General features: G+C 57.9%; 57 protein-coding genes and 1 pseudogene (2 of these 58 only partly in view). 24 read left to right on the top strand and 34 right to left on the bottom strand.

The features are described 5' to 3' along the window. The 11 genes from HQL98_01340 to HQL98_01290 form a co-directional block, all read left to right on the top strand. On the top strand, positions 1 to 34 hold the final stretch of the coding sequence (locus HQL98_01340) for a hypothetical protein (GenBank protein MBF0270706.1). The gene continues 4,175 nt to the left of window position 1, outside the view; 34 of the gene's 4,209 nt are visible here — the last part of the coding sequence; the start codon falls outside the window, past its left edge; its stop codon occupies positions 32 to 34. 47 nt (positions 35 to 81) lie between these two features. Next, positions 82 to 543, top strand: coding sequence for a type IV pilin protein (locus HQL98_01335; protein ID MBF0270705.1), 462 nt, complete (start codon positions 82 to 84; stop codon positions 541 to 543). 247 nt (positions 544 to 790) lie between these two features. Then, positions 791 to 1,129, top strand: a complete 339-nt coding sequence (locus HQL98_01330; protein MBF0270704.1) for a P-II family nitrogen regulator — start codon at positions 791 to 793, stop codon at positions 1,127 to 1,129. 31 nt (positions 1,130 to 1,160) lie between these two features. Then, positions 1,161 to 2,486, top strand: coding sequence for an ammonium transporter (locus HQL98_01325; GenBank protein ID MBF0270703.1), 1,326 nt, complete (start codon positions 1,161 to 1,163; stop codon positions 2,484 to 2,486). 173 nt (positions 2,487 to 2,659) lie between these two features. Beyond that, positions 2,660 to 3,529: a hypothetical protein gene (locus tag HQL98_01320; GenBank protein ID MBF0270702.1), complete on the top strand. Its 870-nt coding sequence runs from the start codon at positions 2,660 to 2,662 to the stop codon at positions 3,527 to 3,529. Between the two features lie 66 nt (positions 3,530 to 3,595). Continuing rightward, positions 3,596 to 4,213 carry a thiamine phosphate synthase gene (locus HQL98_01315; protein MBF0270701.1) on the top strand — a complete coding sequence of 206 codons (618 nt, stop codon included), beginning with the start codon at positions 3,596 to 3,598 and terminating at the stop codon, positions 4,211 to 4,213. 114 nt (positions 4,214 to 4,327) lie between these two features. Continuing rightward, a complete protein-coding gene (locus HQL98_01310; GenBank protein ID MBF0270700.1) occupies positions 4,328 to 4,657 on the top strand; it encodes an STAS domain-containing protein in 330 nt (109 codons plus the stop codon). Between the two features lie 7 nt (positions 4,658 to 4,664). Further along, on the top strand, positions 4,665 to 5,030 hold the full coding sequence (locus HQL98_01305) for a response regulator (GenBank protein ID MBF0270699.1): 366 nt from the start codon (positions 4,665 to 4,667) through the stop codon (positions 5,028 to 5,030). A 22-nt stretch (positions 5,031 to 5,052) separates the two neighbouring features. Then, complete coding sequence (locus HQL98_01300) at positions 5,053 to 7,176, top strand: chemotaxis protein CheA (protein MBF0270698.1); 2,124 nt, start codon at positions 5,053 to 5,055, stop codon at positions 7,174 to 7,176. Positions 7,177 to 7,197: 21 nt separating this feature from the next. Next, positions 7,198 to 10,038, top strand: coding sequence for a methyl-accepting chemotaxis protein (locus HQL98_01295; protein ID MBF0270697.1), 2,841 nt, complete (start codon positions 7,198 to 7,200; stop codon positions 10,036 to 10,038). A 21-nt stretch (positions 10,039 to 10,059) separates the two neighbouring features. Continuing rightward, the gene (locus tag HQL98_01290; protein MBF0270696.1) at positions 10,060 to 10,548 is read left to right on the top strand and encodes a purine-binding chemotaxis protein CheW; all 489 of its coding nucleotides are present in this window, start codon (positions 10,060 to 10,062) and stop codon (positions 10,546 to 10,548) included. Between the two features lie 113 nt (positions 10,549 to 10,661). Here HQL98_01290 and HQL98_01285 read toward each other — a convergent pair. The 16 genes and pseudogenes from HQL98_01285 to HQL98_01210 all read right to left on the bottom strand — a co-directional run bounded on the left by HQL98_01285 (position 10,662) and on the right by HQL98_01210 (position 24,296). Continuing rightward, positions 10,662 to 10,844 (bottom strand): annotated as a pseudogene (locus HQL98_01285) (uracil-DNA glycosylase). A 22-nt stretch (positions 10,845 to 10,866) separates the two neighbouring features. Then, positions 10,867 to 12,306, bottom strand: a complete 1,440-nt coding sequence (locus HQL98_01280; GenBank protein ID MBF0270695.1) for a TrkH family potassium uptake protein — start codon at positions 12,304 to 12,306, stop codon at positions 10,867 to 10,869. Next, positions 12,303 to 13,658: a Trk system potassium transporter TrkA gene (gene trkA, locus HQL98_01275; GenBank protein ID MBF0270694.1), complete on the bottom strand. Its 1,356-nt coding sequence runs from the start codon at positions 13,656 to 13,658 to the stop codon at positions 12,303 to 12,305. The genes HQL98_01280 and trkA (HQL98_01275) overlap by 4 nt, the downstream gene beginning before the upstream one ends. Positions 13,659 to 13,675: 17 nt before the next feature. Next, positions 13,676 to 14,071 carry a hypothetical protein gene (locus HQL98_01270; GenBank protein ID MBF0270693.1) on the bottom strand — a complete coding sequence of 132 codons (396 nt, stop codon included), beginning with the start codon at positions 14,069 to 14,071 and terminating at the stop codon, positions 13,676 to 13,678. 118 nt (positions 14,072 to 14,189) lie between these two features. Beyond that, complete coding sequence (locus tag HQL98_01265) at positions 14,190 to 14,627, bottom strand: cyclic nucleotide-binding domain-containing protein (GenBank protein ID MBF0270692.1); 438 nt, start codon at positions 14,625 to 14,627, stop codon at positions 14,190 to 14,192. Between the two features lie 144 nt (positions 14,628 to 14,771). Then, complete coding sequence (locus HQL98_01260; GenBank protein MBF0270691.1) at positions 14,772 to 16,250, bottom strand: TrkH family potassium uptake protein; 1,479 nt, start codon at positions 16,248 to 16,250, stop codon at positions 14,772 to 14,774. Between the two features lie 14 nt (positions 16,251 to 16,264). Beyond that, on the bottom strand, positions 16,265 to 17,641 hold the full coding sequence (gene trkA / locus HQL98_01255) for a Trk system potassium transporter TrkA (GenBank protein MBF0270690.1): 1,377 nt from the start codon (positions 17,639 to 17,641) through the stop codon (positions 16,265 to 16,267). A gap of 76 nt (positions 17,642 to 17,717) precedes the next feature. Then, on the bottom strand, positions 17,718 to 18,848 hold the full coding sequence (gene mnmA, locus HQL98_01250) for a tRNA 2-thiouridine(34) synthase MnmA (GenBank protein ID MBF0270689.1): 1,131 nt from the start codon (positions 18,846 to 18,848) through the stop codon (positions 17,718 to 17,720). Between the two features lie 13 nt (positions 18,849 to 18,861). Then, positions 18,862 to 19,917: a glycine oxidase ThiO gene (gene thiO, locus HQL98_01245; protein ID MBF0270688.1), complete on the bottom strand. Its 1,056-nt coding sequence runs from the start codon at positions 19,915 to 19,917 to the stop codon at positions 18,862 to 18,864. 37 nt (positions 19,918 to 19,954) lie between these two features. Next, a complete protein-coding gene (locus HQL98_01240) occupies positions 19,955 to 21,088 on the bottom strand; it encodes a GNAT family N-acetyltransferase (GenBank protein MBF0270687.1) in 1,134 nt (377 codons plus the stop codon). Between the two features lie 129 nt (positions 21,089 to 21,217). Then, a complete protein-coding gene (locus HQL98_01235) occupies positions 21,218 to 21,430 on the bottom strand; it encodes a cold-shock protein (GenBank protein MBF0270686.1) in 213 nt (70 codons plus the stop codon). A 200-nt stretch (positions 21,431 to 21,630) separates the two neighbouring features. Then, positions 21,631 to 22,440, bottom strand: a complete 810-nt coding sequence (locus HQL98_01230; protein MBF0270685.1) for a carbon-nitrogen hydrolase family protein — start codon at positions 22,438 to 22,440, stop codon at positions 21,631 to 21,633. Further along, positions 22,440 to 22,697, bottom strand: a complete 258-nt coding sequence (grxC, locus tag HQL98_01225; GenBank protein ID MBF0270684.1) for a glutaredoxin 3 — start codon at positions 22,695 to 22,697, stop codon at positions 22,440 to 22,442. Before grxC ends, HQL98_01230 begins: the two co-directional genes overlap by 1 nt. A gap of 24 nt (positions 22,698 to 22,721) precedes the next feature. Continuing rightward, positions 22,722 to 23,348, bottom strand: coding sequence for a ComF family protein (locus HQL98_01220; GenBank protein ID MBF0270683.1), 627 nt, complete (start codon positions 23,346 to 23,348; stop codon positions 22,722 to 22,724). Between the two features lie 161 nt (positions 23,349 to 23,509). After that, the gene (locus tag HQL98_01215; protein ID MBF0270682.1) at positions 23,510 to 23,806 is read right to left on the bottom strand and encodes an STAS domain-containing protein; all 297 of its coding nucleotides are present in this window, start codon (positions 23,804 to 23,806) and stop codon (positions 23,510 to 23,512) included. 58 nt (positions 23,807 to 23,864) lie between these two features. After that, positions 23,865 to 24,296, bottom strand: coding sequence for a hemerythrin family protein (locus HQL98_01210; GenBank protein MBF0270681.1), 432 nt, complete (start codon positions 24,294 to 24,296; stop codon positions 23,865 to 23,867). Positions 24,297 to 24,494: 198 nt separating this feature from the next. On the opposite strand from HQL98_01210, the gene HQL98_01205 reads away from it, so the two are divergent. Together HQL98_01205 and HQL98_01200 are read left to right on the top strand one after the other, a co-directional pair. Continuing rightward, complete coding sequence (locus HQL98_01205) at positions 24,495 to 25,385, top strand: methyltransferase domain-containing protein (protein MBF0270680.1); 891 nt, start codon at positions 24,495 to 24,497, stop codon at positions 25,383 to 25,385. Between the two features lie 11 nt (positions 25,386 to 25,396). Next, positions 25,397 to 26,707, top strand: a complete 1,311-nt coding sequence (locus tag HQL98_01200) for a diguanylate cyclase (protein MBF0270679.1) — start codon at positions 25,397 to 25,399, stop codon at positions 26,705 to 26,707. Here HQL98_01200 and HQL98_01195 read toward each other — a convergent pair. Together HQL98_01195 and HQL98_01190 are read right to left on the bottom strand one after the other, a co-directional pair. After that, positions 26,704 to 27,165 (bottom strand): hypothetical protein, encoded by a 462-nt coding sequence (locus HQL98_01195; GenBank protein MBF0270678.1) that lies wholly within the window; start codon positions 27,163 to 27,165, stop codon positions 26,704 to 26,706. The two genes, HQL98_01200 and HQL98_01195, sit on opposite strands and share 4 nt — an antisense overlap. A gap of 64 nt (positions 27,166 to 27,229) precedes the next feature. Beyond that, positions 27,230 to 28,171 carry an Rpn family recombination-promoting nuclease/putative transposase gene (locus HQL98_01190; GenBank protein MBF0270677.1) on the bottom strand — a complete coding sequence of 314 codons (942 nt, stop codon included), beginning with the start codon at positions 28,169 to 28,171 and terminating at the stop codon, positions 27,230 to 27,232. A 361-nt stretch (positions 28,172 to 28,532) separates the two neighbouring features. Here HQL98_01190 and secA point away from each other — a divergent pair, with 361 nt between their 5' ends. Then, entirely contained in the window at positions 28,533 to 31,232 is a 2,700-nt protein-coding gene (secA, locus tag HQL98_01185; GenBank protein ID MBF0270676.1) for a preprotein translocase subunit SecA, read from the top strand. Positions 31,233 to 31,368: 136 nt separating this feature from the next. Next, positions 31,369 to 31,557: a hypothetical protein gene (locus HQL98_01180; protein MBF0270675.1), complete on the top strand. Its 189-nt coding sequence runs from the start codon at positions 31,369 to 31,371 to the stop codon at positions 31,555 to 31,557. A gap of 242 nt (positions 31,558 to 31,799) precedes the next feature. Here the strand turns inward: HQL98_01180 and HQL98_01175 are convergent, their stop codons facing one another. The 11 genes from HQL98_01175 to HQL98_01125 all read right to left on the bottom strand — a co-directional run bounded on the left by HQL98_01175 (position 31,800) and on the right by HQL98_01125 (position 41,559). Further along, complete coding sequence (locus tag HQL98_01175) at positions 31,800 to 32,252, bottom strand: hypothetical protein (protein ID MBF0270674.1); 453 nt, start codon at positions 32,250 to 32,252, stop codon at positions 31,800 to 31,802. 106 nt (positions 32,253 to 32,358) lie between these two features. Further along, complete coding sequence (locus HQL98_01170; GenBank protein ID MBF0270673.1) at positions 32,359 to 33,552, bottom strand: hypothetical protein; 1,194 nt, start codon at positions 33,550 to 33,552, stop codon at positions 32,359 to 32,361. Between the two features lie 182 nt (positions 33,553 to 33,734). Further along, positions 33,735 to 34,544, bottom strand: a complete 810-nt coding sequence (locus HQL98_01165; protein ID MBF0270672.1) for a phosphate ABC transporter ATP-binding protein — start codon at positions 34,542 to 34,544, stop codon at positions 33,735 to 33,737. Further along, positions 34,544 to 35,305: a phosphate ABC transporter ATP-binding protein gene (locus tag HQL98_01160; protein ID MBF0270671.1), complete on the bottom strand. Its 762-nt coding sequence runs from the start codon at positions 35,303 to 35,305 to the stop codon at positions 34,544 to 34,546. Before HQL98_01160 ends, HQL98_01165 begins: the two co-directional genes overlap by 1 nt. Beyond that, positions 35,299 to 36,168 (bottom strand): phosphate ABC transporter permease PstA, encoded by an 870-nt coding sequence (gene pstA, locus HQL98_01155; protein ID MBF0270670.1) that lies wholly within the window; start codon positions 36,166 to 36,168, stop codon positions 35,299 to 35,301. The genes HQL98_01160 and pstA overlap by 7 nt, the downstream gene beginning before the upstream one ends. Positions 36,169 to 36,172: 4 nt before the next feature. Beyond that, the gene (gene pstC, locus HQL98_01150) at positions 36,173 to 37,087 is read right to left on the bottom strand and encodes a phosphate ABC transporter permease subunit PstC (protein ID MBF0270669.1); all 915 of its coding nucleotides are present in this window, start codon (positions 37,085 to 37,087) and stop codon (positions 36,173 to 36,175) included. A 2-nt stretch (positions 37,088 to 37,089) separates the two neighbouring features. Next, on the bottom strand, positions 37,090 to 38,175 hold the full coding sequence (phoU, locus tag HQL98_01145; GenBank protein ID MBF0270668.1) for a phosphate signaling complex protein PhoU: 1,086 nt from the start codon (positions 38,173 to 38,175) through the stop codon (positions 37,090 to 37,092). A 229-nt stretch (positions 38,176 to 38,404) separates the two neighbouring features. Next, positions 38,405 to 39,292, bottom strand: a complete 888-nt coding sequence (locus tag HQL98_01140; protein MBF0270667.1) for a PstS family phosphate ABC transporter substrate-binding protein — start codon at positions 39,290 to 39,292, stop codon at positions 38,405 to 38,407. Positions 39,293 to 39,365: 73 nt separating this feature from the next. Next, complete coding sequence (locus HQL98_01135; GenBank protein ID MBF0270666.1) at positions 39,366 to 40,061, bottom strand: hypothetical protein; 696 nt, start codon at positions 40,059 to 40,061, stop codon at positions 39,366 to 39,368. A gap of 273 nt (positions 40,062 to 40,334) precedes the next feature. Beyond that, entirely contained in the window at positions 40,335 to 40,571 is a 237-nt protein-coding gene (locus HQL98_01130; protein ID MBF0270665.1) for a thioredoxin family protein, read from the bottom strand. A gap of 22 nt (positions 40,572 to 40,593) precedes the next feature. Beyond that, a complete protein-coding gene (locus tag HQL98_01125) occupies positions 40,594 to 41,559 on the bottom strand; it encodes a permease (GenBank protein MBF0270664.1) in 966 nt (321 codons plus the stop codon). A gap of 225 nt (positions 41,560 to 41,784) precedes the next feature. Between HQL98_01125 and HQL98_01120 the strand changes: the two genes are divergently transcribed. Continuing rightward, a complete protein-coding gene (locus HQL98_01120; GenBank protein ID MBF0270663.1) occupies positions 41,785 to 42,972 on the top strand; it encodes a phosphoglycerate kinase in 1,188 nt (395 codons plus the stop codon). 100 nt (positions 42,973 to 43,072) lie between these two features. On the opposite strand, the gene HQL98_01115 is transcribed toward HQL98_01120, so the two are convergent. From HQL98_01115 to phoB, 5 genes are all read right to left on the bottom strand, one after another. Continuing rightward, the gene (locus HQL98_01115; GenBank protein ID MBF0270662.1) at positions 43,073 to 43,768 is read right to left on the bottom strand and encodes a DUF47 family protein; all 696 of its coding nucleotides are present in this window, start codon (positions 43,766 to 43,768) and stop codon (positions 43,073 to 43,075) included. A gap of 66 nt (positions 43,769 to 43,834) precedes the next feature. Then, positions 43,835 to 44,893, bottom strand: a complete 1,059-nt coding sequence (locus HQL98_01110) for an inorganic phosphate transporter (protein ID MBF0270661.1) — start codon at positions 44,891 to 44,893, stop codon at positions 43,835 to 43,837. Between the two features lie 418 nt (positions 44,894 to 45,311). Continuing rightward, complete coding sequence (locus HQL98_01105; GenBank protein MBF0270660.1) at positions 45,312 to 45,986, bottom strand: hypothetical protein; 675 nt, start codon at positions 45,984 to 45,986, stop codon at positions 45,312 to 45,314. Between the two features lie 64 nt (positions 45,987 to 46,050). After that, entirely contained in the window at positions 46,051 to 47,310 is a 1,260-nt protein-coding gene (locus HQL98_01100) for a PAS domain-containing sensor histidine kinase (GenBank protein ID MBF0270659.1), read from the bottom strand. Positions 47,311 to 47,324: 14 nt separating this feature from the next. Beyond that, positions 47,325 to 48,020: a phosphate regulon transcriptional regulator PhoB gene (phoB, locus tag HQL98_01095; protein ID MBF0270658.1), complete on the bottom strand. Its 696-nt coding sequence runs from the start codon at positions 48,018 to 48,020 to the stop codon at positions 47,325 to 47,327. A gap of 95 nt (positions 48,021 to 48,115) precedes the next feature. On the opposite strand from phoB, the gene HQL98_01090 reads away from it, so the two are divergent. The 8 genes from HQL98_01090 to chrA all read left to right on the top strand — a co-directional run. Further along, complete coding sequence (locus HQL98_01090) at positions 48,116 to 50,290, top strand: CHASE domain-containing protein (protein MBF0270657.1); 2,175 nt, start codon at positions 48,116 to 48,118, stop codon at positions 50,288 to 50,290. Then, positions 50,291 to 51,748 carry a sigma-54-dependent Fis family transcriptional regulator gene (locus tag HQL98_01085; GenBank protein MBF0270656.1) on the top strand — a complete coding sequence of 486 codons (1,458 nt, stop codon included), beginning with the start codon at positions 50,291 to 50,293 and terminating at the stop codon, positions 51,746 to 51,748. It begins immediately after the preceding gene. Positions 51,749 to 52,462: 714 nt separating this feature from the next. Further along, on the top strand, positions 52,463 to 53,110 hold the full coding sequence (locus HQL98_01080; GenBank protein ID MBF0270655.1) for a DUF47 family protein: 648 nt from the start codon (positions 52,463 to 52,465) through the stop codon (positions 53,108 to 53,110). A 50-nt stretch (positions 53,111 to 53,160) separates the two neighbouring features. Then, positions 53,161 to 53,856 carry a DUF47 domain-containing protein gene (locus HQL98_01075; GenBank protein MBF0270654.1) on the top strand — a complete coding sequence of 232 codons (696 nt, stop codon included), beginning with the start codon at positions 53,161 to 53,163 and terminating at the stop codon, positions 53,854 to 53,856. Positions 53,857 to 53,963: 107 nt separating this feature from the next. Continuing rightward, positions 53,964 to 55,007 carry an inorganic phosphate transporter gene (locus tag HQL98_01070; GenBank protein MBF0270653.1) on the top strand — a complete coding sequence of 348 codons (1,044 nt, stop codon included), beginning with the start codon at positions 53,964 to 53,966 and terminating at the stop codon, positions 55,005 to 55,007. Between the two features lie 117 nt (positions 55,008 to 55,124). Continuing rightward, positions 55,125 to 56,027, top strand: coding sequence for a polyphosphate kinase 2 (gene ppk2, locus HQL98_01065; protein MBF0270652.1), 903 nt, complete (start codon positions 55,125 to 55,127; stop codon positions 56,025 to 56,027). A gap of 359 nt (positions 56,028 to 56,386) precedes the next feature. Further along, the gene (locus HQL98_01060; GenBank protein ID MBF0270651.1) at positions 56,387 to 57,277 is read left to right on the top strand and encodes a chromate resistance protein; all 891 of its coding nucleotides are present in this window, start codon (positions 56,387 to 56,389) and stop codon (positions 57,275 to 57,277) included. Next, positions 57,270 to 57,671, top strand: partial view of a chromate efflux transporter gene (gene chrA / locus HQL98_01055; GenBank protein MBF0270650.1) — the beginning only. 942 nt of this gene lie beyond the right edge of the window; 402 of the gene's 1,344 nt are visible here — the first part of the coding sequence; its start codon is at positions 57,270 to 57,272; the stop codon falls past the right edge of the window. Before HQL98_01060 ends, chrA begins: the two co-directional genes overlap by 8 nt.

Below are 57,671 nucleotides of genomic sequence, written 5' to 3'. Positions count from 1 at the left end.
TCGCCTCTCCTGGCGGGAGATCGAATCGGAATGAGCCTCCCCACCCCCAACCCGACACCCCCGCTCCGGAGTCATATCCCCATGTCCCCTCGCACCGCATCCCAGGGCTTCACCCTGATCGAACTGCTAATCGTGCTGGCCATTGCGGCGGTACTGGCGGTGGTGGCCGTGCCCGCCTACCAAGACGCGATGATCAAAGGCCGCCGCGCCGACGGCAAGGCCGTGTTGATGCAAGTCGCCAACCTCCAGGAGCGCTGGTACACCGAAAACATGACCTACACCGCCAGCATGACCACTTTGGGATTCGCTTCCGACCCGCAGTTGTCAGAGTCCAAACATTACGCCGTGGCGATTCTCTCTCCGGTGGCGGCGGCAGCGGTTTTGAACACCCCGTGTCCCATCAGCACCTGTTTCGTGGCGGTGGCCACCCCCCAGGCGGGTCAGGCCAAAGACGGCAAACTCGCCTTGAGTTCCACCGGGGCGAACTTCCATGACGCCAATAATAACGGAAGCTATGCGGATGCAGGCGAAAACGCATGGTGAACGCTGAGCCTCTCCTTTGATCACCAATCTGCTCTTGTTTTAATCAAATCTCCCCCACACCCCTCATTTCAGCTCAATTTTTCAGCACAATCCACACCTCTCCCGGCATAAATCCTGGCCAGATTAAGTTTTTGTTAAAACAAATCAATCAGATCTCCCGCATGGCCCGCTTGTTGCCATTTACAAGATCATTCGGTTCATTTTTTACCAATCGACAGGCCAAAGCCATAAACGAGGAGATCAGAAGATGAAATGGGTCACCGCCATCATCAAGCCGTTCAAGCAGGATGACGTTCGCGAGGCACTCACCGCAGTGGGAATCACCGGCATGACCGTGACCGAGGTGCGGGGATTCGGACGACAGAAAGGCCATACGGAGCTTTACCGGGGCGCGGAGTACCAAGTGGATTTCTTGCCGAAAATCAAAGTGGAGTTGGCGGTATCCGATGATCGCCTCGACCAGGTGGTGGATGCGATCCGGGAAGCGGCCAAAACCGGAAAAATCGGCGACGGCAAGATTTTCGTCATGCCCATCGAACACGCGGTGCGCATCCGCACCGGCGAAACCGGACCCGAAGTTCTGTAAAGAACCATTGCCTAATATAGGAGCAATCACGATGACCTTTCTGTCCAAATCCAGGCTCACGGCCTCGATTCTTCCCGCGCTTCTGCTGCCCGCTCTGGCCCTGGCCGAGGAAGCGGCTGTACCCGTACCGCCTCCGGTGCTCAACTCCGGAGATACGGCCTGGATGCTCACTTCCACCGCTTTGGTCTTGTTCATGACCCTGCCGGGACTGGCCCTGTTTTATGGCGGCATGGTACGGGCCAAGAACTCCTTGTCGATCTTCATGCAGTGTTTCGCCATCACCGCCGTGGTCACCGTGCTGTGGAGCCTGTACGGCTACTCCATGGCCTTTACGGACGGCGGACCCAACAATCCCTGGATCGGTGGCTTGAGCAAGGCCTTCCTCGCCGGCATCAAGGGGGAATCCCTCACCGGCACCATCCCGGAAGCGGTCTTTTTGACCTTTCAATTGACCTTCGCCATCATCACCCCGGCCCTGATCATCGGCGCCTTCGCGGAACGGATGAAGTTCTCCGCCATGTTGATCTTCATGAGCGGCTGGGTGACCCTGGTTTATTTCCCCATCTGTCACTGGGTGTGGGGTGGTGGCTGGATGATGAATATGGGTGTCTTGGACTATGCGGGGGGCACCGTGGTGCATGTCAACGCGGGCATCGCCGGTCTGGTGACCGCGGTGGTGCTGGGCAAACGTAAAGGATTTCCCCATGTGGCCATGCCTCCCCACAGTCTGCCCCTGACCGTCACCGGCGCCGGCATGTTGTGGGTGGGATGGTTCGGCTTCAACGCCGGCAGCGCGGCGGCGGCCAATGGCGCGGCGGGCATGGCCATGGTGGTCACACAACTGGCCACGGCCATGGCGGCTTTGACCTGGATGTTCATGGAATGGATGTCCCACGGCAAACCCAGCGCCCTGGGTCTCACCACCGGTGCCGTGGCCGGTCTGGTGGCCATCACCCCGGCTTCCGGTTTCGTCGGCCCCATGGGCGCTCTGGCCCTGGGTGGCATCTCGGGTGTAGTCTGCTTCTTCGGCGCCACCACCCTGAAAAGGAAAATGGGTTATGACGACTCCCTCGACGCCTTTGGCGTGCATGGCATCGGTGGCATCGTCGGCGCCATGCTCACCGGGGTGTTCGCCTCTCCCGGCCTGGGGGGCATCGGCTTCGCCAAAGAGCTGACCATGAGCGGTCAGATCTGGGTGCAAGGGGTGAGCGTGGCCTCCACCGGCATCTATTGCGCCATCATCTCCTACATCCTGCTCAAGGCGATCGACGGATTGGTGGGACTGCGCGTGGATGAAGAGTCGGAAAGCACCGGTCTGGACATCGCCCTGCATGGCGAGCGCGGCTACAACTATTAAATTCCACCGAATGGTGATCATTTCCTCGGTGTAAAATTTCTGGCCGGGCGGAACTCCGTCCGGCCAGAAACTGTTCATGTTCGCAACACAAAAACACGATATGTATCGTTATCGATAGGCTCGAATCAACCCGAAATCCGAAACCATTCAACGGCTGCAAAAAAGGAGATGTCATGAGTATCTTGCGCAATTGGACCAAATGGGCTGGCGTGGTGGGAATGGCGACCTGTGTTGGACTCCCCCTGAGCGCCGTGGCCGCCGACGCCACCCCGGGCGCCGCCCCCGCTTCCCCCCATACGGTCACCGCCAACGTGGGTGTGGTCAGCAACTATATTTTCCGTGGCCTGACCCAGACCTGGGACAATCCGGCGCTCCAGGCCGGTGTTGACTACTCCCACGCCGCCGGGTGGTATGCGGGTCTGTGGTCGTCGAGCGTCAGCGACAAGTTGTTCGCCGATGGCTGGGCGGAAGTCGATCTGTATGGCGGCTTCAACGGCAAATTCAACGACGACTGGACCTGGACCGTGGGGGGCATCGGCTATCTGTATCCGGGCGCCAACTACAACGACGCGGTTCCCCCGGTGGCCGACCAATCCTACAACACCTTCGAACTGAACGCCGGCGTGGGTTACAAGTGGGTCACCACCAAGATCTCCGTGGCGATGAGCGACTATTTCGGAGCCAACAAGAAAACCGGGTTCAACGACAACTCCAAAGGGACCACCTATCTGGACCTGACCGCCAACGTGCCCCTGCCCGAGTCCATCTTCACCAAAGACGTGACTCTGCCCTTGCATGTAGGCTACACCAACTTCAGCAACAAACTGGCGGCAGCCAACGCCGCCGGCGCGACCAATCCGGACTACGCGGACTACAAGATCGGCATCGCCAAGTCGTTCGATGGCGGCCTGTCCTTGAGCGCATCCTATCTGTACGCCGACAACGGCAAATTCTGGGACAAATATCCGTCCGCCAAAAAAGCGACCGATCTGAAGAATCAAGGGGGCGACAACTTTGTCCTCGCCCTGACCAAAACCTTCTGAAATCCTTCTTGAAAACCGTGGGATACGCCATCATCCGGCGTGTCCCACGCTCCCAGAACCCCATCCATGGCCCATTCGCCACAACTGCTGCTGATCACCGACACGCCCTTGCGCGCGGATCTGGAAACCGTCTTGTCCCAGGCTCTGAAAGGGGGGTCCTTCGATCTGCTGCTGCGGGACAAAAGCGCCTCCGCCGCCACTTTGGTGGCTGTGGCGCGCCGCTTGAAACCCATCCTGCATGCCGCCGGGGGACGGCTGCTGATTCACGATCGGGTGGACATCGCCCTGACGACAGCCGCCGACGGGGTGCATCTGCCGGAGGCCGGATTGACCAGCGCCGAAGCCAGGTACCTGCTGGGCCCCATCCCGCTGCTCGGTCGTTCCTGTCATGAAACCACGCATGCCCGACAACACTTGCTCCATGGCGGGAACTATGTCACGCTCTCTCCGGTTTTCGCCACGGCGTCCCATCCGGATGCCACGCCTCTGGGTGTGACACGCTTCGCGACCATGCGCGCCGACATTCCCGGGCCGGTTCTGGCACTGGGAGGCATCCATGGAGGCAACGTCCGCGCCGCCCTCGAAGCCGGAGCAACAGGGGTCGCGCTCATCCGGGGCATCTTCAATGCCCCCGATCCCGCAGAAGCCACATGGCATATCTCCAGGGCGATTCAGGGAACCTAAGATTGCTATTTTTTCCAATTTTCGTCGATTCCCTTCCACTATTGGATGGAATGTGCTATATTTCCATTCTAACCAGAATTACCGGTTAACGGGACTCGCCCAGGAGAAACAACCATGTTCCATTTCAGCTTGGATACCGCGCGTTCGGTCGGTGTACTCTCACTGACCGGAGACCTGACCATCCGCAACGCGGCTGATTTCAAGGAAGCCATGGCCAATGCCATGTACCAATCGAATCACCTGGAACTGAACATGTCCGAAGTGGAACGGGTGGATCTGACCACTCTGCAAATTTTGTGCGCCGCCCAGAGGACTCTGCTGAAGAAGGGTAATACCCTGACCATTTCCGGCACTCTCCCCTCCGCCCTCCGGGAGACCGTGCAACAGGCCGGCTTTGTCGGTTGCGGGGGCGATAAAGAGACCACTGGACTTTGGAAGGAGTAACGAACTGATGCCAAAAACGATCATGACGGTGGATGACTCGTCCAGCGTGAGACAGATGGTGGGCATGACCCTCAAAGGAGCGGGATTCACCGTGGTGGAAGCCGTGGACGGGGTGGATGGTCTGAACAAGGCCAAAGCCAGCAACCTGGACATGATCATCACCGACTTGAACATGCCCAACATGGATGGGATCGCGCTGATCACCGCCTTGCGCACCCTGCCCAGCTATAAATTCACACCAATCGTCATGTTGACGACCGAATCCCAGGCCACCCGCAAACAAGAAGGCAAGACCGCCGGAGCCACCGGTTGGATCGTCAAACCTTTCAAACCGGAACAACTCCTGGAAGTCGTCAAAAAGGTACTGGGCTGACCGTTGAGGGGAACGACACGCCATGAACGTTGAAATCGACACCAGCGCCTTTACCGAAGAGGCCTACGAACTGCTGTCCGAACTGGAGGACTCCCTGCTGGAACTGGAGGCCTCCCCCCAAGATCAGGAACTGATCAGCCGGGTTTTCCGGGCCATGCACACAATCAAAGGCTCAGGTGCCATGTTCGGTTTCGACGCCGTGGCCGAATTCACCCACGAGGTGGAAACGGTCTTCGACATGGCGCGCAACGGAACCATTCCCGTCACCAAACCCCTGATTGACCTCACTCTGGCGGCCCGGGATCAAATCCGCGCCATGCTGGACGCGGCGGCCGGTGGCGAACCTGCGGATCAGAACAACGCCAACCGAATTATCGCCGGATTGCGCGCCCTCTCACCGGAAAAGAAAAGTGGTGGCGGCCACGGGAGCGGCCACCACGCCCCGGCGGGCAAACCCCAGGCGCAAACCCCGGACACCAACGAACCCCATATCTTCCGCATCCGCTTCACCCCCAATCCGGACATCTTCGCCAGCGGCACCAATCCGTTGCTGCTGTTGAACGAATTGCGGGAACTCGGGGACTGCCGCGTGGTGGCCCGCACCGAAAAGCTCCCGGATTTCGACGACCTGGACGCCGAGGTGTGCTACACCGGCTGGGAGATCTTCCTCACCGCCGAAATCGGCGAAAATGCCATCCGCGATGTCTTCATCTTCGTGGAGGACGAGTGCGAAATCAACATCCGGCTGTTGGACCGGGATCAGGTGATGCGCGACCGGGAAGAGTCCAAAAAACTCGGTCAGATTCTCCTGGAAAGAGGGGATGTCAACTCCAACGAACTGGAAAAGGCCCTCATGCCCCTGGGAGACCGGCTGGTCCAAGCCGGCGTGGTCACCCCGGACAAGGTGCGGGCGGCCCTCACCGAACAGCAGGTCATCCAGGAAAAACACGACAAGAAAAAAACCGCCGAAACCGCCACCAGCGTGCGTGTCCCCTCGGACAAGCTCGACAGTCTGGTGGACCTGGTGGGCGAACTGGTGACCATGCAGGCCCGTCTCAACCAGACCGCCAGCAGCATCGGCGATCACACCTTGCAACTCATCGCCGAAGAGGTGGAACGGCTCACCGCGGAACTCAGGGACAACACCATGAGCATCCGCATGTTGACCATCGACACCACCTTCAACAAGTTCAAACGACTGGTCCGGGATCTCTCCACCGAGTTGGGCAAGGAGATCGAGCTGATCACCTCCGGGGGCGAAACCGAACTCGACAAAACCGTCATCGACCAACTCAACGATCCGTTGGTCCACATCATCCGTAACAGCATCGACCACGGAGTGGAATCCCCGGAAATCCGTCGCGCCAACGGCAAGAATCCCGTGGGCAAGATCACCCTGTCCGCCATCCACTCCGGCGCCAGTGTGCTGATCCGGGTGGAAGACGATGGCGCCGGACTGGATGCCCAACGGTTGCGGGCCAAGGGGATCGAAAAGGGTCTGCTCTCCCCGGACGATGAACTGACCGAAAAAGAGGCGTTTCAGCTCATTTTCGCCGCCGGCTTCTCCACCGCTGCCAAAATCACCAATGTGTCGGGACGCGGCGTGGGCATGGATGTGGTGCGTCGCTCCATCGAAGCGTTGCGGGGTTCCATCGATGTCAGCAGCGTGTTGGGCAAGGGTACCACCATCACCCTCAAGCTCCCCCTCACCCTGGCCATCATCGAAGGTCTGCTGGTGATGGTGGAAGGGGAGTACTTCGTCCTGCCCCTGGCCGCCGTCGAAGAGTGCGTCGAACTCTCCCGCGAAGACGTGAAAAAGGCCCATGGCCGGCATGTCATCAACGTGCGCGGCGAGATCATCCCCTACATCCGCATCCGCAGCCGCTTCGAGATCGGGGGCACCCCCCCGGAAATCGAACAGATCGTCATCTCCGAAGTCGATGAAAAACGCATCGGCTTTGTGGTGGACAAGGTTGTGGGGCAACATCAGACGGTCATCAAAACCCTGGGCAAGAATTTTCAGCATTCGGAGGAGTTCTCCGGTGCCACCATTCTGGGCAATGGGGGAGTGGCCCTGATTCTCGACCTCACCAAGATGGTCCGTTACGTCGAAGAGGAAGAAAATCGGGAACTGGACGTTCCATAACTTTCCCTCTTTGGAATCCGCATGATCAGACTGCAAGACATTCGGTTGCGTCCCAAGCTCACCGTTCTGTTGCTGCTGTGCGGGCTGATTCCGGTTCTGATCTTCTGGTGGTTGCGAGACCACCAAGCCGATCAATCCAAACGGCTCCAGACCATCACCCATCTGGAGTCCGCCCGTTCCATCGCCCTGACCGAAATCAAACGACACATCGCCGAACGCCGCGCCGACATGGAGATTCTCGCGCAAATCGCCGCCGAGAACCACCAGCAGGCCCGTGGGGCCTTGGAATCGCTGCGGGATGTGAAAAAAGAGCGCATCGAAACCTTCTTGACCAATCAACTCAACGATATGGTCCAACTGGCCGCCAATCCGGACTTTGTCAAACGCATCGCCGCCATCGACTGGCTGTTTCGCCAGGGGGGGCGCAAAAACGACGACAAACATTGGCGGGAAACCGTGGAAGGTTATGTGCCGCCGATCCACGGACGCCAACCCACCCAGGGATTGGAGGATCTGTATTTCATCTCTCCTTTGGGGGATGTGGTCTATACCCTGAACCGACAAACGGAACTGGGCCACAATATCAACCAGAAACCCCTCAAAGAGACCCCACTGGCCTCCATTCATCGGCAGGCCCTGGAAACCCCGGCTATTCAGGACTGGCCACTCCAGGCCTCCCCGGAGGCCCTCTCCTCTCTGTATTTCGGCGCACCGGTCAAAAAGGATGGCGCGATCATCGGTTCGGTCGTCGCCCGTATCTCCCGTCCGGTGCTGACCCAACTGCTCCACAGCGGCGTGGATCCGGCTCTGCGGGGCCATCTGCTGCTGGCCGCCAGCGATGGCCTGCGCTCCGACCTGCCGGCCTCCCGCCCCCCGGAGAGCCTGCCCACCGCCGCCATCCAGGCCGCCCTCGACAACAAGACAGGCTCCGGCCTCCTCTCCGGCTCCGGACACCAACCGCTGCTGGCGGCCTGGGCGCCGATCCAGGTCAAAGGATTGCACTGGGCCATCGTGGCGGAAAAAGAAGCCTCCCGGATCTTTGCCCCCCACCCCGGAGAGACCCGCAACTGGCTGCAGAAATTCAGTGAAACCGCTGGTTATTATGATCTTTTTCTGGTGCACCCCAACGGGGAGGTGTTTCACACCTCGGCGCGACAGGCGGACTTCGCCACCAATCTGCTCACCGGTCGCTACGCCTCCACCAATCTGGGCCAACTGATTCAAAAAACCCTCAAAAGCCAAAAAGCGGGACTGTCGGATCTGCTCCCCTATCCCCCGAGCGACAATCAACCCGCCTTCTTCATGGCCCAGCCGGTGATCGACAACGGACAACTGGTGCTGGTGGCCGCCTTGCAACTGGCCCCGGACACCATGACCGCCATGCTGCATCAGCTCGCCCAATCCAGCCCCTACCGGATCTTTCTGGTGGGACCGGATGAAAAACTCCGCTCCGACGCCTTCACCGATCCCACCAACCCCTCCACCGCCACGGCCTTCATCGGCGGCGCGGCAGCAACGGTGGTGGCCCCCCAGGCGATCCAGAATGCCCTGGCCGGCGAAACCGGTACCCTGGAAATCACCCACGCCGATGGCAAACGGGTACTCTCCAGCTTCGCGCCCCTGCCCATGGATGGCTTCACCTGGGCGGTGATCACCGAAACCGAAATCCATGAACCCGCCCCAGGCCGTCAGGCCACCCCCTTGCTGATGGGAATCCTCGCCTGTGTCGCCCTGTTGACCCTGGCGGGCTCCCGGCTGATTCAACGGGATCTGCTCGATCCCTTGCGGGAAACCGCCTTCACCCTCAATCGCATGGCCTCCGGACACTTCACACCCCCAGAGACCAACACACGCCGGGATGAACTGGGTTCCCTGGCCCGTTCCGTGGTCACGGTCTCCGAAGAGGTGGCGCAAGCGGGTCAACGGATTCAACTGGCTGCCGACCCCATGGCCCAGCGCATCCGCCGACTGGCTTCCCATGCCATGGTGATCTCCCGGGAGTCTGCCGCCGGCTCCGATCTGCTGGCCGACGCCCGCACCACCATCGAAGAGATTGCCCGGCAGTTCTCCGAGGAGAGCACCCGGCTCATCCAGGAACACGCCCGACTGGTACACGAACAGACCCGGCTGCTGCACCACTCCGAACGGATGGCGGGGCAAACCGCCCAGGCCGTCACCGAAGGCAAACAGGTGGTCCACGACTCCATGGAGAGCTGGCGTCAACTTCAAGAGCGTCTGGTCAGGCTCCAGGAGACCACCCGGGAGTTGGCCGCCCAGGCCACCCCCTCCCCCCCCTCCCCCACGGGTCACAAAACCTCCGAAGAGGGTGGCAAAGGGTCCAAACATGGCAAACACAACAAGGAAGGGTCCACGCCTCCCGCGTCTCCGGTGCTGCGGGTCACCCAGGAGATGCAGACCGAACTGGATGCCTTGCATCTTTTGATCGGGGAACGTCTGTTGGCCTCCGCCGGGACCATCACCTCCCTGGAAAACCTGCTGCCCCCCATGCCCATGCCGCAGGATCTGGAACCCAATGCCTTGATGGCCCTGGAACACTCCCCGGAACGGGCTCTGGTGGCCCTGGAAAAACTCGATGAATTGCTCAAGAAAAACATCGCCACAGCCCGTGAGATCATCCTGTCGGCCAAAGCGGTCTTCGATCTGACCACCGGACCCCTGAAACAGGCCACTTCCTATTTCGCGCCTCAAGATTCCGGGCTGCCGGAATCGTCCCTGGCCAACCGTAACCCGCTCCCGCCGTCGGAAACGTCGGAAGAGCGGGAAACGCCCCTGACCCCCGTGCCTGCGGATTCCTCCCACGCAGCACCGCGCCCCGGATCCGCTTCGTCCCACCAAGCCTGATGAACCATGCGAGATGCACCCATGAACGATTCAGAGACAACCACCTCGACACAATACCTGACCTTCACCCTGGGCACCGAAGTCTTCGCCGTGGATATTGCCAAGATCCGCGAAGTGCTGGAGTTCACGTCGGTCACCAAAGTGCCCCGTACCCCTGGTTTCATGTGCGGCGTGATCAACCTGCGGGGCAGCGTGGTCCCGGTGGTGGATATGCGTCAGAAGTTCAAGATGACTCAGAGTGTCAAATCGATCAACACCTGTGTCATCATCCTGGAAATCGCCCAGGATGATGGCATTGTGGTCATGGGAGCGCTGGCGGATTCGGTGCGGGAGGTGATGGAACTGGAACCGGATCAGATCGAACCCGCTCCGAGAATTGGCATGCAACTGCGTTCCGACTTTCTCAAAGGCATGGGCAAGCATGATGGACGGTTCATCATGATTCTGGATATCGACAAGATGTTCTCGGTGGAGGAACTGTCATCGGTGCAAAGTGCCACGGCGGGATGATCCACGCACCCGTTTGAAACGCATCAAACCCGCTTGGAGAACCCCCCTCCCCCCGGTGGATGCGGGGAATCGGTCTGGCCGTCGTCCATCCGGGATCCCCGGGATGGGGTGGCTTTGGGTTCAAATTTCAGGCAGGGACCGCCGGAACTGCGCAACACCTCCTGCCAGGGCCACAGGGCGGTCTTGAACCCCATGGCACGACAGGCCCGGGGATGATCGGCCTCCCAAGTGATCTGGAAGTGGCGGCAACGCAGACAATCCACCGGTTGCGACGGGTTGGACTGGGAGTCGTCCATGGGGTGGCTCCTCCAGAAAGCATCAATCCTTCCAGAACTTACTTGAAAACAGCATCAGAATGGTGAAAATCTCCAACCGGCCCACGATCATCATCGAAGCCAGGATGATTTTGCCAAAATCCGGGACATGCGCAAAATTATCCATAGCCCCCACGGTATTGAAGCCCGGCCCGACATTGGCCCAGGCGGTCAACGCCGCCCCCATGGCCGACAGCAGATCCATATCCATGGCGTTGAGCAACATGCCGCCGAACAGCACATACCCCAGGGCCAGGATGAACAAGGCCACGGCGTTCTCCAGGATCTCCCGGGAGATGGGTTGATGGTCCATTTTCGACACCACCACCTGATTGGGCTGCAACAGACGGGCGGTGACGCTGGGAATGGTCTTGAGCAGCACTTGTACCCGCACCACCTTGATGCCCCCCCCGGTGGAACCGGACATGCCACCGATCACCATCAGCAACCCCAATAACAACTGGGTGATGGCGGGCCACTGCTCCCAGTCGGTACTGGCAAAACCGGTGGTGGTCATGATGCTCACCACCTGGAACAATGAGTGGCGCACCACCTCTTCCAGACTCCACACCGGGTTCCAGCGCACCAGAACCGCCACAATGAACGCCGTGAAGATGAAGATGATCACCCCATAACCGAGCAACTCTTCATAGGTGAAGGCTTTCCAATCCCGAAAAACGATCACCCGATAGTGAATCAGGAAATTCATACCTCCCAAGACCATGATTACAATGGCCCACCATTGGGCGGAGGGAGCATAAAAACCCAAACTCATATTTTTAATCGAGAATCCACCGGTGGCGATGGCGGCGAAGGAGTGGTTGACCGCTTCAAGCCAGGTCATGCCGCAAAACATGAATCCCATCACCCCAACCACGGTGATCAGGGTATAAACGCCCCACAAGGCCCGGGCGGTATGGACCAACCGGGGGGTCATGCGATCCTTGGTGGGACCGGGGACTTCGGCCTTCATCAACTGGGTGCCACCCACCCCCAGAAAAGGCAGAATGGCGATGGCCATCAGCAGCATTCCCATGCCTCCCAGCCAGTGGGTGATGCTGCGCCACAACAAGATGCTCTGGGGCCACGCCTCGATATCGGTCATCACCGAAGAACCAGTGGTGGTGAAACCCGAGGCGGTCTCGAAAAAAGCGGACGGGAAATCCATGCCACCCTGAAAGATATAGGGCAAGCCGCCAAAAAACGACGCCAGAAACCAGCCAAGACTGGTAATCAGGAATCCATCCCGGGGATTCAATTCAGAACGGGCCTTGCGACTCAAAAACAACCCCACCATGACCGCCGCCGATGCCACCAGGAAGGCGTTCACCATGGGCATGGGATTTTCTCCGAGGTGCAAGGCCAACAACACCGGAAAAATCTCAAACCCCGCGACCAGGGCGATCAGAAGACTCAAGACGCGCAGATCAAAAAGGAGGTTCATTTGAGGCCCAGAAATTCATCCACTTGTTGGAAATGACCCGGATAGGTGATCACCAACACGTGATCCCCGGGGGTCAAAGTCATGTTGCCGTTGGGCACGATCATCTGACCCTTCTTGACCACGGCGGCCACGATCACGGTTCTGGGCAGCCCCAGGTCCTTCAGGGGTTTGCCGACAATGCGTGAATTTTCCTGGGCTTCCATGTACAAAGCGTCGAGTCTGCCATTGAGCATCATCGCGGCATCCACCACCTTGCCCATGCTCAGAAACCGCAGGATCTTGCCCACAGCCGCCAGCTTGGGGCTGACCACCGCATCGATGCCCAGGGAAGGAGCCATGGTCATATAGGCTTCGTTGTCCATCAGGCTGATGGCGCGTCGCGCTCCAAACTTGCGGGCCATCAGGCACAGCACCAGATTGACCTCCTGATGCCCGGTCAGGGCGATAAAGGTGGAAGCCCCCTGGGCCATCTTCTGAATGGTTTCCGGATCCGTGGCGTCGCAGTGGATCACCGCCGTCTCTTCCAGGATGGCGGCCAACTCCTGACAGCGTTCCAGGGATTTTTCCAGGATGAAAACCGGAATCCCCGCCTTTTCAATTCTGGAGGCGATCTGTTCGGCCTTCCAGCCACCGCCGGCGATGACGATCTTTCGGTTTTGCACCGGTCGCCGACCCAGCAGGGTGATGATCTTGGACAGTTCGGTCTTGGCGCCTGTGGTGATGAACACCCGGTCCGTGACATTCAGCACGGTGCGCCCGTTGGGAATGACCACCTCACCGCCTTTGTCCACAGCCACGATCAAGGCGCCGGCCCGGGACAACTCCTGAATTTCCATCAGGGGGCGCCCGATCAATACGCTCTCTTCGCCGAGTCGGAAACCGGCAATGCTGATGGAACCGTTGTCGAAGGGGACCACCTCGAAGGCCTGATCCACCTGCAACAAATCCAGCACCATCTCCACGGCGGCGTACTCGGGACTGAAGACGATGGCGCCTCCCAGGGTGTCGCCACGGACCAGCGCGGGATTTTTCAGGAACTGTTTTTTGCGGACCCGGGCGATGATGCGGGCGGTCGGATTGACCGAGCGGGCCATGAGCAGCAAAATGATGTTGCTTTCGTCGGAGTTGGTGACCGCCAGGATCAGATCCGCCTTGTCCAGTCCGGCCCCCAGCAGGAATTCCCCATCCGAGGTGTCGCCGTGCATGGCCTGCAAATCCATGGTTTCTTGCAGGTGTTTGATGACCGCGGCGTCATTGTCGATCATCACCACGTTGTGGCCTTCGCCGGAAAGATTCTTGGCCAGGGAGATGCCCACCACGCCCGCGCCGATGATAATAATTTCCATGCTCATGTATCACATCCGACCCGTCATGCAACCACATCGATGGAGGGATGCTCACTGTCGGTGTGCGTCCCCTTGTAGGCCCCGCCACTCCTGGACTGTCGCAAAAACAAAGAGTTGACCGCCTGTTGATTCAGGCTGACCTTGCCCTGTTTGGCCAGGAGCAACCGTTCCTGGATGGTGGGTTTATGCCGGGGTTGGGGAAACGACTCCTCGCCCCCTTCGGGTTCCTCTTCGTCTTCTTCGTGTCTGCGCTGGGCGTTGCGCCCCTTGGCGTTGCGCTTGACATCGGACACGTTGCGGGCGGCCAACTGCTCGGAATTGTTGGTGCGTAGATCGTGGGGAACCTTGATAAGGTTGGCTTGCTCCAGCATTGGATTGCTGGTTCCCAACAGATTGATCGCTGGAATGGCGTTGAACATGATACACCTGCCCCAAGACTTGCCAAATGGACCAACCAGACCGGCACACCCGATCTTTCGGTTCATACTCCTTTTATCGGCGTTTTACCGATCCGAATCAACCTTTTTCTGCCTGTCGTCAACGCACCAGATTCAGCAGGGTCTGATTCATCTGATCCAGACGCTGGACCAGAATCTCGATCAACTGGTCCTTGATCTTATGCTGCATCTGGGAGTCGAGTTGAGACATGGTTTCGCCGTTGATGGTGAAACAGATCATTTTCTCGCACGCCACCACGTCGGTGGAGCGGGGACGCTGGGTCAGAAAGGAGATCTCCCCAAAGACCGTGCCCGGCTCCAGGATGGTGATGATTTTGTCGGGATGAGACTTCTTGGAAACCCTGGCTGTCCCCTTGAGGATGATGAACAAGGCATTGTCCTCGGCATCCTCGTGGATCAGGTAGTCCCCGGCCTGAAAGCTCTCGAAGTAACAATCGAGACTGATCAGAAGATTTTTTTCTTCCTCGGAGAAGGACCAGAAAAAGGGAACATTATCAAGCAATCTCTGAACGACCATTCGCTCACCTTGAAAAGGGATCTTGAACTGTCAATGCAGCCTCTGGACGATGTCACCACTATATCAAACCCGTGAATCGCCGGATAGGGCGATCATGATCCGGATCTCACTATTCCAACCTCAAAAAATGCCAATCCACTTTCACTATCGTTTGCGCAAGGGGGTAGCCGCCGAAACCAGGATTTTTTCCGGTTTCCAGAAGTGGGGCAGCAACAGAATCAAAACCGTGAAGACCTCCAGACGGCCAAACACCATCAGGGCCACCAGCAGATACTTGCCCGGATCCGGAACCGCCGAAAAATTATCCATCGGCCCCACCCAACCGATACCCGGTCCCACATTGATGGTGGCGGTCAAGGCGGCGGAATAGGCGCTCGGCACATCCATGCCCACCGCCACCAGAAAAATGGTGGCCCCCAGCAAGGCCAACGCCATGGCAAAGGCCATGGCCATGACCCCATCCAGGATGTCCCGGGGTACTTTCTTGCCGTTGAACTTCACCAACATGACCCGTTCCGGGGTCAACAGACGATTGAGTACCACCCCCAGCACCTTGAACAAAATGATGGCCCGCACCATTTTGAGTCCCCCGGTGGTGGAACCGGCCATGGCACCGGGAATAGCAATGGTCATCATCAGCAGTTGCACATACAGTGGCCAGACCTCCCAGTCCACATTGGCGAAGCCGGTATTGGTCACTAGGCTGATGGCCTGAAAGAATCCATGCCGCAACGCCGGTTCCAGCGCCGCGTCCGCCGTGCTGGAATGGGCGATGAGGGTGCAGAAACTTCCGGCGACCAGCATGAGCAGCAAATACCAGACAATCTCCTCATCCTTGAAAACCGACAGATCCCGGGTCACAATCAAACGATAGTGCATGACGAAATTGATGCCCGCCACGATCATGAAAAACATCGCGGTCCACTGCACCGTATTGGAATAGGCCGCCAGACTGGCATTCTTGGTGGAAAATCCCCCGATGGCGATGGTGGTGAAGGCATGATGCACCGCATCCAGCCCCGACATTCCGGCCCAGTAATAAGCCAGTCCACACAATACCGTCAATCCGAAATAAATCCCCCACATCAACTGGGCGGTAGCCGCCATGCGGGGGGCGAGTTTGTCCTTGCGGGGGCCGGGCATTTCCGCCTTCATGATCTGGGCGCCCCCCACTCCGAGAAAAGGCAGGATGGCCACAGCCAACAACAAAATACCCATGCCGCCGATCCACTGGGTGGTGCTGCGCCAAAACAGCAGACTTTGCGACAAGGCCTCCACATCGGTCAGAATCGAAGAGCCCGTGGTGGTAAACCCGGAAGCGGATTCAAACACCGCGTCTACCCAGCGCATCTGACCCGAAAAATAATAAGGCAACGCCCCCATGAAAATCATCACCGCCCAACCCAGAATCACCGCCAGCACCCCATCCCTGGCCTGCATTTCCAGACTGGCCCGACGTGTCAGAAAACCCGTCGCGCTCACCCCCAGACACAGCATCACGGCATACAGGAAGGGAGCAATCGGTTCATTCATGTGCCAGGCCAGAGCCAAGGCCGGCAGTTTGAACAGCACCAGAATGGCGGATACCACCGCCAGAATACGAATATTCAAAGAAAGATTCATCGACAATCCACCTGTTAACGATCGCGGGCCGTGATGAACTGTTCCATGAGGGTGGACTGGGAATCCCCCAACGTCACGAACAAGGCCATGTCACCGGCCTTCAAAACCAGATCGCCCGAGGGCACAATGATCTGTTTGTCCTGAACCGCCGCCACCATCAACAAGCCTCTGGGAAAATTCGCCTCGCGCAGTGGCATGCCATCCAGCCGGGCGCCCCGGTCCACCTCCACCAAAAAAAGATTCAAACGCCCGCTCAACAATACCGCCGAATCCAGAATCCGTCCCATGCGGGCAAACCGCAAAATCGTGCCCACCGCCGCCAACCGGGGACTCAGAATGGCATCCACCCCCAACTCCGGAGCCATGCCGATATAAGCCTCATTGTCCATCATGGTGACCACCTGCATGGCGCCTCTTTTGCGGGCCAGCAGGGAAATGAAAAAATTCAGCTCCTGAGAGGGGGTGACCGCCAACAAAATGGTATCCGACGTGATGGCCCGGCCCAACAAATCCGCATCGGTCACGTCGCCATTCAGGACCACGGTGGCAGAAAGAGACTCGGCCAACTCCTGACACCGTTGATGATCCGATTCGATCACCACCGCCTGTTTGCCCCGTTTTTCCAACTGCCGGGCAATGCTCATGCCGATCTGACCACCCCCGAGAATGACGAATTTGGGATCCTTGCGATACGATTTTCCCAGCAACGCCATGATGTCCGGAATATTCAACCCCTCCGGAACGGTCAGAAAAACCCGATCCCCCACCATCAGCACCGAATCCCCGGCGGGAATGAACACCTCTCCGTTGCGCTCCACCCCCACCATCAGCACATGCCGGGACGGAAACAGATGCGCCACCTCCCGCAACGGTTTTCCGGAGATCATGTTGTCTTCTTCCAGGCGGAAACCGGCAATCCGTACCTTGCCACCCAGAAACTCCACCACGTCGAAGGCCTGCTGAATGGTGAGGATGTGCAACGCGGTCTCCACCACCGCCCGTTCGGGACTGATGATGATGGTATCGGCCAGGGTACCGGTTTTCCAGAGTTGCCGGTTGTCCAGAAACTCCACATCCTTGATGCGGGCGATGATTCGGGCTTTGGGATTGAAGGAGCGGGCGATCAGGGTCAGGATGATGTTGGTCTTGTCCTGATTGGTCACCACCAGGATCATGTCGGCGGATTCGATGTCCGCCTCTTTCAAGGCGGAAGTGTTTTCGGCGGTGCCATGCACGATCTGCACATCCATCCGTTCCCGGATGGCCCGCACCGTATTGGAATTGGACTCCACGAAACAGATGTCGTGCCCTTGCTCGATGATATGCTGTCCCAGGGCCGACCCCACCATGCCCGCCCCGAAAATGACCACCCTCATGCGTTGTTCGGACATGCCTGCCTCCGTACTGAAACCGCAATGGATCCACCAGAACACAACCTGACGTACCATCCGTCGAACGATGATCCCCTCATCGAATCCATCCCCCCCCCATGACCCGATCTTCCACATAAAAAACACACGCCTGACCCGGGGCGGTGGCCCGTTGCGGAGCGACGAACTCCACCCGGGCGCACTGACCCTCCAGAGGAATCAGCCATGCGGGCCGGGGGGGGGAGGCGTGACGGATCTGGGCCAGGATCGATACCGGGGCGGTCAACGGTTGGGGATCGAGCCAGTGCAGTTGCGCCACGTCCAACGACTCCCGCATCAAGGCGGCGGCAGGTCCAACCACCAGCCGGTTTTCGCCGGGATGAATGGCCAGGACATACAATGGATAAGACGCCGCCACCCCCAGACCGTGACGCTGCCCGATGGTGTAATGGCCCAGCCCCTGATGCTGACCTAAAATCTGGCCGCTTTCATCCACGATCGGACCCGGAGTGGAAGTGGCGGCACTGCCATGACGGGCAAAAAAGGCCGTATGATCCCCATCCGGAACAAAACAGAGATCCTGACTCTCCCGTTTGCGGGCCAGATGCAACCCGAACGACTCCGCCAACTGACGGGTCTGGGATTTGGTCAGGCCCCCGAGGGGAAATCGGATCCGGGATAAATCCTCCAGTCGGGTGGCGAACAAAAAATAGGATTGATCCTTGTCCGGATCCAGCCCCCGCAACAAACGCGGCACCCCCTCCACGGTCTCGACGCGGGCATAATGGCCGGTGGCCAGGAATTCCGCCCCCAGATCCATGGCCTTGTCCAACAGCAGACGGAACTTGAGAATTTGGTTGCAGCGGATGCAGGGATTGGGAGTGTGGCCCGCAGCATAGGAGGTGATGAAATCATCCACCACCGCCCGCTGGAACTGTGCTTCCAGATTGAGTACATAAAAGGGAATGCCCAGTTTCTGGGCCACGCGGCGGGCGTCGTGACGATCCTCCGGGGCGCAGCAGGTCCGACCACCCGCGGCGGGCAGGGCTGCCCCCGGATCCCACAACTGCATGGTCAGACCGATCACCTCCCACCCCTGGGAGACCAGCAATGCGGCGGTGGCGGCGGAGTCCACCCCGCCGGACAAGGCCACCGCGATCCGTCGGCCCGAACCGGAACCGGAGGAAAAATCCGGGAGGGATGGCCGATCGGCCAAAAGACCAGTCATGCGGGATCGTGACTCAAGGGGCGAAATCGTGGATGGAAACCGCCGGAGTCTGGCCGATTACCAGATCCCGCACCACTTCGGCGGTGATGGGGGTCAACAGGATGCCATTGCGATAGTGTCCGGCGGCGATGAACAGCCCCTCCACCGCACAGGCGCCAAGCAGAGGCAGACCATCCCCGGTAGCAGGGCGCAAACCCGACCAGGATGTGACGAAACGGGCATCGGCCAATCCGGGCAGCATCTCCATGGCCATACCCGCCACCCGGTGCAATCCCGCGAGGGTCACGGCCTTGTCGAACCCCCGATCCTCCAGGGTGGAACCCATCACCACCCGCCCATCGGCCCGGGGCACCACATAACCCTTGTAGCCGTACACCACATGGCGAAACCGGGGGGGACGGTTCTCCAACTGGATAATCTGACCCGCCACCGGCTTGATGGCGGTGCGCAAGCGGGGTAATCCCTGGATTTCCGAACTCCAGGCGCCACCGGCCACCACCACCCGGTCGGCGGGAATCAAACCCGCGTCGGTCCTGACCCCTTGCACCCGGTTGTCCACCACCACCAACTCCCGCACCCGCTCGCCGGAACGAAACTCCGCCCCCTTACGGGACGCCGCCGCAGCCAAAGCCGCGGACAAGGCCACCGGATCCACCTGATGATCATCCGGAAAATAACTGGCACCCACCATATGAGGTGTCAAGGCCGGTTCCAGACGACGGGCCTCCTCCCGATCCAACAGCTCCACCTTGAGCCCCCGGGCCAGCATCCATTCCGCCCGGGCCACGGAGATGCGTCCCTCGGCCGGATCCAAAGCCACCTCCAGCACTCCGGAATCCTCGTACCCGATGGAAACCCCGGTCAATTCCGTCAACTCGCGGGCATACTCCCGAAACCGGGCGCGACTGGCCAGACACAGCTCAAAAAACGGCCCCGGTCCGGAGACTTCGGACTGGGCACCGAGAATGCCAGCCGCCGCCGCCGAGGACTCCGCCCCCGGCAGGGACTTTTCCAACAGCGTGACCGACAAACCCGCCTCGGCCAAACGATGGGCGCAGGCACACCCCATCACCCCGGCACCGATGATCACCACCCGTTCCACGGTTTCACCCTCCCTTGTTCAGGAATCCTCCCGGACTGCGGGAAAGACAGATGATCCGGGCCTTGCGGGCCGGATCGTAACAGTGCCATTTTTCCTCGGGCAGGGCCTCGGGCGCAACCTTCCGGAAACCGTGATGCTGAAAAAAAGCCACCGCACGGGGATCCCCCACACAGGCAAACAGGGTTTCGAGCCGTTGGCGTCTGGCCTCCTGGATCAGGCGGGTGACCAGCCTGCCCCCCACCCCTTCCCCCTGAAAACGGGTCAGGGCGTAAAGTGCGGTGATCTCGCCGGCATTGACCCGGCGATACGGCGCGGTCACCAGACCGCACACTCCGGAAAGATGCTGCTCGGAAATGAAAGCCCCATACCCTTGCACCAGAATCGCGGTCAGGTCCGCGTCCCCACGAGGCAGAAGAAATCCCTCCTGCTCACCGCGACGGATCACCGCCGCCGCCTGGGTATAGTCATCAAGGTTCAGAGGCCGCACCTGACAGTAGTGACGGCGCGAAAAAAACACCCCCTGCCCCTCATAGGAGAACAGCTCGTTTTCCAGATCCAGCAGACGACACAAGCTGACCGCCCCCACCCCTCCGGAGAGCAAAGCCAGAATGGTACGTTGCAGTTGGGCACGCGCAGGCGAGTCGTAGGGGGAGGGATCTTCAACGAGAAAACGTTTGAGACGGGCGGGATTGACAAAGCTCAACCGCTCCCCTTTGCCGTCCAGCCAGCCCGCGCCCCCATCCCGATGGATCACCAGCACCCGAGGCAGACGCAAACAGGCACCCAGACGGGCCACCCGCTCCCAATAGCCTGCCACCGGTTCCACCGGGATTTCAAGGGTGATGAAAGGGGCGGCCTGACGCCACAAGGCCGGGGGAATGGCATCGCCTTCCAGGGTGAGGCGTTCTCCGCCCCCGGAAAGGCGCAACGCCAAGGCATCGAGAAAGGGCCGAACCGACTCGACCGGTTGGGCCAGAACCAGCACCTTGACCTGATGGGCCAACAGATCCCGCACCACCCCCACCAGGGCATTCAGGGTGACGGGATTCAGATCGCTTTCTCCGGACAGGGCCAGGGTCAAAGTCAACCCGCGGAACGCCTTGAGAAAAAAATCCTTTTCGGAAAACGCCTGACCCATGGAAACTCGCTACCGGATGGTGCGGGGATCTCAACGCACCACAACCCAATAAAAAAGCGGAACCGCCCGAAATCCATGACTCCGGGCGGTTCCGCGGAACCCACACAATCTTGATGATCCGGTTACAACTCAGGCCGCCTCGACATTCGCCGCCTGCAGGCCTTTCTGGCCACGGACCACTTCAAACTTCACCTTCTGTCCCTCTTCCAGGGACTTGAATCCATCGGCCTTGATGGCGGAAAAATGGACAAACACATCTTCGCTGCCATCTTCCGGGGCCAGGAACCCGAAACCTTTTGAATTGTTGAACCACTTGACCGTGCCGCGAACCGTTTGAGACATTGTCTTCTTACTCCCGATAACCAATCTGGACCTCAAAATTTAGGATAAGGGAGTTAAACGGCTTCCGTCCCCTCGGCTTATCCCCTCTGGGTGATACGATACGGAGGAGTCAGACGGGAAACAAGAAGATTTTTTTTATGGCCATATTTTTTCCAGGAGGCTGCGCATCCTTCTCTTGCTTCCGGATCGGGTCTTAAGGATCACAGTTTGCGATGGGTCAAACAGGGGATGCGCTGACGACACTGGACCACCCGTTCCCGCTCCAGCGGGGCCAGGGCGAACCCCACGCCATCGGCGCACTGGGCCACCACCATGCCCCAGGGTTCCACCACCAGGGAACGGCCATAGGTCTGCCTGCCCGCCGCGTGCTGACCCCACTGTCCGGCGGCCAGCACATAAGCGAAATTCTCGATCGCCCGGGCCTTGATCAAGGTCTCCCAGTGATCCCGCCCCGTCACCACGGTGAAAGCCGCCGGCAGGGTGAAGATCTCCGCGTCTTGCGCCACCAGGGCGCGGAACAGTTCGGGAAAGCGCAAATCATAACAGATCGCCAGCCCGATGCGACCAAAGGGGGTCTGAGCCACCACCGGGCGGGTGCCGGGTCGCACCTGATCCGACTCCCGGTAACGGCTGCCATCCCCCACATCCACATCGAACAGATGCATCTTGTCGTAGCGGGCGCAGGCGTTCCCGGTCTCGTCCACCAAAAAACAGGTGTTGAGCGCCTTGCCGGAGGCGGGATCCGCCAGAGGAACGGAGCCTCCGACGACCCAGACCCGATGTCGGGCGGCGAATTCTTTCAGAAAGGTGAGACTCGGACCGTTTTCCGGATCCTCCCGGGCGGCCCTTTTTTCCTCCTCGTTGCCACCGAAAAAGGAAAAATTCTCCGGCAGCACCAGCAGACGGGCACCCCGCGCCACCGCGGCTTCCATCAACCCTTCGGCCATCGATAGATTGACACTCCGGTCGGAACCGGAGTTCATCTGAATCACCGCCGCCAGAGGAGACATCACGACGCCAGCAAAGGATCCAGTTCACCCGCCGCGTCCAGGGCATGGAGATCGTCGCATCCCCCGATGTGTTCGTCATTGATGAAAATCTGCGGCACGGTACGCCGTCCTCCGGCGCGCTTCACCATTTCATCGCGACGCTCCGGGGCCTTGTCGAGATTGATCTCCTCGAAAGAGACATTTTTCTTTTTCAACAACATCTTGGCGCGCACGCAAAAAGGACAGACCGTCGTGCTGTACATCACAATCTCGGGCATGCGAAACTCCTTTTCACCAAAAATTCATGTCACAGTGGATTCATTCATACCGACTTCATATTCCACCCGGGCCAGACACACCCCGATCACCCGGGAGGCGCCAGCCTTTTTCAAAACCGCAACCGCCGCTCCCAAGGTGGCTCCGGTGGTCATCACGTCGTCCACCAGCAGCACCGTCCGACCCCGCACCCCATCCCCCTCCACCCGGAAGGCGCCGCGTACATTGTCGCGGCGGCTTTTGGCATCGAGACGGGTTTGAGGCAGGGTGCGACGACGACGATACAGCAGATCCGTCACCAACGGACGATCCAGTCTGAGCGCCAACTCCCCGGCCAGCAAGGCGGACTGATTGTAACGCCGTGCGAGCAGTCGCCAGGGATGCAAGGGCATGGGAATCACCAAATCCGGATTTTCCCAATCCAACCCCCGCCCCAGGCGTTCCCAGCACAACCGACCCAGCAACACGCCCCATTCGGAGCGGTCCGCAAACTTGAAACCCAGAATCAAGCGCGCCGCCAACCCTTCATATTGAAAAGCGAAATAAACCGCGTCCGACGCTTCGGCATCGTTCAGACATCCCGCGCATCCCGATTCGGGACTCCCGGTGGATCGACCACAACGCAAACAGTGATTTTCGGGTGCGGAAGGCAATCCATCCAGGCAATCCGGACACAGGGTGTGTACCCTCAGGACCGGGACGTGGCACAACGGACATCCGGGAGGAAACAGACCATCCAGCAAGTTCCGACCCCAAGGCGCCACCACACCCGGAATCCGGAAAGTCTCCCGAAGGGCGGCGAAACCCTGGCGGATCACGCCATTTTGAACAGAGTGTGAAAATTGGCCAATTGCAACAGTTTGCGGATTTCGGTACGGGGATTGACAATCAGGATATCCGAAGACAGCCCCCCCGAGGTCTCACGCAACAGCAACAGCATGCCCAAAGCCGAACTGTCCATTCTTTCGACATCCTGGAAATCCAATTTGTACTTGGTGCCGCTCGGATGGCCGCTGGTCGCCTGTTTGAATTCACTGCGCACAGCGAATCCAAACAACTTGGGAAGACGCACCACCACTCTCTCCCCGTCCGTAGAAATATTCAATGCCATCTTTTAGCCTCGCATCACCGTTATGATTGCCTGGTTTGGAACAAGACCTTCAACCCGATCACTCACCAAAAGCATGTTCCTTCAAATGGCGACACAAATCTCTGTCCACCCTGGCGATATGCTCTTCCAGCCAAGCATACAAAAAATCCGCGATCTGTCCTGCGATCTGCCGGGACTCCTGGGGTTCGGAAGCGCTCAGAAACCGGGCATACAACCCGCCCACCCCATCCCGCAACGCCTGATGCCCGATGCGATGGGTATCGAGTTGGGGATAGCCGGTGACCAACATGGCATTCTCCTCGAAGGCCAGATGGGTATCCACGTAGAAGTTCAGACCCGAAAAAATATCAGCCAGATCAAAAGGTTCGTCTCCCCCTCCCAATGCCAGACCCACTTCGTGATACAAGGCGAACAGCACCTCATGTTGAACGTCAATCAGCGGATAATCCAGTCGGAACGTATCCGGCATGTTCTGTTGAGAATCCATCATCACAAAGAGCTCCCTTGATCGATTTCCCACTCTATGAATTCACTGATTCTATGAATTGGCATGCTACTCTCGCAGACAGGGATTTGTACAGTCAAAATTCGCACTACAACCCGGAAGGGAAGGTTTCCAGATGGCGGAAAGCGGAGTATAATGATCACACCACCGCACCATTCATCCAAGAGCGCACCGAAAACAATCATGGAACCGGCCATCCCTGTAGAACTCCGCCCTTTTGCCCGTCTGGACCCGCGACGGGTGCGACGGGGCTTGAGCCGCGCCGCGCCCGTCGCACAGGAGGATCTGCTGGCCTCCATCGACCAGCACCTGATGGAACGGATCGCAGAGATCCGTCTGGAGCCGGCGCACATACTGGAATGCGGTCGAACTCCCGGAAATCTCGCCCGACAGTTGCAACAGCGCCATCCCAAGGCGCGGGTGGTCTCCGTGGGAATCGCGCCCCCCACCGAACCCATGGTCACCGGAATCCGCCTTCCCTGGAAACGCCATCCCGCAGCCATCACCGGCGATCCGGTCCGACTGCCCTTGCCCTCGGATCATTTCGATCTGGTGGTCTCCAACATGATGCTCCACTGGTCCACCGATCCGATGGCCACCCTCAAGGAGCTGCGCCGCGTGCTCAAACCCGACGCCCCTCTGTTGCTGGTCACCATGGGAGAAGCCTCCCTCGGGGAGTTGCGTCAGCTCCTGGCCCAAATCGACCAGGAGCGCCACGGTCGGGTCTGGATCCGTGTGCCGGAATTTCCCTCGCTCCACGATCTGGGGGAACAGTTGGCCGGAGCGGGCTTTGCGCTGCCGGTGGTGGATCGGGATCTGTGGTGCCCCCGTTTCGCTGACGCCCACGCCCTGCTCGCAGAAATCCGTCGCATGGGCGCCACCAATCCCCATCGCCAACGACCTTCCACCCTCATGGGCAAAGGGTATCCCCGACACCTAACGGAAACCTATCGCGCCCAACGGGGTTACGCCGACGGCTCGATCCCCGTCACCTTGGAAATTCTCTTCGGACACGCCTGGAAAAAGGCGCGAACCCCTGCGATGCAGCCCATTTCACCCCCTGTCAGGCCGTGAGCCGATCCGCCATGACCGAAGACCTTCCCGGCCCGGACAACCGGTTTCTGCAATCCCTGACCATCTTGTTCGTGGAAGACGATCCGGACATCCACACGCTGCTGGACCGGGTCATCACCCACCATGCCGGTACCCTGATCACTGCCCTCGACGGCGAAGAGGGATGGCAGCGGTTCCAGGAACAACAACCCGACATCATCGTCACCGACATCCTCATGCCCACCCTTGACGGTCTGGCCATGACCAAAAGGATCCGGGATCTGAACGCCGAAATTCCCATCATCGTCACCACCGCCCATTCCGACGCAGAATTTTTCCTGCGCTCCATCGATCTGGGGATCGACCGTTATGTACTCAAGCCCACCTCCCCCCAGACCCTGCTCAAGGCCCTGAACCACTGCGCCCGCGCCCTGTGGCGCCGACGGGAACAGGAGTCGGCCAACCGTTACGTGCGTTTCATCTTGGACATCCAGCCCAACTTGTTGCTGGTCACCAACAACGAACGCCTGGAATACATCAATCGGGCCTTCCTGAATCTGCTCGGTTTTGGAACCCTGGAAGATTTCCTGGCCAGCGATCCCCATCTGGGCACCCGACTCCTGACCCGTGAAGGCACACCCTTGGACCCGGACCGCCAGACCGGAGAGTGGATTCACGCCCTGTTGAACCTCTCCCAGGAGTGCGGCATCGTCCATTTGCGCTGTTCGGATCCCCAAAAGACCACCTCCACCCCCTTTGCCGTCACCTTCAACGCCCTGCCGGAGTTGAACCGCTACATCTTTTCGTTTTCCGATGTCACCCACCTGGAAAAAGAAAAACAGCAACTCGAAACCCAAGCCTTCACCGACGCCTTGACCGGAACCTGCAACCGGGCGCGACTACAAGGGGTACTCAACGCCGAACTGCGTCGGGCGCATCGCCACGAAATCCCGCTTTCGGTGATTTTGTGCGACATCGACCATTTCAAACGGGTCAACGACCGGTTCGGTCATCAGGTCGGAGACGATGTGCTCCGGCAGGTGTCGAGCCTGATGGCGACCAACATACGCACCGAAGACATTCTGGCCCGCTGGGGCGGGGAGGAGTTCATGATCGTCTCGCCCCAAAACGATCTGGAAAACATGCGCCAGTTGGCGGAAAAATTGCGCGCCCTCATCGAAACCACCCCTTTTCCCACGGTGCAAAACATCACGTGCAGCTTCGGCGTGGCCCAACGCCAAGACGACGACACCATCCGCACCCTGACGGAACGGGCGGACAAGGCGTTGTACGCCGCCAAAAGCGCAGGCCGCAACCGGGTCGAGATCGGAACCCGGGATTAGAAAAATTTCTTCAACCAGGATTTCCCGGAGGCCGAAGCCGTCGGAACCGCGCAATCACCCCCCTCCCAGGCCGGAACGGGATCGGGCTTGAAACGGGTCAGAACCCGCCAGGGCAACACCCCGCCTCCCCCACCACAGCCGCAACCGGCCCGTCGGGGATGAAATACCTTGATGATCCAGGGATCCTCGGCACTTTGCACATAGATCATGGTACTCCAGACCCCCCGCTCTTCCCGCAGGATCTCTTCCACCAGAATTCCCAACTGGGCGCTGGCCTCCCGACCATCCACCGGTTGCTCGGGAAACGGCAAACGCGGTTCCAGCACATACCAGTCATCCCGAAGCGCCACCGCGCTGCCGAGGGCCGTCACATCCGCCAGACGGATCATGCCATCGAAGCGGCCCTCCAGCCTTTGGTGAAAGGGAAGATCCATCGTGGGACTACCGGAACCGTTCATATTGTGTATCGATCTTTCCAAACATTAAAGAAATAATGACATCCGTTTTCTTTACGAACCACGTCTATCTTGATCCTGGTGCGCGTTGTTCTTCCACCTCATGGGACGCGAACACCTCATCCACGGAATTCGCGAACACGAAATTGTCGCTCCATACGTCGATCCATTCCAGACTCGCAGCCTTCACCTTCCCGGTCACCCAGTCTGGTGTCTGGCCAAACTTGCGGCGTATCAATTTCAAGAGCATGGCTGCGGCTTCTTCCTGTCGCCCTTCCTGTCGCCCTTCCTGTCGCCCTTCCTTTCTTGCCAGTTCCACCCGTCCGCGTGCGTCGGCGATGGCGATTCCGGCTTTGTCGTACAGTTCCAATTCATCCTGCGTCATATTGGCCATCATGGCTTTCTCGAACGCATGGCGAAAGGGTGGCAGGTCCAACTGTTCCGGAACCCGATCCAGGGCTTCGGCGTATCTGATAAAATAAATCCATTTTTCAAGAATGCCGCCACACGCGTCCAGGGCCTTGCCAAATTTCGGCAACTCAATAAAATAATAAAGAATCTCATTCAGATATGCGTTGCCGGTAATGGTTTCACGCGACTCGTGGCAAGAGACGCAATGGACAAAATCCGGGAACATGACAAAATCGACAATGGTAACGGCAATCACCTGGTTTAAACTGGGATAATGCTCACCCTTGGCGATCTGTTGGGTATACGCCTTGGCGCTGTTGTATTGGATGCGTTTCAAAAACCCATCCACCTTCTCGATCTGCATTTCCACAATATAATCAATGCCCCGTTGGTCCTTGCACCGTACATCCAGGATGGAGGATTTGAGTTCCTTGATGCGGGGAGCCAGAAAAGGATCCAGGATGGTCAATTCGGCAATGCATCGATCGCCCTCCAGACCAAGCAGACTCTCCAGAAACGAAATCAGGATATCCTTGGCATCCTCACTGCCGAAGATCTTCTTGAAGGCGAAGTCGATGCGCGGGTCGATGAATTTCATGGCCTTGGTCCACAGGGCAGCAGGCTGGATGGGTCTGTTTACGGGCTTATTCTACCTCCTTGACGTCTCAACTGCCATTCAAATTTCAACCCAATGTTGAATGCACTGGTTCCAGCCATGGAGACCAACCGGGTTCGAACCGGTGCGCATACCCTGCAGAACCGGAAACCACCCCACTACGCATGCCAAGACAGGCCGCAGTTCAAGAAAAATCCGGTTGGTTGAATGGTCCATGACAACCCGCGCAATCGACCGTTCACCCGCCGGGATTGACGCCGGGTTGCCTTGCGGCACAGGGTGTGATACATCATTGAATTTTTCCAAATGGTTGCAGCCATGCCTCTTGAAGGATGCCCGTCCCATGTTTGGTGCCATCGCCCGTAAGCTGTTCGGATCCAGCAATGACCGCTACCTGAAAACGCTGAATCCACTCATCCAAAAGATCAACGAGTTGGAACCTGAATTCGAAGGTTTGAGCGCAGACGGGCTCATCCAGAAAACCGCTGAATTCAAGCAGCGCCTGACCGACGGCGCCACTCTGGACGACCTGTTGCCCGAGGCGTTCGCCGCCGTCCGGGAAGCCAGCAAACGCACCACCGGCATGCGTCACTTCGATACGCAACTGTTGGGCGGTATCGTGCTCCATCAGGGCAAAATCTCGGAAATGAAAACCGGCGAAGGCAAAACCCTGGTGGCCACCCTGCCCCTGTATCTCAACGCCCTGTCGGGCAAGGGCGCCCATCTGGTGACGGTCAACGACTATCTGGCCCAACGGGATTCCGCCTGGATGGGCCGCATCTACGCCGCTTTGGGCATGACCACCGGGGTCATCATCCATGGCCTCGACGATCAGCAGCGCCGCGCCGCCTACCGCGCCGACATCACCTACGGCACCAACAACGAATTCGGCTTCGACTTCCTGCGGGACAACATGAAGTTCGCGCTGGACGAAATGTGTCAGCGGCCTTTGAACTTCGCCATCGTGGACGAGGTGGACTCCATCCTCATCGACGAAGCCCGCACCCCGCTAATCATCTCCGGCCCCACCGACGACAACACCGATAAATATTACAAGGTGGACCGGGTCATTCCCCTGCTGACCCGGGACATCCACTACACCTTGGACGAAAAAGCCCGCACCGTGATCTTCACCGAAGAGGGCAACGAAAAGGTGGAAGAGATCCTCAAGGAACGGGGCGTGATCAAGGACGGGGCGCTGTACGACATCCACAATGTGGAAATCGTCCATCACGTCAATCAGGCGTTGCGCGCCCATGCCATGTTTGAAAAGGACAAGGATTATATCGTCAAGGATGGGGAGGTGGTGATCATCGACGAATTCACCGGGCGCATGATGCCCGGTCGCCGCTACTCCGACGGACTCCATCAGGCTTTGGAGGCCAAAGAGTCGGTGGTGATCCAAAACGAATCCCAAACCCTGGCCTCCATCACCTTTCAGAACCTGTTCCGCATGTACGCCAAGCTCGCGGGGATGACCGGCACCGCCGATACGGAAGCCTCGGAATTTCAATCGATCTACAATCTCCAGGTGGTCATCGTGCCCACCAACCGGGACATGATCCGCATCGACAGCGATGACGTGGTGTTCCGCACCGAAGGCGAAAAGATCAACGCCATCATCGAAGAGATCCAGGACTGCCGCCAACGGGGACAACCGGTGCTGGTGGGCACCATTTCCATCGAAAAATCCGAAGCGCTCTCCAAGCGTCTGAAACAGCTCAAAGTGCCCCACAACGTGCTCAACGCCAAGCACCACGAGCGGGAAGCCCAGATCGTGGCCCAGGCGGGCCGCAAGGGGGCGATCACCATCGCCACCAACATGGCGGGACGCGGCACCGACATCCAACTCGGGGGCAACCCGGAGATGCGCATCCTGTCGGAAATTCCCGAATCCGCCACCCCCGAGGAGCAACAACGCCTCGAAGCCAAAATCCGCGCCGAATGCGCCGCCGAAAAACAGGAGGTGCTCACCGCCGGTGGTTTGCACATCCTGGGCACCGAACGCCACGAGGCCCGCCGCATCGACAACCAGTTGCGGGGACGGGCCGGACGGCAGGGGGATCCGGGTTCCAGCCGCTTCTATCTGTCGCTGCAAGATGACCTGATGCGCATTTTCGGCTCCGAGCGCATGGATGGCATGTTGCAGAAACTCGGCCTGCAAGAAGGCGAAGCCATCATCCATCCCTGGATCAATAAGGCCATCGAATCCGCCCAGAAAAAAGTCGAGGGACGCAACTTCGACATCCGCAAAAACCTGCTCAAGTTCGACGACGTGATGAACGAACAGCGCAAGGTCGTCTACGACCAGCGCCGTGAATTGATGGAGTCCGACGAGATCATCGAGTTCACCCAGGAGATGCGCGAGGATCTGCTGGATACGCTGATGGAGGAGATGATCCCCGAAGAGGCCTATCCGGACCACTGGAAAGCCAAAGAGTTTGCGGACGCGATGCAGCGTCAATTCAATGTCGTGGTGCCCGTCCATGAATGGCAGGCCGAATCCGGGGTCACCTCCAAAGAGGTCCGGGATCGGGCCTGGGAGGCAATCCAGGCCTACAATCAGGCCCGCGAGGAGTCCATGGGCGCGCCTTTGATCCGTTATCTGGAGAAGGCCATCCTGCTCCAGGTGCTGGACACCTTGTGGAAAGAGCATCTGTTGAACATGGATCACCTCAAGGAAGGAATCCATTTAAGGGGTTATGCCCAGAAAGATCCTTTGAATGAATACAAACGGGAAGCCTTCACCCTCTTTGACAATCTGCTGACCCGGATCAAATCCGAGGCGGTGGAGGTGCTCAGTCGGGTCGAAGTGCGTCAACCCGACGAGGTCGAACGCATGGAAACGGAACGGGCCGCAGCCCGGGACCGTCAACTCTCCTTGAACCACCCCAATGCCGAATCCTGGAATGGCGAAGTCCCAGAGGATTCCACAGACCCCCACACCCCCTTCCGGCGCGACGCGGACAAGGTGGGTCGCAACTCCCTGTGTCCCTGCGGCAGCGAGAAGAAATACAAATACTGCTGCGGAAAACTCTCCTGACCCAAACCCTGCCAGGATCCTGGGAAAAGTCGTTTTTTAACGAAACCCAAAGAATATGGCACAAAACATGCGTATGAACACTGGGGCCACCCGGCCCCGAGTTTTCATCCACTATAGCATGCAAAGAGAGAGATCCATGTCCAACATCAACCTCGCCGTGCAGCTCCCGCCCATCATGAAACCGGCTCCCATTCAACCCGGGTCCCAGGCTTCCATGAGCACTGCCGCAACCCGGCCCCAGGGCGGATTGTTTGACCAGTTTCTCACCCAGGCGGAAAAAGATTATCTGGCCTGCCAGCTTCAGCAGGTGAAATGGTCCCGATGAGACAAACAAAAAAGCCGACCCCGCCAACTGGTCGGCTTTTTTGTTTGACAAATTTCTTCTGATCCTCCGACATCCTCCCTCTTTCCCCACACCGTCAGATCTTCAGCACGCCGTCAAATCTCCACACACCCACACCAACGGAAAAAGGCCGCGGGACTCATGGTCACGCGGCCTTTTCTGATTTCCATCCCCCCACACACCTCATCCAAGGAGCCGGGAATCATCCCAACCCCCAATATCCATCACCCCATGCGACCCAGAGCGTTGGCATAAGCGTTGCGGGCCAATTCGGTACGATAATGGCCACCGGCTGATTTCACGTTGTAATTGAAAAACATGCCCGTGGCGGATTGCTGCACCACCCGTTGCTCGAAATCAAAGCTATTCTGGGTCAACTGGGGCGGCAGGGATTCATGGTGACGAGGCGCCTGGGGTTTGACAGGCTCCGGGCTTGGTTTGGGCGTCGGAAGATTGACGGGAGCCAGATCCGGATCATCCGGAGATAAAGCCTCCCGCAAAACATTCTCGAAATCGGGTTGTGGAGCCCTGTATTCGTCCGTCTGGTTGGTTCGTTGCCAAGGCAGACCGGGAGCGGACTCGTTGAGCGGGGTCACAATCTCTTGCAGGCCCTGCTTGAGATTCAAAAGATTGGCCTTGAAGGCACCGGGTGATCCGATCAATCCGACGTGTGACACGGTCGTTCTCCTGTCAATGATCTGACAAATGGTGATACTGGAATCCTCTATCACCATAGGAGCAGTTCCCGTGCCGACATCGGCGGGAAGCGGAAGCTTTTTTTGATTACCAGCCCGGTTCCGGAGCTTTGCGGATGGTTTTCTTGTAGTGGGTCAACAGATCACTGGCGAAATCATCCACCGTGATCCCCCTTAACGAAATATAGTTACGGACATTCTTCTTGATGATCTCCACATTGCCGGTCTTGGCCAACAATACATAAAACAGTACCAGCAACGCCGATCCCTTGTGAATGAACTCCACCCCGGTCTTGGAGGTGTCGCCAAAGATGTTTTTCATCATCACCAGGATGACGGTCTTGTTGGCGATCAACTCCTCCCGCAGACGCTCCTCGCGATCAAAGCCCAGACGCAGAAAAACCTCGGAAAGCGTGGAGACGAAGTTATCCCGATACAGCAATTTGGTTTCGTAATGATCGGCAATGGCCCGATCCATATCGCGGATCACCGCATCGTTCAAGATGAACGCCTCCAACCGAACCGCAAAGGCAGCCCGTTTTTCCGGATCCACCGGCTTGAGTTCCTGGAAGGCCGGCTCTTCGGGCAGGGCAACCGGAGTCGCCTCGAAGGGCGAGGTGGTGGCCGCGTTCAGCATGGCGTTTTGATGGACGATCTGATCCTTGATGCGCACCAACTCCTCATCGGCCATCTTGAGCAGATAGGAGATTTGCGCCAACTTGTTGACATTTTGTCCTGGAATTCGCGCCCGGCCCACCAGTACGTCAAAGATCCCCTTGACCTCGGACCAGGAGTGCTGCAACACGGTCCGGATCTCCAGTTCGGCCTTGAGGGCGCCAAAACGCTGATATTCCGGACGGGCATACTGCTCCGTCAACAGTTTAATGTCAAAACGGCGCGTATTGATGCCAAAACGATCCTGATCCGGCACATCGAGGAGGGGAATCACACAGTCGTCCAGTGCGAATTCCTTGTTGATCAAACTGACAGCCAGTTCAATATCATCCGAAAAATAAACCACCACCCGCACGGTAATCAAGTTTTCGATATCGCGTAACCGGGTATAATATCCCCCTTTTTCCGTCAAAACCTTCTTCAGGGTGGCCCTGGACATCAAGTCTCCGGAAATGGCACTGATGGGCAAGGTGGTTTTGTTGAACACCTCACCCAAATTGATCAGAAGTCGCTCACTGTACGCACGATAAAGATCAAAACTCTCATCGTATTGATCCAACAGATTGCTGACGTGCTGGGCATGAAGAAGGGGATTTTTGGCTTCCATGGGTCGTTCGTTCTTCACCGTTCGTACAAAGAAATTGCCAGGTGCGCACCCTGCCGGGACTCTCCCGCCGACTTCCTGGAGGAGCCACTCTTGCAGTATATGCAAACTACTGGCCGTAGACAAAAAAAAAAGGTGACGGGGCAAGCGTCACCTGAACTATAAGCGGGTATTTTTAACAATGATTAGCCGTAACGGCCCTCGATATAGTCGGCGGTCTCCCGGTGGGCCGGCACCACGAACAGCCGATCCGTGGGGGCGTGTTCCACCACCCGCCCCATCAGCATGAAAATACATTCCTCGCTGGCCCGTCTGGCCTGGGCCATGTTGTGGGTGACGATCAAAATCGAATAGCGACCGCGCAACTCCCAGATCAACTCCTCGACGGCGGCGGTCCCCTTGGGATCCAGGGCGGAACACGGCTCATCCATCAGCAGAATCGACGGCTTGACCGGCAGCAAGCGAGCGATGCACAATTTCTGCATCTCCTCCAAAGACAGCCCCACCGATGCCTTGTGATCGAGCCGATCCTTCATCTGATCCCACAACAACACCTGACGCAAAGCATCCTCGACAATACCATCCGCTTCGCTTTTGGCAATTCGGCCCCCCTTCTCGTTGTGAATCCGATAGCCGAACAGCACATTCTCCCGAATCGAGATGGGCAAGGGATTGGGACGCTGAAACACCATGCCCACCTGCTTGCGCAACTGGGCCAGTTCCACTTCGGGGGCGTAGATATTGTGATTCAGCACCTCAATGGCCCCCTTGATGCGCACATAACCCAAACGCTCGTTGATCCGGTCCACGCTGCGCAAAAAGGTGGACTTGCCGCATCCGCTGGGTCCGATCAGGCTGGTGATGATGCCCTTCTTGATTTGCAGGTTGATGTCGAACAGTGCCTGAAAAGTCCCATACCATAAATTGAGATTCCGGGTCTGGATGGCCATCTCCGGGGCCGGAGTCGCGGACGTGGCCGACAAGAATGGGGGCATCATCCGAATTTTCCTCCAATGTAATCGTTGGTGCGTGGATCCTTGGCCTCCCCGTTGAACAGCTTTTCGGTATCGTCGATCTCGACGCATTCACCGTTCAGGAAAAAGGCGGTGCGATCCGCCAGCCGGTGGGCCTGCTGCACCAGATTGGTGACCAGAATGATGGTCATCTCACTTTTCAGCTCCTTGAGCACATCCTCGATGCGCATGGTGGTCACCGGATCGACCGCGATGGAAAACTCGTCGAGCATGAGAATCTCCGGGCTTTGCGACAAGGCCCGGGCAATGGTCAAACGCTGTTGCTGACCCCCGGAAAGCAGACTGCCCAGATGAGTGAGTCGATCCTTGACCTCATCCCACAAGGCGGCCCGTCGCAGACACCGTTCCACCAACTCATCCAGATCCGCCCGGGTTCCGGCGGTGCCGGCCAGACGGGGGGCCAGGGCCACGTTGTCGTATACCGTGAGGGGCAATCCCACCGGCAAGGGAAACACCACGCCAATCTTGCGACGCAAGGCGTAGACATTGCGCCAGGAACGTATATCGATGCCGTTGATGTGGATCGATCCCGTGACCTTCATGTTGGGACGCATCATGTCCATACGGTTGACGGCGTTCAAAAACGAAGTCTTGCCGCTGTTGGCCGGACCGATGATGCCGAAAATCTCATGACGACGCACCGCCAACGAGACGTTGTTCAAGGCCAGCTTGTCCCCATAGGAGATGGCGAGATTGCTGACCTCGATCTTGTGGCTTACCATTTCTTTTTCCCCCGCAGGTGCATCCGGATCCAGATGGCGACGGTATTCATGAGCAGGACAATTCCCACCAGCACCAGGGCCACCCCGTAAGGCAGGCTTTCCGGGACATTCGGCACCTGGGTGGCCACCACGAACAGGTGCAGGGCCAAAGCCATGGTCTGATCAAAGACGCTGTTGGGCAAAAAAGGCAAAAACATCGCGGCTCCGGTGAACATGATGGGCGCGGTCTCCCCCGCCGCCCGGGAGACCTGGAGAATCACCCCGGTGAGAATGCCGGTGAAGGCGTTGGGCAGCACCACATGCCAGATGGTCTGCCAACGGGTGGCTCCCATATTCCAGCAGGCCTCGCGGAAGGAACGGGGCACGGATTGCAGCGACTCCCACGACGAGACGATCACCACCGGCAGGGTCATGATGGCCAAGGTGAGACTGGCCGCCAGGATGCTGGTGCCGAATCGAAAAAAGACCACAAACGCCCCCACCCCGAACAAGGCATGCACAATGGAAGGCACACCGGCCAGATTGATGGTGGCTAGGTTGATCAGGCGAGTCAAAAGATTATCCGGGGCGTACTCGCTCAGGTAGATGGCCGCCGCCACTCCCAGAGGGACCGAAGCCAGCAAGGAGACCACCACCAGCCAGATGGTGCCGAACAAGGCAGGAAAGATTCCCCCCTCGGTCATGCCGTTGGTGGGATCGGTGAAAAGGAAAGTCCAACTGATGGCCGGGGACCCCTTGATTAACAGAGTACTAATAATAATGATAACAGGTATAATAAGAACGACCAGCATCAAACCAAAGAGCATCTTGAAGCGTTTTTGCGCCTGATCATTCTGGCGATTGACTGGGGTTGATGCAAACATGGTCTTATCCTTTATGAACACCGCGCACGATGAAGTCGGCGGTCATGTTGATCAAGAAGGTTATGAAAAACAAAAAGATACCGATGGCGAACAAGGCTTGATAATGGGGAGAACCCACCGCCGTTTCCCCCAGTTCCGCCGCGATGGTGGCGGTCAAGGCGCGGAAGGAATCGAACACCGAAGTCGGAATATTGATGGAGTGTCCGCTGGCCATAAGAATCGCCATGGTTTCCCCGAATCCCCGTCCTACCCCGAGCAGTCCGGCGGAGAGCAATCCGTTTTTGGCCGCCGGCAGCACCACCTTGTAAATGGTCTGCCACCGGGTGGCCCCCAGAGCCTCCGCCGCCTCCCGATAAGTATCCGGCACCGCCTTGAAGGCATCCTCGGCGATGGAGGTGACAATGGGCGCGGCCATCAGGGCCAGGATCAGGGCGGAGTTGAGCACCCCCAGCCCCATGGGCACATCAAACGTGGTAATGATGAAAGGATTCATGATCGACAGGGCGATGAACCCCCACACCACCGAAGGAATGGCAGCCAGGAACTCGATGAGAATTTTCAGGATTTCCCGGGTTCTTCCCGTGGCGAACTCGGCGATGTAGATGGCCGCGCCAATGGAAAAAGGCAGACAGATGGCCATGGCCAGAATGGTGACCGCAGCGGTTCCGGCCACCATGGCCATGATGCCGTAGGTGGGATGATTCAACGACGTGGGCCGCCATTTGGGGGACAAAAAAAACTCACCCACGTTCATGTCGTGAATGATGAATCCCATCCCCTCTTTAAAAACAAACAGAAAAATCCCAACCACGAAAACAATGGCCGAAATCCCGCACACAAACATCAAAATCTCGAATCCCTTGTCCAGATACCAGTTCTTATCCCTGGCGTCGAAGGCGTCCCCATGGGATGGATTCATGTTCACAGCACCTCCCGACCGGTGAGGATATCCATCAACTGCCGCAACTGCACCGCCAATTCCCGGTAGATTTCATCATAACGACGATTGGCAATCACCCGATCGTCCTCTTCGGGCAACTCCCCCACATCCCAATGGAGAAAGGTGGTGTGAAACGGCAACTTGGGCAGATAGGATCGCACCGGCCCTTGCAGACTGATGACGATATCCAACCCTTTGAGTTCCATTTTATCCAAAGCCTTGGGCTGCACCTCGGACAGGTCGAATCCGATGGAACCCATGAATGCCACCATTTGGGGATTGGCCTGACGGGTGGGATGACGGCCTGCGCTGCTGAAATAACAATTTTTCTCATATCCTTTTCTGGCCATGGCCTCGGCCATCAATCCTAAGGCGTTGTTCTCCTCGTCCACGAACAGAATGTGGATATCCTTGGGATGGGGCACCTCTCCGGTCAGCCAGAAGACAATCTCTTCGCACAGGTTGGTGGCCCGGTTCCCCACCCGCTCCAGCATGGTAAAAATGACATACAGATCCATCACATCCCGGGAATGCCCCGCGTGACTGTCCCCCTCCTCCACCAGATCCCGGATCGCCTTTTCCAATCCCTGACCCAATTGGGCGTTGATCTGCATGGTGCTTTTGGCAAGCCCGGCATTCTCCTCGGCAAAAGCGGTCAGGGATTGACGCAACATGGTCCGGGAGGCCGAAGCCATGGTTTCCAGTTCCTGCTTCATCAGTCCGGAGGGGGGATTGGGTAGATCCAGGGACTCGCGACAAATGTTCACCGCATAATCCGCGATCCGTTCCAGATCATAAATCATGCGCATGGACGAAGAAATCAAACGCAAATGCCCGGCGCTCGGCAAATGACGGGCAATGAAGGAGTGACACATGCGATCCAGTTCCAGACACTGGCGATCCAAGGGGTAATCCATCAGGATGGTCATGTTGGCCAAGGCTTCATTGCCGGACAGCATGGCCTGGATCGCATTTTTCAGGGCATTTTCCACCCCCTCTCCCATGGCGGCAACGGCCTGACGGATGAGATTCAAATCCTGTTGCAATCTTTTTTCATAGATGGACATGTCGTACTCCGTCGTTGGCGCGCCTGAAAAATACCGGAGGATTCCGGTATGCTCCTTGTGAACAATCATCCGCATCGCGGGCTGTGACCGCAATCCATCCGGTCTCTTCGGGTTTCCGGTCTGGTTGTTTCAACCCGGCTGACAACCGCTTGCCCGATCATCAACCGGATTGCCGAGCCTCACCACCCGCCGACCACAGTCAACCGGGGGCCACAAGCCCAGAAACCGATTATTTCTTCTCGCATTTAACCGGTCGCATCGGAGCATACCCCTTGTCTTGAATGATGCACTGTCCCCCATCGGTCTTGATCCAGTCCAGATACTCCTTGACCGGACCGACCGGCTCGCCCTTGGTATACATGAACAAAGGCCGGGCGATGGGATACAGTCGTGAGACCGCATTTTCCATGTTGGCCTCCACCGGGGTGGAGTGGTCATCCTTGGCCACCGGAGGTTTTTTCACATGGGGGGAGTCGTAGGCCAGACCGCTGTAACCGATGGCGCAAGGGGTTTTCTCCACCAGATCCACCACATCCTTGGAGCCGTGCATGTCCTTGGTGCCCAAACGGAAATCCTTGTCCTCCCCCAGAATCGCCTCCTGGAAATAGACATAGGTGCCCGAATTGTTCTGACGGCTGACCACGATGATCTGATCCCCTTTGCATCCCGGCACCTTCAAGCCCAGTTGGCTCCATTTGGTCACCGGGCCCCCATCGCCATAGATGTCGGCCAGTTGCTTGATGGTGATGGACTGGATCGGATTGTCCTTGTGGACAAAAATCGCCAGGGCATCATAACCGACCAGATGCTCGATGGGGGTGATGCCATTTTTCTTGGCCGATTCGATCTCCTTATCCTTCATGGAGCGGCTGGAGTTGGCCAGATCCACGGTGCCGTTGATCATGGCGGCGATCCCCGTTCCGGACCCCCCACCGGTCACGGCCACCGCCACGTCCGGCTTGATCTTCTGGTAAGCCTCGGCCCAGGCCTGGGCGACATTCACCAGGGTATCCGAGCCTTTGTTCTGAATCATGGTGCGCGCCTGGGCAGTGGTCGCAATGCCTGCGACCAGACCAACGGCCACAGTGACAACAATGGTCAACCGATTCGATTGCATGCTTGAACACCTTTTTCCGGCAAGTGTTGTTCGGACTCATGGACCCTCCACAAATCCACCAAACCATCAACGATCATGCGAACTGATAGACGATATCCTGCAACACCCGGCCGCAATTGGCAATCTCAATCCCCACATCGCGGATGCGCCGATAAATTTCCCGATGTCTGAAAAGTTGCAAGATCCGTTGCAGATTCTCCGGGTTGTGCCGTTGCAACGCACTCCGTTCCTCCACCAACTGTCTTTCCAAAGCGCAATGATAACTTCTTTCCATGGCCTTGCGCGCCGCGAGAATCGCGCTCATCTCGACGCCGATCCCGGCCGGGGTGTGGAGGAGTTTTTCATGTCCGCTCCGCAACATCTCGATGGCATGACGCAATTGGGCCACCATTTCCAGAATCGGCCAAACGCCCCGGATCCCCAGGGCATCCATATCCAGGACAATCCCCATCAGGGATCCCTGCACCGCCTCCGCCAAAAAACAGGCCTGCAACAGGGAACCTCGATCCGGCAGCACCGCCGTTTCCTCCTTCACCCGCTCCACGTTGCGCTCCCGCAGCTGCACTCCTTGATTTTCCAACCGCTGCATCCGCTCCACAAGGGTCGGATCCTCGAACCGAAGATAACTTTCCAACAAAACCGCCATCCCCTCGGTCAGATGGCATTGCTCCACCATCAGGCCGAACAACTCCGGCAGGGTTGACGCCATCGGGTCACAAAAATGGGGATGGGGGTCTCCGGTCTGGAGAAGGGGCGTGGTGCGGGTCATGGATGGATCCTCCTGGTTTGCCGAGCCTGGTCGGCCAATGGTTTCCATGTCGATCGATTTGGAAACCATTCTTTCATGGGGCCATTAACGGGGAGTAATGAATCCATGAAGGATTGAGCAACAGGAGGTTAAGAAATGATGAAAAAAACGAACGGGCCGATGGGGCACTGTCGTTAAGAAAGCCGTCGGGATACAACCAGCCGACTCTTTGAGACCCTCACGCCCCATCCGCATGATGGACAGAAATGGACGGGAATTCAGCGATACCGGGGACTATGGTTTCAACCACCGCTCCACCTGATGATCGCTGGGCACACTGCCCACATGAATCACCCGCCCATCCAGGACCACACCCGGCGTGGACATCACCCCATGACCGAGAATGGCGGCCATATCGGTGATTTTTTCCACCTGCACCTCCACCCCCATTTTTTGGGCCTTTTCTTCGATCAATCTGGCCGCGGCAAGACAGTTCCGACAGCCCGGCCCCAGCACTTTGAAGGATTTCATGATTTGATAGTTCTCCTTGGGTTCAGACGAAAAGGACATTGAGCAGACAACCCACCACGGTGAAGGCCACCAGCAAAAAACAGGCGAAAAACACCAGCATTTCCACCTTGAGCACCTTGCGCAAGATGACAAACTCCGGAATCGACACCCCCACCACACTCATCATGAACGCAATCACCGTCCCGACCGGAACCCCCTTGGCCAACAACGCCTCGGCCACCGGAATGATCCCCGTGGCATTGGAATAAAGGGGCAGCCCCATCAACACCGCGGCGGGCACGGCGAACGGATTGTCCGCCGCTGCATAACGCAAAAACCACTCCTGGGGCACATAACCGTGCAACGCCGCTCCCAGGCCAATGCCCACCAGCACATACCCCCAAATACGCCCGACAATGGTTTGGACCTCCTGCCAAGCATAGCGAACCCGTCCCGGCAACGAGCCATCCACCTGCCCGGTGGCGACCGCACCCATGCGGATGTTCCAGACATACGGTTCGACCCAACGTTCCAGACGCAACCGGTCGATCACCAATCCTCCCAGCACACCCACGCTCATGCCGGTGATCACATAGACGGTCGCCATCTTCCAGCCCATGATCGATCCCAGAATCACCACGGCGACCTCGTTCACCAACGGAGAGGTGATCAGAAAGGCCATGGTCACCCCAAGCGGAATACCGCCTTCCAGAAACCCAATGAACAGCGGCACCGAAGAACAGGAACAAAACGGCGTGACCGCACCCAGAATCACCGCCAGCAGATATCCCACTCCCCGGGATCGGCCTTCGATATAGCCACGGACCTTTTCCGGCGCAAGCAGCGTTCGGAACAGCCCCATGACAAACACGATGACCACCAACAGAAAAAAAATCTTGGTGGTGTCTTCCACGAAAAAATGCAACGACCGACCCAGCGCGGAGGTGGGATCCAGTCCCAGTCCGGCATGAACCGTCGCGTCGGCAAGCCTGCCAAACATTTCCAGCATCCGGAAATCCCCTTCGATGTGGTTTGGCCGTTGTCGACACATTCACAAAATCAAATATACACTAATCCAGATGTCCTGGTCAACCCGGAAATCCGCTCACCGCATCCCATCGCAAGCCGACCAAAATATTCTCTTGACTGCATATTTATATACACATATATTCGATAAAACATATACACAAACCATCCTCATCTAAAAATTTCAAACCGGGCCACGGGGGAAACCATGCGCAAGCTGTCCATTCATGATGTTGATCTGTCGAACAAACGTCTCCTGATTCGCGTGGATTTCAACGTACCCCAGGACGAAACGGGCCACATCCGCGAAGATACCCGCATCCGTGCCGCCCTGCCCACCATCCGTCACGCTATGGAACAAGGCGCCCGGGTGATTCTGGCCTCCCATCTGGGACGTCCCAAAGGAAAACCGGAGGCAAAATATTCCCTGAAACCGGTGGCCGAACGGCTGGCCCAATTGCTGGGACAACCGGTTGTCCTGGCGCCGGATTGCGTAGGCGCAGAGACGGAAGCTCTGGTCTCAGCCCTGGCTCCGGGTGAGGTGCTGATGCTCGAAAACGTCCGTTTCCACCCCGGAGAGGAAAAGAACGATCCGGATTTTGCCCGCCAGTTGGCCAGATTGGCGGATGTGGTGGTGAATGACGCCTTCGGGGCCGCTCATCGCGCCCACGCCTCCAACGCGGGCATCGGACAATTCGTGCGGCCCATGGTGGCGGGCACCCTGTTGGCGGCTGAAATCGCTTGGTTCGACAAAAGCGTGCGTCAGCCGGAACGCCCTTTTGCCGCCATTCTCGGCGGATCGAAGATCTCCACCAAAATTGGGGTCATCGAAGCGTTGACCACCAAAGTGGACAAGCTGCTGATCGGTGGAGGCATGGCCTTCACCTTTCTGGCCGCGCAGGGCAAACCGGTGGGGGGATCCATGGTGGAACCCGACATGCTAGATACCGCCCGTAAAGCCATGGATGCGGCCCAAAAGCGGGGGGTGGAGGTGCTGTTGCCGCTGGATGTGGTGACCGCCCAACGGATCGATCCGGCTGCCGAGACCCGTGAGGTCTTCATCGACGAGATTCCGGCCAACTGGCTCGGACTGGACATTGGCCCCTGCACGGTGAGTCATTTCACCACCGCGCTCAAAGACATGCAAACCATCTTGTGGAACGGTCCCATGGGCGTCTTCGAGATGGCTCCTTTTGCCCGTGGCACCCTGCAACTGGCCAGGGCCGTGGCCGCATCCCGAGGGTTGACGGTCATCGGTGGAGGGGATACGGACGCGGCGGTCAGACAGGCGGGGGTGGCGGATCGGATCTCCTTCATTTCCACCGGCGGCGGCGCCTTTCTGGAACTGCTGGAAAAAGGCACCCTGCCGGCCATCGACGCCTTGACCGATGGGTGACAGCCAGCAACCCTCCAGGAATACCACCAACAAAAAACCCCGGCCCCCACAAAAGGGAGCCGGGGCGTGCAACCAATCCCCGCCAGAATGGCTGCAAAAATCAACCGATCTGAATCACGATGCCATGCAGCACCGAGGCGGTATCCCCCAGTTTGCCGGCGATGTTGCGCAGATGCCGATAGATCTCGCGACGCTTGAGCATTTCCACCACATGAATCATGGCCTGGATTTCGGCGCCATCGGCACGGGCGCGCATTTTGGACAGGTCATCGTCGATGGAGTAGAGGTTGGACAGGGCCTTGCGGTACACCTTGTCCACGTTGGACAGGGTTTGCAATCCCAGTTGGGCATCGGGTTCGGCCTGGGCCGGGGTGGTGTCGAGCTTGGAGAAGCCCCGTTGCATGGCGGATGCGGATTCCCGCAACACCACGGCCATTTCCAGCATGTAGTTGTCGGTTTTGATCTTGAGGGCTTCCATCTCCTCGACCACCACCCGGATCGAGCGGACCGGGACTTCCAGGCTGACGATGGAACGCAGCACATCTTCCCGATCGATGGGGGTGGAAAAGGCATTGTTCAACACATCCAGATGTTTCTCCCGCAACTCCTGGGCCTGGGTTTCGATCTTCATGATTTCATGGAATCTGGCCGTGGACGACTCGGAAAGATAATCCACCGCCACAGTCATGCCCTTGGCCAACAGTTCGGCCTGCACACCGATCATATCCAGGAATGGGGGAATACGCGGAAAAACATTGTCCAGCATCTTGGTAAAGGGGGAAGAACCACCGCTCATGAAACTCTCCTTGGTGAGTTGAATCTGGGTATTGAATTCAAGTGAATGATGTTGGATCGAACCGGATCAGCGCACGCCGCTGACACCGGTAAGCAGATCGGCCAACAGGTAGGTCAAACCACCCACCAGGCCGGAGCCGGGAATGGTGAGGATCCAGGTGGCGAAGATCTCCTTGCCTTTGCGCCATTTGACCGCTTTGGGCTGTTCGGCGGTGCCCACACCCATGATGCTGGAGGAAGCCACGTGGGTGGTGGAGACCGGAGCGCCCATGGTGGCGGCGCCGAAGATCACCGCGGAAGCCGTCAGTTGGGCATTGAAGGAGTGGATGGGACGAACCCGGAAGATGCCGAAGCCCACGGTACGCACGATGCGCCAGCCGCCGAACATGTTGCCCGCCGTGATGAGGGCCGCACAAATCCAGATCACCCAGGTGGGCACATAGAACTTGTCGATACTCCCCCCCAGCAGCAAGGCCAGAGAGATGATGCCCATGCTTTTTTGCGCGTCATTGGTGCCGTGGGAGAACGACAGAGCCGCCGCGCTGATCCACTGGGAATACTTGAAAAACCCATCAATCCGCGGTTTGGCGTTGGCCACCAGTCGTCGTATGATCTTCTGAAAAATCCACGCAAACCAGAAACCCAGAATGGGTGACACAAACAACGACAACACCACTTTCATCACGCCGGACATCTTGCCCTTCAAGATCAAATCTTCCCAACCCCACATCACGTGATTGGAACCGGCGGCGAACAGCACCGCACCCGCCACACCACCCACCAGGGCGTGAGACGAGGAAGAGGGCAAACCAAACCACCAAGTGAAAATGTTCCAAAAGATCGACCCGAAAATGCCGCATAATAATATCATCAGCGACATGTTCGCATTCAAGTCATCGATCTTGACGAACTTTCCGATGGTATTGGCCACCGCCGTGCCACCGAGCAACGGCCCGATGAAGTGAAACACTCCGGTGAGGAGCGCCGCCTGGATGGGGGTCATGGCCCGGGAGGCGATGATGGTCCCGGTGATATTCGAGGCGTCGTGGAAGCCATTGGTGAAGTCGAAAATCAGCACAATGACAATCGCTGTCCACATCATCATCATAATCGTGGTATTATCCATCGTGCCTCACCTCTCCCGTGATTTTAATGTTCCTGAAAATTCTGTTATCCATCTGTATAACCTCTGCTCCTTTTGGAAATGAATGGTAACCAGACCGTGTTGATCGTCGTCTCCGGACGAACGACCCCCAAGACAAACAATCCGTTAATCAATGGTGCCGCATTGTAACGAAGCTTTGTTAACACCTGATAAAGGGATTATTAAGGGTCCATTAAATACTGACAAACTTTATCCATAACAGTAATCGATCATTGGATATCTTAAATGATCGATTCATCCTTTTGAAAAATTTATCATTGGATAAACAATAATTAAAATAATAAAAAATCCAAAAAAAATGAGGGAGACTTTCGCCTCCCTCACACTTGTCAAAACCCATACCCCCCGCGCCACACACCATGGCGCAACGGATATGAAATCAACCGTTCTGCATGACAATGCTGTGCAGCACAGCGGCAGCCTCTCCCATCTGGACCGAGATGGTGCGCAAATGACGATAAGCCTCGCGACGCTTGAGGATATCCACCGTCTGGATGAAGGTGGCGATATGGGTATCTTCTTCCTGGGCGAGGGCCTGTTTTGTGTCGTCATCAATGGTGAACAGTTTGCCCACCGCCTTGCGATACACATGATCCACACTGGCGGGCGCCTGCATGGCCATCTGGGCTTCGGGTTCGGACATGCCTGGTTTGGTGGCCAGCCTGGAATAACCACGATGCAGCGCCGACGCCGCCTCCCGCAGCACCACGGCCATTTCCAGACAGTAGCGGTCCGACGAAACCTTCAAGGCGCGCATCTCTTCCAACGCTTCCCGCATGGTCTCCACGGGAATTTCCAGGGTATTGATCGCCTGCAACAGATCGGCACGATCAATCGGCGTGGAAAAGGAGTCGTTCAATTTGTCCAAATGACGGCTGCGCAACTCCTTGGCCTTGGTATCGATGTCGGCCAACGCTTGGTAACGGATGGAATCCGGATCGTTCAGACAATCCACGGCGGTCACCATGCATTTGGCCAACAGTTCCGCCTGATCGCTGACCATGTTCAAAAACGCGGGCATGGGGGGCAGAATATGATCCAGCATTTTGCTCATGAAAATCTCCTTGTTCTTTTGGGTTAATGGGTCATTCAACACGCATGACGCGCCACAACGACGGTCAAACCTCCGCAACAGCCGGAAAACGACAGATGAAACGACTGCCGATTCCCGCCTGACTGACGATCTCTAACTTGCCCTGCGCCCGTTCCATGGCCTCTTTCACCAAGGAGAGTCCCAGGCCGGTGCCCTGATATTCGGGATGATGCTTCCGGCTGTTTCCGCTCTGGAACGTCACCCGGTAATACTTTTCCGTCAGTCTCGGCAGATGATAACTGGCAATCCCCGGCCCGTTGTCACCCACGGTCAAGGTTGGACGGCGACGATCATCCTGTTTCCACTCCACCCGCACCTCGGTTTGATCCGGGGTATGGTTGACCGCGTTGAACAGCAGATTGGCCACCACACAACGCAACAACTCCCGATTGACGTGAAACGCAAATCCATCCTCACAGCTCAACAGAAAAACGTGTTTGCGCGCACCGCTCAACGATTCCGCCGCCTCGATCATCTCCTGGAGAAACGGCTCCATGGCCACCGCCTCCACCGGAAAACCGTGACGGGCAGGACCAAGCCGCAGCAAGGCGGTCTGATCTTCGATCAGGTTTTGCATGCGCTGGGTCTGTTTGCGCAACAAACCCAGGGCGTTTTCCCACTGGGGGGAGTCCTGGGGCAAATCCGGCAACAACTCCAGCACCCCGCGAAACACGGTGATGGGGGTCTTCAATTCGTGGGAAATGTTGTCCATGAAGTCCCGATGCTGACGATCCATTTGATATCTATCGGTAATATCCAGAACCAATACCAGCCAGAAATGCTCTTGTTCCAGCAGCACAAACCGAAGATTCAGCATGCGCCCCCCATCCACCGGCGAAGGCAGATCAAGGGGTTGACTGAAATCCCCCCGTTGCAGATAGTCGTCCAGCACCGGCTGTCCCAGACGATAGGCCAAAGGCTTGCCCAGATCACGTTGGTCGAACAATCCCAACAAATGACGCGCCTCGGGATTGAACCAGCACAGGGCAAAACGATAATCCAGCATCAACACCCCGTCGGGCAGGGCATCCACCGCCATGCGCCAACGCAAAATGGCGCTTTTCCAGCGTTCGCGGGTGCTTGAACCGGTTTCAAAGGCGAAGCAAAAGTCAGGCGGCTCTTCCTGCCGCTCCAGCATGGCCCGTCGGTCGGACTCCCCTTCCCCCTCCCATTGCCGTCGGAACGCATACGCCAACACCACCGGCACCACCCAGACGATCCACGGGACATGGCGCAGGCTCAACAACACAGCCGGCGCAAAAGACAGCAAAAAAATCCATGCCATCCCGCTTTTCGGAATCATGATTGCAAATTGGCCGAAAACATGTATCCCGCACCCCGAACCGTTTGCAGCAACCCCTCCTTGCCAGACGGTTCCAACAATTTGCGCAGGGAACGTACATGCACATCCACCGTGCGATCCCCCACATGAACATTGCGCCCCCATACCAGATCCAACAACTGATCCCGATGGTAGACCCGATCCGGATGGGTGATGAAAAAACCCAACAATCGGAACTCCATGGCACTGCACTTGAGGGATTGATGACCGATCCGGATGGTATGCTTGGCGCGATTGAGCACCAGTTCATCGAAGACCACCTCATCTTCCAGAGAAACGGGTTCGATGCGACGCAACGCCACCTTGATCCGGGCAAGCAACTCCTTGGCGGAAAACGGTTTGGTGATATAATCATCCGCGCCCTGCTCCAGACCGTTGACCTTGTCCGACTCCTCGCCCCGGGCGGTGAGCATGATGACCGGAATGGGTCGGGTGATTTCATCTTTTTTGAGCAGACGCAAATACTCCAGTCCCGAAACTCCCTTGAGCATCCAATCCAAAAGGATCAAATTGGGGGTGATGTGCCGCAACAGCCCCTGGGCTTCGTGAACGCTGGAGGCTTCCAGACTTTCAAACCCGGCATTGGCCAGAATCAGACAGACCGTATCCCGAATGGCGGATTCGTCATCGATGATCAACACCTTGGAACGCAAAACACTCATAGCCACCCCCCCATTATCGTGCCAACGGCCCTGCTCGCTCCCAGAAACGGGTACCGGGCCGAATCCAGACCACTCCCACGGACACCATGAACCCTGTTCCCTCTTTCCAACCGCCCTCCCCGGATCCTCTTCCCGCCCAATGGCCAAAAAGGGATCCGTTTCTGCGCACCCACAGCATGATTCTGCTGGTGGCCACCTCCGGACTGCTGTTTTCCGTGGTGACCTTTTTCGGGGTACGGGCGCAAATCACCCATCATCTGAAACAGGAGTTTGAATGGGTCGCCCAGGACCGTCACCGGGCGGTGCGCAAAGGGCTGGAATCGGCCCTGGGCGCCATTCATGAACTCAACGATCTGTTTCTGTCCTCCCCCGGGATTCAGGAGCCGACCTTCCAGCAGGTGGCGAACCTGATCCGCTCCCGTTATCCGGAAATCGAATCCCTGCAATGGGTTCCCATGGAGCCGGCCCCCGGATCCAACGGCGACGAACAGGCCCGGATCCACTTTCAGGAGCCATCCGATGGAGCCATGACACACGTCGGCCTGGACCACTATTCCGATCCCACGCGACGCAAGCTCCTGGAAGAAGCCAGAGACACAGGCCGCATGGTGGTCAGCGGTCGCATTCCCCTCTCCCCGGACAATCCCCACCGTCTCGGTTTTCTCGCCGCCCAGCCGGTCTATCAGCCCAACGTGGCACTGGCCACGGTTCTGGAACGCCATCACGGTCTGAAAGGTTACATCATCGGGGTGTTCCAGTTTGCCAATCTGGCCGAAGAGGCCATCTCCATGCTGGAACCCCGGGGCGTGGAGTGCATGATCCTCGACGACCAGGCCTCCGAGGCCGAACGTTTTTTGCACTTTTACGCCTCCCGTCTCACCGACTCCAGCTTCACCTTCCACCATCCCGAGGATTGGCAACGCTGGCTCACACAGCCGGATCCCAAGCTGTCCGCCACCACCCGTCTGGGCAATCAGCACTGGTCGATCACCTGTTCCCAGACCAGCCATTTCCGTTCCGCCGAATGGTTCATCCATGGTGACTGGGTTACCCTGATGACCGGCATTCTGCTCACCTGGCTGTTGACCCACTATCTGCTGCGCATCAAGACCGATCTGGCCATCCGTACCGACATGGCCCAACAACTGGAAAAATCGGAACGGCTGTTGAGCGTGCTGTTTCACCGTTCGCCGGACATCATCCGTCTGGTGGACCGGAAGGGACGACCGTTGCTGGTGAATCGTCTGCCCGCGTCCGGAGAGTCGGATCCCGCGGATCCGTTGCGGGCGGCTTCGCCGGAGTTCCGTAAGGAGTACCTCCAGGCTCTGGAACGGGCCTTCGATCTGCACGAGACCAACCACTTCCACCACCGGGCCAGGAATGATCGATGGTGGGAGGTGCGCATCGTCCCCCTGAACGAAGAGACCGGCATCACCTCCGCCATGGTGGTGGCCACCGACATCTCCGACAACAAAATGCTTCAGGAACAAGCGGCCAAAAATGCCCGTCTCGCCTCGTTGGGTCTCATGGCCGCCGGCGTGGCCCACGAAATCAACAATCCCAACAACTCCATCTACTACAACGCCTCCTTGCTGGCCGACGCCTGGAATACGGTCAAGCCGATCCTGGACGAATACTTCCGCGAAAACGGGGAGTTCGCCATTTCTGGCCTGCCCTACTCCGAAATGGGGGAAAAAATCCCCCGCATCATCGGCTGGATCCTGGAAAATACCGAACGGATCAAGAAAATCGTCGAACTGCTCAAAAACCTCGCCCGGGACGATACGGGGATGGACAAGCAGCCCGTGGACCTCCACCAGTTGACTCAAGGGACTCTGCTGCTGCTCAACAACACCATCCAGAAACACACGGAACGGTTCATCTCCCACATTCCGCCCCATCTGCCTCCGGTCATGGGCAATGCCCGGCAACTGGAACAGGTGCTGATCAACGTGATCGTCAACGCCCTGCAATCCCTGCCGGACCGGAACCGGGCGGTCCATCTGGAAGCCACCCTGGACGAATCGGGCCATGAGGTGGTACTGATCGTGCGGGATCACGGTCGGGGGATTCATCCCACCTATCTGGAAAAAATCACCGAACCCTTTTTCACCACCCGTCTGGAACGGGGAGGAACCGGTTTGGGACTTTCCATTTCCGCCTCGATCATCAAGAATCATGGTGGCCGACTGCGCTTCGAGTCCGAGGTGGACAGCGGCACCACGGTCTTCATCCATCTGCCCTGCGTGGGAGACTGCTGAATGCAAGAAGGTCCACTCTCCGGCATGCCCCCGGTCTTCCTCGTGGACGACGAGGAACACGTCCTTGACAGCCTGAGCCTGTTTCTGCGTGGATCGGGCTTCAAGGAGGTGGTCACGGTGCAAGACAGCCGCGACCTCATGCCCCTGATGCTGCGCCAAAAGGCCATGACCGTGATCTTGGATCTCTTCATGCCCCATCTGTCCGGCATCGAACTGCTGCCGGAGATCATCCGCCATTTTCCCGAGGTACCGGTGGTGGTGGTCACCGCCTCCCAGGAGGTGGAAACCGCCGTGGCCTGCATGCGGGAAGGGGCGTTCGACTATCTGGTGAAACCGGTGGAACGAACCCGCTTCGTCACCAGCGTGCGCCGCGCCGTGGATACCTTCATGCTCCGCCAGGAGGTCCACGCCCTGAAAAGCTATCTGATTCACGGCGGACTCAACCAGAAAGAGGCCTTCAGCCGCATTCTCACCAACTCCAGCCAGATGCGGGGCATCTTTCAATACATCGAGGCGGTGGCCGGCAGCGGCGAAACCATTCTGATCACCGGAGAAACCGGAGTCGGCAAAGGATTGCTGGCGGAAGCGGTCCATCGGGTCAGCGGTCGGGCCGGGGGATTCATCTCCCTGAACGTGGCCGGACTCGACGACACGCTGTTTTCCGATACCCTGTTCGGCCATCGCAAAGGGGCCTTTTCCGGAGCCGACACCAACCGGGAAGGCTTGGTGACGCGGGCGGCGGGGGGCACCTTGTTTCTCGATGAAATCGGCGATCTCAAACCTGCCTCCCAGGTGAAGCTGCTGAGACTGCTGCAAGAGCAAAGCTACTACCCTTTGGGCTCGGACGTGCCCAAGTTGAGCAGCGCCCGCATTGTGGCGGCCACCAACAACGATCTGCGCAAAATGATCGCCAGTGGCGAGTTCCGGCAGGATCTGTATTACCGCCTGACATCCCACCGGGTGGAGATTCCCCCCTTGCGGGAGCGGCCCGAAGACATTCCGCTGCTGCTGGGCTTTTTCACCCAGGACGCCGCCCGGGCCATGAACAAGGCCGTGCCCAACACCCCGCCCCAGTTGCTGACCTTGTTGGCGACCCATCATTTTCCCGGCAACGTGCGGGAATTGCGGGCTTTGGTGTTCGACGCCGTGGCCCGACATCCCGGCAGTCCCACCCTCTCCATGGAGAGCTTTCACCAGGCGATCCGGGCCAACAACCAGCCCACCGGCACACTTCCGGAACGCAGCCCCAACGAAACCGCCACCCCGTTGGCCGGAATGTTCTCCTCCGGTCCGTTTCCGCCCCTCAAGGAGGGGATCGACGCCATGGTGATGGAGGCCATGCGACGGGCCAACAACAATCAGGGCATCGCGGCCACCCTGCTGGGCATCACCCGCCAGTCCCTGAATCGACGACTCATCAATATGCGCTCGAAACAATCGGCCCTCGACCTGGAATAGGGGGGGTGCAGCTTTTGCTGCTATTGCGTCGTTCCATCATACACGCCGCCAACAAAAGTTCTCGATTTCCTTCATTACCAGGGGGAAAATTTTCCAGCCCCCAGCGGATCCTCCCCTTTTTGGGTGACTTTCGGGAAGAAACGACCCTTGGTTAATCAGAATATTCTAATATAATAAAATTAACACACTGAAATATTCACCGTTAACGATCCGTTAAACCAATATATACGAAACATCAAATATGTCTTCATACCAATATATTCACCATGCTGCAACATGCCGGCAATGGGTGCAGCATTGGCTGCACTATAACAATTTGCTGCACCCATTGCAAACAGGATACGCGCCCATTGACACAAATCGCCTCACCCCCCCTTAACATCAAGCAATCACGCCAATTCGCACCGATCACCGGGTAGAGCATTTTGCTGCACCCGCCCCGCCCAGCCAATCGGACTTCCGATAACAGACCGCTCCGTGTTTGGGAACACACTCCAAATGCAGCTTTTGCTGCACCCTCCCAAAAAAATAAAAATCCGGAAAATAGACTCTCAACCCATTGTAAACAAACAATTTAATCCTAAAAATCCACTATGGCCCGCTTCTTGTACTATAGAAGATCATAAGCGATCGGGTTTTGCTACCCAGTTAGATGCACCAACGAGAGAGTCAAACATGATGCCCAATCAATCTTTCCTCCTTTTTGGAAAGACCATGAACCTGGAGAAGCAAATCGAGGAGTTCCTCAATCTACTCTCCGAGGCCAATATTCTGTTTCGGGCGGGTGTGGGACTTTATCTGGCAGAAAATACGAATGGTTCTCGTTTTCAATCCCGTTTGCAACTTCTGATTCATCACGAACGGGAATTGGATACTTTGAGCCGGTTCATCGAAGCCCAATTGCGTGCGCAACCGATTGTGCCGGAGTTGCGCGGGGACGTGTTGCAACTGCTGGAACAACTGAGCCGACTGCAACGACTTCTGGTGAAGAATCTCCAGGAGTTCGAGGCCGAAAACCCGGAAATTCCGTCCCTGTTGCACCCTCTTTTCACAGATCTGTGTCAATCGGTCTCCATGGCCGTGGAGACCTGCGTGGAAGCCGGACACGTCTTTTTCCACGAAACGGAAAAAGTGGGAGAATATTTAAGCAAGGTGGCCTTCTACGAAAAGGAGGCCGACAAACGGGCCATGGGGTTGATCAAGGCGATCTTCTCCATCGAGTCCATTCCTCTGGCCCAAAAAATCCACCTGCGCCGCTTTGCGGAAAAGGTGGACGAACCCGCCAACAAGGCGGAAGAGATCGCGGCATGGCTGGCCATCTTCTTCATGAGAAGGGCACCCATGAACTCGGTCGTGTCTTAAAAAAAACCATTCACAAGCAACCCCATCAACAAATTGCAGGAGAATTCAACATGTCTGGATCCAGCACCACGTTTTCCAAGCTCACCAATCGCGTCTTTCCCCGCATGCCCAACTTCTACGGGCTGATCCTCGAACAGTGTGAACTGGCCAATCAGGCCGCCGCCCTGCTCGAAGAGTATGTGCAAACCGGCAACAAATCCCGCGCCGACCAGATCCTGAAACTGGAACAGGACAGCGAAGTTCTGCGTCAACGCAATCTGGATGTCCTGAAGAACGCCTTCGCCACCCCCATGGACCGGGAAGACATCTACCGCGCTTATGTCACGGTGGACTGCATCCTGAGCCATGCCCACAGCATCGTCTCCGAGATGGATGCCCTCAACATCAAGACCGACCCCTTCATCACCGACATGACCGCCACCCTGCGCAACTCGGTGGAAAACCTGAGCGCCGGCTACAAAAAGCTCTCCACCTCCCCCGCCGACTCCGACAAGGATGCCCAACTGGTCGGACAGGCCCGCAAGAAAATCGAAAAAATCTTCCGTGCCGCCCTGGCCCAACTCTTCCAGGGTGACAAGTATGTCCAGATGATGCACGACAAGCAGACCGGCGCCGAAGCCCAAGCCATGGCCTATGTGCTCGACATCTTCAAGCGTCGCGAAATCTATCGTCATCTGCTGGATGCCGCCATCGACATGAAAAATGCCGGCAAGGTCCTCCACGACATCGTGGTCCAGGTCGCCTGATCCAAAACCTGAAGGAATGACCGGAGCCAGGGCTTTGAGGCCCGGTCAAGATTCCTCAAAAACACAAGTATCGAAGCGCATCTCACCAGGGATCAAAACGGAGTCCTATGGATACCAGTCTTATTCATACCCTGATGTGGACAACGATCGTAGTTGTTCTCATTTTCGATTACACTAACGGTTTTCACGACGCCTCCAACATCATCGGCAGCATCATCGCCTCCCGCGCCATGACCCCGATCCAGTCGGTGCTCGTGGTGGCCATTTTTGAAATGCTCGGGCCCATGCTGGCCGGAACCGCCGTGGCCAACACCATCGGCAAATTCATCAGCATCGGAGACCTGCCGCCCAACATCTCCATCATCGTGCTGTTGTGGGGCATCTTCGGCGCCATCTTCTGGAACCTGCTCACTTGGTGGGTGGGTCTGCCCTCCTCGTCCTCCCATGCCCTGGTGGGTGGATTGATGGGTGCCGTGATCGTGGCCGCTGGCGCCGATCACGTGCTGTGGGGCTTCAAAGAGTTCTTCGCCACTGGCAAGATGGGTGGCGTGGCCAAGGTGGTGTTGTCCCTGATTCTGTCGCCGATTCTGGGATTCATCGTCGGCTACCTGTTCAACAAGCTGGTGGGCTTCGTGCTGACCGGCGCCACCCCCAAGGCCAATACCTGGCTCAAGCGGTTCCAATACTTGAGCGCCGCCAGCCTGGCCTTCTCCCATGGCTCCAATGACGCGCAAAAGAGCATGGGTATCATCACGCTGTGTATGGTCCTGGGAGGCTCCCTGACCAAATTCGAAGTGCCCACCTGGGTGATCGTCGCCTGCGCCGGATGCATCACCCTCGGCATCCTGTCCGGCGGCTGGCGCATCGTGCGCACCATCGGCTTCGGTATCTACAAGGTGCGTCCGCAGCATGCCTTCTCCGCGCAGCTCACCGCCGGAACGTTGATCTTCGGCGCCGCCATCTGGGGCGCCCCGGTCTCCACCACCCACGTCGCCAGCTCCGCGATCATGGGTGTGGGCACCTCCGACAAACCCAAAGCGGTCCGCTGGGCCAAGGCTTCGGAAATCGTCAGCACCTGGGTGATCACCATCCCGGGTTCCGGCTTGGTTTCCGCCGCCACCTACTGGGTCTTCGCCACCCTGGCTTATTGATCCGCAGCACCCCAAGGTGGAGGCGGGTTTCCCCGCCTCCACCTTTCCCACAAAAAAGCCATGGATAATTCATCCATCGAATGCTAGAATACCTGCCCGGTAATAATCACACTTTTTATGGGAGACCGCCCTATGTCCAATACGAAGCCTGAAGACTCCAAAAAAAACGACGACACCACCAAGAACCGCCATCATTCAAGTACCCGCGACAAAGAAATCGTCCTGGGCACCGGGAGTCAGAAGGCCAAGCGGTCCGCTCAACCCAAGCTCAAAAAGTTGTCGGAAGAAGAGTATCTGAAAATCATGAACCCGCTCCACATCGAGCTGGTCAAGATGCAGAACTGGGTCAAAGAGAACGGCCACAAAATTATCGCAATCTTTGAAGGTCGTGACGCCTCGGGCAAGGGCGGCACCATCAAACGGGTCATCGAGCATCTCAATCCCCGTGGATGCCACGTCATCGCCCTGGAAAAACCCACGGACCAGGAACGCAGCCAGTGGTATTTCCAACGCTACGTCAAGCACCTGCCCTCCGCCGGTGAAATCCATCTCTTCGACCGCAGCTGGTACAACCGTTCCGGCGTGGAACGGGTCATGGGCTTCTGCACCAAAGACCAGGTGAAAGAGTTCCTGCGCACCGTGCCCGAATTCGAGCGCCAACTGGTGGCGTCCGGGATCATCCTGTACAAATTCTATTTCTCGGTGAGCAAAGAGGAGCAACTGCGCCGCTTCAACAGCCGCCAGGACGATCCCCTCAAACAGTGGAAACTCTCCCCCGTGGACAAAGAGTCCCAAGACAAGTGGGACGAGTATACCAAGGCCAAGGAGGATACCTTCTTCTACTCCTCCACCGAGCAGTGCCCCTGGACCATCATCAAGTCCAACGATAAAAAGCAGGCCCGCATCAACACCATCAAATACCTGCTCAGCACCCTGCCTTACACGGGCAAAAACCCGGAACTCCTCGACTACGACAAGCGCGTGGTACGCACGGTCTTCGAGGAAATCGGCATCGACTGATCCAGCCACACCATCCGGAAACGGACTCAAGCGGGAGTCATCCCTGATTCAGCTTCCTCCATGGCCATCCAGGCCTTGGGGGAAGCTGAATCAGCCCGAAGACACCCCCTCCCCCCATCCAGCCGAAGGGGGGAGGGGCCATCGGCTCCAGGAAGGCTCTCCGTTCACAAATATTACTTTATTTATAAAATGCCTCATCCTGATTGGATTCCCAATCAATCTTGCAATGATCTCTACAAAGATGTAAAGTTCAATACGAATTGATTTACCCATTCAGGAGCCTTGGTCAGGTGTCTGCCGAATCCGTCCCCTTTGTGGCTTTGATTTTCAGTCTGCCCGCCCGCAACGCCACGGAACGGATGCGCACTTGGCGCGCCCTGAAATCCATGGGAGGGGCCATGCTCCGGGATGGGGTCTATCTGCTCCCCTCCGGAGAAAAACGGGAAACCATGCTCACCGGGGTGGCGGAAGCCACCCGGGCAGCCGGAGGCATGGCCGAACTGGTGGGCATTCAGCCCCATTCCGACATCCAGCACGCAGGATTGCGCGCCCTGTTCAATCGCCAGGGGGATTATCTGGTCTTGCAAGACACCATTGCGGGAATCGATCCGGAACGGCTGGAATCCACCCCCCTCAAACGGGCCGCCCGACTGGCCCGCCGGCGCTTCGAGGAACTCAGCGCCATCGATTTTTTTCCGGACGAGACCCAATCCCGGATGTTGGACACCTTGACCGCCCTCGAACGCCGCATCCTCAAACGATTCCACCCGGACGAACCCCACCCGATCCACAACCCCATCCCCCGATGCGATGCGAAAGCCTTCCAGGGGCGACTCTGGGTCACCCGCGCCCATCTTTGGGTGGACCGGCTGGCCTCGGCGTGGCTGATCCGGCGTTGCATCGATCCCCAGGCCCGTTTTCTCTGGCTTCAAAGCGGTCAGGTTCCGCCGCCAGAGGCGGTGGGCTTTGATTTCGACGGTGCCGAGTTCTCCCACGTTTGCGACCGGATCACCTTCCAGACCCTGCTGGCCGCCTTCGATCTGGAAAACGATCCGGCTCTGATGGCCTTGGGTCGCATGGTCCACGCCCTGGATGTGGGAGGAGCCCACCCGGAGGCGGGAGGATTGGAGGCGCTGCTCAAAAGCATGCGCACCCGCATCCCGGACGACGACGCCCTGCTGGCGGCCTGCACCCCGATATTCGATGATTTTTATCTCTTTTTCTCCAACGAGGACCATGCCGATGGCTGACACCCCACAACAACGCCCCCCCCATCCTTCATTCCGGGAGGCGTTTCTCTACTGGCTGAAACTGGGATTCATCAGTTTCGGCGGTCCAGCCGGACAGATCGCGGTGATGCATCAGGAACTGGTGGAAAAACGCCGCTGGATCTCTGAACACCGGTTTCTGCATGCCCTCAATTTCTGCATGCTGCTCCCCGGCCCCGAAGCCCAGCAACTCACCATCTACATCGGCTGGCTGCTCCACCGCACCTGGGGGGGCATCGTGGCGGGCACCTTGTTCGTACTCCCCTCGCTGCTGATTCTGATCGCCCTCACCTATCTGTACATCGCCTTCGGCACGGTGCAGTGGGTCCAGGGGATCTTCCTCGGTATCAAGCCGGCGGTGGTGGCGGTGGTACTC

This window comes from Magnetococcales bacterium (assembly GCA_015231755.1).
Classification (GTDB): Bacteria; Pseudomonadota; Magnetococcia; order Magnetococcales; family Magnetaquicoccaceae; genus Magnetaquiglobus.
Note: the sequence above shows the minus strand (reverse complement) of the source record. Positions and strands in the feature narration are given on the sequence as shown.

Coding starts and splice junctions, on each gene's coding strand:
- HQL98_01090 (MBF0270657.1), top strand. CDS start 48,116: ATGAACCCTGTTCCCTCTTTCCAACCGCCCTCCCCGGATCCTCTTCCC.
- HQL98_01335 (MBF0270705.1), top strand. CDS start 82: ATGTCCCCTCGCACCGCATCCCAGGGCTTCACCCTGATCGAACTGCTA.
- HQL98_01295 (MBF0270697.1), top strand. CDS start 7,198: ATGATCAGACTGCAAGACATTCGGTTGCGTCCCAAGCTCACCGTTCTG.
- HQL98_01135 (MBF0270666.1), bottom strand. CDS start 40,061: ATGACCCGCACCACGCCCCTTCTCCAGACCGGAGACCCCCATCCCCAT.
- HQL98_01200 (MBF0270679.1), top strand. CDS start 25,397: ATGACCGAAGACCTTCCCGGCCCGGACAACCGGTTTCTGCAATCCCTG.
- HQL98_01120 (MBF0270663.1), top strand. CDS start 41,785: ATGCGCAAGCTGTCCATTCATGATGTTGATCTGTCGAACAAACGTCTC.
- HQL98_01270 (MBF0270693.1), bottom strand. CDS start 14,071: ATGTTCAACGCCATTCCAGCGATCAATCTGTTGGGAACCAGCAATCCA.
- phoU (MBF0270668.1), bottom strand. CDS start 38,175: ATGTCCATCTATGAAAAAAGATTGCAACAGGATTTGAATCTCATCCGT.
- HQL98_01195 (MBF0270678.1), bottom strand. CDS start 27,165: ATGAACGGTTCCGGTAGTCCCACGATGGATCTTCCCTTTCACCAAAGG.
- thiO (MBF0270688.1), bottom strand. CDS start 19,917: ATGGGGTGTGCCTGCGCCCATCGTTTGGCCGAGGCGGGTTTGTCGGTC.
- HQL98_01110 (MBF0270661.1), bottom strand. CDS start 44,893: ATGGATAATACCACGATTATGATGATGATGTGGACAGCGATTGTCATT.
- HQL98_01140 (MBF0270667.1), bottom strand. CDS start 39,292: ATGCAATCGAATCGGTTGACCATTGTTGTCACTGTGGCCGTTGGTCTG.
- HQL98_01310 (MBF0270700.1), top strand. CDS start 4,328: ATGTTCCATTTCAGCTTGGATACCGCGCGTTCGGTCGGTGTACTCTCA.
- HQL98_01085 (MBF0270656.1), top strand. CDS start 50,291: ATGCAAGAAGGTCCACTCTCCGGCATGCCCCCGGTCTTCCTCGTGGAC.
- HQL98_01305 (MBF0270699.1), top strand. CDS start 4,665: ATGCCAAAAACGATCATGACGGTGGATGACTCGTCCAGCGTGAGACAG.
- HQL98_01190 (MBF0270677.1), bottom strand. CDS start 28,171: ATGAAATTCATCGACCCGCGCATCGACTTCGCCTTCAAGAAGATCTTC.
- mnmA (MBF0270689.1), bottom strand. CDS start 18,848: ATGACTGGTCTTTTGGCCGATCGGCCATCCCTCCCGGATTTTTCCTCC.
- HQL98_01165 (MBF0270672.1), bottom strand. CDS start 34,544: ATGCCCCCATTCTTGTCGGCCACGTCCGCGACTCCGGCCCCGGAGATG.
- HQL98_01205 (MBF0270680.1), top strand. CDS start 24,495: ATGGAACCGGCCATCCCTGTAGAACTCCGCCCTTTTGCCCGTCTGGAC.
- HQL98_01280 (MBF0270695.1), bottom strand. CDS start 12,306: ATGAACCTCCTTTTTGATCTGCGCGTCTTGAGTCTTCTGATCGCCCTG.
- HQL98_01240 (MBF0270687.1), bottom strand. CDS start 21,088: ATGGGTCAGGCGTTTTCCGAAAAGGATTTTTTTCTCAAGGCGTTCCGC.
- HQL98_01080 (MBF0270655.1), top strand. CDS start 52,463: ATGAACCTGGAGAAGCAAATCGAGGAGTTCCTCAATCTACTCTCCGAG.
- HQL98_01170 (MBF0270673.1), bottom strand. CDS start 33,552: ATGGAAGCCAAAAATCCCCTTCTTCATGCCCAGCACGTCAGCAATCTG.
- secA (MBF0270676.1), top strand. CDS start 28,533: ATGTTTGGTGCCATCGCCCGTAAGCTGTTCGGATCCAGCAATGACCGC.
- HQL98_01210 (MBF0270681.1), bottom strand. CDS start 24,296: ATGATGGATTCTCAACAGAACATGCCGGATACGTTCCGACTGGATTAT.
- grxC (MBF0270684.1), bottom strand. CDS start 22,697: ATGCCCGAGATTGTGATGTACAGCACGACGGTCTGTCCTTTTTGCGTG.
- HQL98_01330 (MBF0270704.1), top strand. CDS start 791: ATGAAATGGGTCACCGCCATCATCAAGCCGTTCAAGCAGGATGACGTT.
- HQL98_01125 (MBF0270664.1), bottom strand. CDS start 41,559: ATGCTGGAAATGTTTGGCAGGCTTGCCGACGCGACGGTTCATGCCGGA.
- HQL98_01260 (MBF0270691.1), bottom strand. CDS start 16,250: ATGAATCTTTCTTTGAATATTCGTATTCTGGCGGTGGTATCCGCCATT.
- HQL98_01115 (MBF0270662.1), bottom strand. CDS start 43,768: ATGAGCGGTGGTTCTTCCCCCTTTACCAAGATGCTGGACAATGTTTTT.
- HQL98_01160 (MBF0270671.1), bottom strand. CDS start 35,305: ATGGTAAGCCACAAGATCGAGGTCAGCAATCTCGCCATCTCCTATGGG.
- trkA (MBF0270690.1), bottom strand. CDS start 17,641: ATGTCCGAACAACGCATGAGGGTGGTCATTTTCGGGGCGGGCATGGTG.
- pstA (MBF0270670.1), bottom strand. CDS start 36,168: ATGTTTGCATCAACCCCAGTCAATCGCCAGAATGATCAGGCGCAAAAA.
- trkA (MBF0270694.1), bottom strand. CDS start 13,658: ATGAGCATGGAAATTATTATCATCGGCGCGGGCGTGGTGGGCATCTCC.
- HQL98_01325 (MBF0270703.1), top strand. CDS start 1,161: ATGACCTTTCTGTCCAAATCCAGGCTCACGGCCTCGATTCTTCCCGCG.
- HQL98_01315 (MBF0270701.1), top strand. CDS start 3,596: ATGGCCCATTCGCCACAACTGCTGCTGATCACCGACACGCCCTTGCGC.
- HQL98_01070 (MBF0270653.1), top strand. CDS start 53,964: ATGGATACCAGTCTTATTCATACCCTGATGTGGACAACGATCGTAGTT.
- HQL98_01320 (MBF0270702.1), top strand. CDS start 2,660: ATGAGTATCTTGCGCAATTGGACCAAATGGGCTGGCGTGGTGGGAATG.
- HQL98_01215 (MBF0270682.1), bottom strand. CDS start 23,806: ATGGCATTGAATATTTCTACGGACGGGGAGAGAGTGGTGGTGCGTCTT.
- HQL98_01130 (MBF0270665.1), bottom strand. CDS start 40,571: ATGAAATCCTTCAAAGTGCTGGGGCCGGGCTGTCGGAACTGTCTTGCC.
- HQL98_01075 (MBF0270654.1), top strand. CDS start 53,161: ATGTCTGGATCCAGCACCACGTTTTCCAAGCTCACCAATCGCGTCTTT.
- HQL98_01060 (MBF0270651.1), top strand. CDS start 56,387: ATGCGCACTTGGCGCGCCCTGAAATCCATGGGAGGGGCCATGCTCCGG.
- HQL98_01290 (MBF0270696.1), top strand. CDS start 10,060: ATGAACGATTCAGAGACAACCACCTCGACACAATACCTGACCTTCACC.
- HQL98_01230 (MBF0270685.1), bottom strand. CDS start 22,440: ATGTCTCCTCTGGCGGCGGTGATTCAGATGAACTCCGGTTCCGACCGG.
- HQL98_01235 (MBF0270686.1), bottom strand. CDS start 21,430: ATGTCTCAAACGGTTCGCGGCACGGTCAAGTGGTTCAACAATTCAAAA.
- ppk2 (MBF0270652.1), top strand. CDS start 55,125: ATGGGAGACCGCCCTATGTCCAATACGAAGCCTGAAGACTCCAAAAAA.
- HQL98_01180 (MBF0270675.1), top strand. CDS start 31,369: ATGTCCAACATCAACCTCGCCGTGCAGCTCCCGCCCATCATGAAACCG.
- HQL98_01300 (MBF0270698.1), top strand. CDS start 5,053: ATGAACGTTGAAATCGACACCAGCGCCTTTACCGAAGAGGCCTACGAA.
- HQL98_01105 (MBF0270660.1), bottom strand. CDS start 45,986: ATGAGCAAAATGCTGGATCATATTCTGCCCCCCATGCCCGCGTTTTTG.
- pstC (MBF0270669.1), bottom strand. CDS start 37,087: ATGAATCCATCCCATGGGGACGCCTTCGACGCCAGGGATAAGAACTGG.
- HQL98_01265 (MBF0270692.1), bottom strand. CDS start 14,627: ATGGTCGTTCAGAGATTGCTTGATAATGTTCCCTTTTTCTGGTCCTTC.
- HQL98_01100 (MBF0270659.1), bottom strand. CDS start 47,310: ATGGCATGGATTTTTTTGCTGTCTTTTGCGCCGGCTGTGTTGTTGAGC.